This window comes from Actinoplanes sp. NPDC089786 (genome assembly GCF_040684855.1).
Taxonomy (GTDB): domain Bacteria; phylum Actinomycetota; class Actinomycetes; order Mycobacteriales; family Micromonosporaceae; genus Actinoplanes.
Genome location: NZ_JBFBGU010000027.1, coordinates 57,672 through 98,879, shown reverse-complemented (window position 1 = coordinate 98,879; position 41,208 = coordinate 57,672). Strand labels below are relative to the sequence as shown.

The window sequence follows — 41,208 nt, the reverse complement described above, 5'->3', positions numbered from 1 at the left end:
CCAGCAGATGATCACCGCCGAACACGGGATGCGCCTCTACGACACCGCCACACACCACGGCCACCCACTCCTGATCGCCGCCCCGACCAGGCCCGCGCTCGGCACCGAAGTCCCCGCCCTGCTGCGCGGACTCGCCACGGCCCGACGCCCGCAGAACCCGGCCGGGGCGGCTGACCGGAGCGTCCACGCCCTCAAGTCGCGCCTCATCGGCCGTACGGCCGCCGAGCAGCACCGCCTCATGCTCGCCTTCGTGCTCGGGAACGTGGCCTCCGTACTCGGTCATGGCTCGGCCGACGCCATCGCGGCCGACAAACCCTTCAAAGACCTCGGCATGGATTCCCTGACCTCGGTCGAACTGCGTAACGGCCTAGCCAAGGCGACCGAGCTGCGGCTGCCGGCGACGATCGTGTTCGACCACCCGACCGCGGATGCCCTGGCCGCCCATCTGCTGGTGAAGCTCGGCCGGCCGGCCGCGGCACAGCGCCCCGCCGAACCGGAGGCGGACCGGGCGCCGGTGAACGAGCCGATCGCCATCGTGTCGATGGCCTGCCGGGTGCCGGGTGGCGTCGCGTCGCCCGAGGGCCTGTGGCGCCTGGTGGAGTCGGGATCCGATGCGATCTCCGCGTTCCCCGGCGACCGTGGCTGGGACGTCGCGAACCTGTACTCGCCGGACCCGGACGCGCCCGGCAAGTCGTACAGCGTGCAAGGTGGTTTTCTGGACGGAGCGGCCGCGTTCGACGCCTCCTTCTTCGGGATCAGCCCGCGGGAGGCGCTGGGCATGGATCCGCAGCAACGGCTCCTGCTGGAGACGGCGTGGGAGGCTGTCGAGCGAGCGCGTATCGACCCGAGATCGCTGCGCGGCCGCGATGTGGGCGTCTACGTGGGTGGGGCGGCGCAGGGCTACGGGCTGGGGGCCGCGGAGGCGCACCGGGACAACCTGATCACCGGTGGCTCGATCAGCCTGCTGTCCGGGCGCCTGTCCTATGCGCTCGGGCTGGAGGGACCGGGACTGACCGTGGACACCGCGTGCTCGTCGTCCCTGGTCGCCCTGCACCTGGCGGCGCAGGCGCTGCGGCAGGGCGAGTGTTCGCTGGCGCTGGTGAGCGGGGTGTCGGTGATGCCCACCCCGGACGTGTTCGTGGAGTTCTCCCGGCAGCGCGGCCTGGCGTCCGACGGCCGGTGCAAGTCGTTCGCCGCCTCGGCGGACGGCACAAGCTGGTCCGAGGGGGTGGGTGTGCTGGTGCTGGAACGGCTCTCCGAGGCTCGCCGGCTGGGGCACCAGGTCCTTGCGGTCGTACGCGGCACCGCGGTGAATTCCGACGGTGCGTCGAACGGGCTGACCGCCCCCAACGGCGCGGCGCAGCAGAGGGTGATCCGCCAGGCGCTGGCCAACGCCGGACTCAGCACGGCGGACGTGGACGCGGTGGAGGCGCACGGGACGGGTACGACGCTCGGCGACCCGATCGAGGCCGAGGCGATTCTGGCCACGTACGGGAAGGACCGCTCCACACCGGTCTGGCTCGGCTCCCTGAAGTCGAACATCGGGCACACCATGGCGGCCTCGGGCGTCCTCGGCGTCATCAAGATGGTCGAGGCCATGCGGCACGGCGTACTCCCCCGGACGCTGCACGTGGACGAGCCGTCGCCGCACGTGGACTGGGCGGCCGGCGAGGTCGCGCTGCTGACCGAGAACCAGCCGTGGCCCGGCGACGTGCGGCCGCGCCGGGCCGGCGTGTCGTCGTTCGGCCTGAGCGGGACCAACGCGCATGTCGTGCTGGAGCAGTACGAGGCGCCGGCCGCACCGGTCACGACGAAGGATAGCGGGCCGCTGCCGTGGGTGCTGTCGGCGCAGAGCCCGAAGGCATTGCGACAGCGGGCCGGGCAGTTGGCCACGGCCCTCGCCGAGGACTCGACGTGGCATCCGCTCGACGTCGCCTACTCGCTGGCCACCACGCGCTCCGACTTCGCCCACCGCGCGGTGGTGGTGGGCGCCGACCGCGAGGATTTCCTTCGTACGCTGGGGAAGCTGGCCGACGGCGCCGGCTGGCCCGGCCTGATGACCGGGACCGCGAAAACCCGGCGCGTCGCCTTCCTGTTCGACGGGCAGGGCACGCAGCGGCTGACCATGGGCCAGGGGTTGTACGAGAGTTTCCCGGCCTACGCGCGGGCCTGGGACACGGTGAGCGCGGAGTTCGGCAAGCACCTGGACCATCCGCTGGCCGACGTCTACTTCGACGGAGGCGGAGGCGCCGCGGCGACGGCCGATCTCGTGGACGACCCGCTCTACGCCCAGGCGGGCATCTTCGCCGTCGAGGTCGCGCTGGTCGAGCTGCTGGCGGAATGGGGTGTACGCCCGGACGTCGTCACCGGGCACTCGATCGGTGAGGCCGCGGCCGCGTACACCGCCGGAATGCTCTCGCTGTCGGACGTCACCACCCTGATCGTGGCTCGCGGAGCGGCGCTACGGGCGGCGCCCCCCGGGGCCATGCTCGCCCTCCGGGCCGGTGAACAGGAAGTACGGGACTTCCTCGACGGTACGGGCGCAGCGCTCGACCTGGCCGCGGTCAACGGTCCGGCGGCGGTCGTCGTGTCGGGTGCGCCGGACGCGGTGACGGACTTCGCCTCGGCGTGGACGGCGTCGGGGCGCGATGCCCGACGGCTGAAGGTCCGGCGTGCCTTCCACTCCCGCCACGTGGAGGGGGTGCTGGATGATTTCCGTACGGCGCTGGAATCCCTGTCCTTCCGTACCCCTCTCCTGCCGGTCGTGTCGACGGTGACCGGACGCCTGATCGATCCGGCCGAGATGGGCACGCCGGAGTACTGGCTGGACCAGGTCCGGCAACCCGTCCGCTTCCAGGACGCCGTCCAGGAACTGGCCGGACAGGGAGTGGGCACCTTCGTGGAGGTCGGCCCGTCCGGGACGCTGGCGTCGGCCGGGATGGAATGCCTGGACGGTGACGCCACGTTCCACGCCCTGCTGCGTCCCCGCTCGGCCGAGGACGTCGGTGTGCTGACCGCCCTCGCCGAGCTGCACGCGGGTGGGACGGCCGTCGACTGGGCGACGGTTCTGGCCGGCGGCCGGCCGATGGATCTGCCGGTCTACCCGTTCCAGCACCAGTCCTACTGGCTCGCCTCGGCGGCGCCGGAGCCCGCGACGGAAACGGTCGCCGACGACGAGCCTCCCCAGACGGACGAGCCGAGTACGATGCTGGAACTCGTCCACCTGGAGGTGGCCGGGGTCCTGGGCATCACCGACCCCGACACCATCCTGGACGACGCGTCCTTCCTCGAGCTGGGCTTCGACTCGCTCAGCGGCGTCCGCCTGCGCAACCGCCTCGCGCAAGCCACCGGGCTCACCCTGCCGCCCACTCTGCTGTTCGACCACGTCACGCCGGCCGCGCTGGCCACCGAGCTGGACGCGCTGCTCGACGTGGACGTGGACGCGGCCGGGGTCCTCGACCTCCTCGAGGAGGTGGACGAGCTGGACGAGGAGGCTATCGCCATGAGCGCGGCGGAACACCGGGCCATCTCCGACCTACTGGCCAAGCTGTCCGAGAAATGGAAGGTCAAGGGATGACCGCTCCCCCGCGTACGGCCGCTTTCGACAAGTGGGTGACCATTGCCACCCCGTCACCGCAGAGCGCGGTCCGGTTGGTGTGCCTGCCGCACGCCGGTGGATCGGCGAGCTTCTTCTTCCCCGTGTCCCGGGCGCTCGCACCGCGGGTGGAAGTGCTGGCCGTGCAGTATCCGGCCCGGCAGCAACGGCTGCGCGAGCCGGGCATCGACAACATCCCGGAGTACGCCGACCAGATCTTCGCCGTGCTCGCGGAGCTCGACGACAAGCCGCTGGCCCTCTTCGGGCACAGCATGGGAGCGATCCTCGCGTACGAGATCGCCCTCCGCATGCAGCAGGCCGGCCGCCCGGCACCGGTGCGGTTGTTCGCCTCCGGCCGGCGCGCGCCGTCCCGGTACCGGGCCGACCGAATCCACGAGGGTACGGACGCCCAGGTCGTCGCCGAGCTCAAGCGCCTCGGTGGCCCCAACCCGGCGCTGCTGGCCGACCCCGAAATGCTGGAGCTGATCCTGCCCGCGGTCCGCAGCGACTACACCGCCATCGAGCGGTACCGGCACGAGCCCGGCCGCAAGCTCGACTGCCCGATCACCGCCGTCATCGGCGACAGCGACCCGCGGGTGTCGGACGACGAGGCCCGGGCGTGGGCGGACCACACCGCGGGCACGTTCGACCTGAAGACCTTTCCCGGCGACCACTTCTACCTGGTCGGCCAAGCCCAGAACGTCATCGTTCTCATCGACCGGGCCTTGGCGACCCCGACGCGGTAGCAACCGGGCCCAGACCCGCCCACGGGGTCGCCGCGGGCTCCGACTTGTGCGCGGTGACAGCAGGCGGCGCCGGCCAACCAAAGGTCGTACTTGAAGTCCCCCGGGATCCAACTTCCCGCAGAGGCGGAAGGGGCCGTCGGATCGGAGAATCTACGGTGTCAACGCACCGACGTCGCTTGGAGTGATCATGTCTGTCGCAACGAACGACCGGGAAGCCGTCGCGTGGGCCTGGCCTGCCGTGTTCCTCATGTTCATGCTCGGGGCGGTGGGCAGTGTCGCGTACGCCGCGGTGTGGTTGTGGGAAACGTTCGTCTGAGCAAAGCCGCCTGCGGGAACCCCTGACAACCAAGGGTTCCCGGAGGCGGCAGCGGGTGACTCAGGCCGCGATCCGCCGGCGGCGGGCAGCCACCGTCAGGGCGGCGCCGCCCAGCAGCAGCGCGACCGCCACGCCCACCAGCACGCCCGCGCCCGGCCCGGTGACCGGCAGACCGCCGCCACCCTCGCCCGGTGCGGTGATCGTGATGTCGGTGTCCTGGCTCAGCGGCAGGCCGTTCGCGCCGATGCCGAGCGCCCGGATCACGTGCTCACCGGTCACGCCGGCCGGCAGGTCGGCGCGCAGCGTCGCCACGCCGTCCGCGCCGGCGATCGCCGTGCCCAGCACGGTCGGCGCGGAGTAGAGCGTGAACGTCACCCGCGCGCCGGGGTCGTAGCCTTTCGCGCGCAACTGGACGCCGTCGCCGGGCACGGTGCGCGGCCGGTCGAGGTCGATGCCCTTGTTCGTGGTGGACGCGGGCGTCGCCGCGTCGCTGAGCGGGCTGACCGGCGAACGGCCCAGATCGGACAGGGCCACCACCGAGAAGCGGTACGGCGTCCCGTTGTCCAGGCCGCCGATCAGGCACGACGTGGCGGTCGCGCCGCCGGAGCAGGTGGCGCCGCCGGGGGCCGCCGTCACCACGTACCCGGTGACGGTCGAACCATTGGTCTCCGGCCGCACCCAGGTGATCTTGACGGCGCTGTCCCCCGCGACCGCGGCCGGCTTGGCCGGCGACGACGGCGGGGTGGGCGGGGCGGGCGCGCTGACCGTGGCGGCGCCGGTGACGGTGGCGTTCGCGTCACCGTCGAAGCCGCTGTTGTTCTTGGCCGTCGCGGTGACCGTGACGGCGGACGACGCGCCTTCGGACAGTCCGGTCACGGTGATCAGGCCGTCACCGTCGTCGGTGGCGGTGGCGCCGTTCGTCTCGGCGAACGTGTAGTCGTACACGTCGCCGTCGTAGTTCATGACGGTGAACGTGAACCCGGTGGCGGTGCGGGTGACCGCGGAGAACGCCGGCGTCTCCGCCGGGGCGTTCTCGGCGCTGTTCGTGTACGACGAGCACGCGGTGCCGCCGCCGGCCAGGGCGGCGTTGAACTGCACGGTGGCGCTCTGGCCCGGGTTCAGGCCGGTGACCGTGGCGATCACCGGGGTGTCGCCGGTCGCCCAGCTGGTGCCGCTCAGCGAGGCGGTCCCGTTGTTGGCAATCGCCGTGATGTTGCTGGCCGTGGCGAACGAGCTGGTCACCTGGAAGGTGAAACCGCTCGTGCTCCGCACCGGGTTGCCGTACACGAGGCCGTGGCAGGCCCACGCCGGGCCGGCGGTGCCGGTCACGACGGCCGCGGACCCGGCGACGGCGAGGAGGCCGGCCACGAGGAGGCGTGCCGGGGTACGACGGCGTGCGCGCCGCGGAGGTGGTTGCTGGACCATGGTGCTCCGTTTCTGATTGCCCGACCGAGCGTTCGGCCGGCCGACAGTCAGGACACCACAGAAGTATAGCTTTCCCGGCATAACGGACAGCGTGTCGAGAACGCCATCATGACAGAACCAAGGATCGGACGATGAGGCCGCCGCAAGGCCTTTCAGTCATGTGGTGCAGGGCTTGCAACACCGTGCAGCTCGCGCCAGAGGTACTCCAGTGTCAGTGCCGAGAGAATGGCGGCCTGCTCGTTGTCCGCAGCAGCGCTGTGCCCGCCCTCCACGTTCTCGTAGTAGAAGACGTCGTGGCCCTGTGCTCGGAGCAGAGCCGTCATCTTGCGTGCGTGTCCGGGATGGACGCGGTCGTCGCGGGTCGAGGTGACGAACAGGACCGGAGGGTACGACCGGTCAGGCCGGACATTGTGGTACGGCGAGTACTTTCGCAGGTAGGCCCAGTCAGCCTCGTCGTCGGGATCACCGTATTCTGCGGTCCACGAGGCGCCGGCCAGCAGCTTGGTGTAGCGGCGCATGTCGAGAAGCGGCACGGTGGCAACGACCGCCCCGAACAGTGTGGGGTAGCGGGTCAGCATGACACCCATCAGCAGCCCGCCATTGCTGGCGCCCTCGATACCCAGCTGTGCCGGGGTGGTGATCCCGCGTGTCACCAGGTCGGCCGCGACCGCGGCGAAGTCCTCGAACGCCTTGATCCGCTTGTCCCGCAATGCCGCCTGATGCCACGCCGGGCCGAACTCGCCGCCGCCACGGATGTTCGCCACGGCATAGGTGCCGCCTCGCGCGAGCCAGCCGCGCCCCATGACGCCGTCGTAGTACGGCGTCTGCGAGATTTCGAAGCCGCCGTACCCGGTAAGCAGAGTCGGCGCGGTGGCAGACCCACCCACGACGAAGTACGGCACGCGGGTGCCGTCGGCCGAGGCGACGAAGTACTGGCGTACCTGCATGCCGTCCGGGTCGAAGAATGCCGGCGCCCGCTTCAGTACCTCGACGCGACCTCCGACGGTGCCCAAGCCAAGGGTTTCCGGCCGCAGGAATCCGGCCGAGGCGATCAGGTACGAGTCGTCGTTGTCGGGGTCGGTGTCGACGATCCACGCGTCGTCGAGTTCACCGGCCCCGGACAGTGGCTGCCGACGCCATCCCGAGGCGCTCGGGGTAAGCAGGTGCAGGTGGGTCCGGACGTCAGCCATTGTGGCGATGAGCAGGTGATTGCGCGTCCACATGTACGAGCCGAGCGACGTGCGGTCATCGGGCTGGAACAAGACACTCACGTCGCGCCGGCCGTCGAGGTACGCGCCGAACGGGGCGGCCAGCAGCACACCGGCCGGATGAGTGACGCCGCCGACCGTCCACGGCGACCTGAGCAAGATCAGCAGCCAGTCCCGGTGGATGTCGCAGCCGGCGTCGTCCGGCACGTCGATCTTGACAAGGTCACCGGTCGGCCGGCGCAGGTACAGCTCGCTGCGGTAGAAGTCCAGGGTCCGGCCGACGAAGTCGCGCTCGTGGCCGGGCGTCGGGTCGTGGCCCGCGCTGACCGCGATGTCGTCAACCTGCCCTTCATATACGAGCTCCGCCTCCGACAGCGGGGTGCCGCGCCGCCACCGCTTCACCACACGCGGGTAGCCGGAGGTCGTCAGGGTCCCCGACCCGAAGTCGGTCGCGACGTAGATGTGGTCGGCATCGATCCAGTCCACGTCGCTCTTCGCCTCGGGCAGTGTGAAGCCTCCCTCGACGAAGGCCCGGCCGCGCAGGTCGAACTCGCGGACCGCCATGGCGTCGGCGCCGCCCCGGGACAAATTGACCAGGCAGCGGTCGTAACCGGGTTCCAGCACTGTGGCGCCGCCCCACACCCAGTTCTCTTTCTCGGCCGCGCTCAGCGCGTCGACATCGAGCAGGACGTCCCACGCCGGCTCGTCGCGCCGGTACTGCTCCAAGGTGGTCCGCCGCCACAATCCTCTCGGATGGGCGGCGTCCTGCCAGAAGTTGTAGTAGAGGCCATCGCCGCGCCAGCCCGGGTAAGGGATCCGGTCCTTGCTGTCGAGCACCTCCCGGATCGCGTCCTTCGCCCGGACGAAGCCCTCACCGGCGAACGCGGCCAGCGTCTCGGCGTTGCGGCCCGTCACCCATCGCACAACAGCTGGCGAATCCGACTCTTCGAGCCACAGGTACGGATCGTCGGCATCCTCGTACAGTTCGGCCTCCCCGGCTCGATCACGTAAACGATGATCGCACGCTCAGAAACCGACCGGTCGGTTCGCGGTCAGACTCAACAGCCGCAGTTACCAAGAAGTCGGCCCCTCCGATCCCCATCGCGGCCGATCGACATCGGGCTTTAGCGGACTGATCCACCCCTCCGTCGCCGGCGCGCGTCCATTTCGGTGAACTCATCTACCGGAGACGTACGCGTTTCATTCTCGTGCCTCTCGCCTGGCGTGATTGATGTACTGGCGTCGCGAGGTGGAGCCGGCCCGTGCCGGGCTCCGCCCGGGTGGGCGGAGCCCGGCACCGCTCAGCGGGATCCGTCAGTAACGACGCTGTGTCAGTAGAAGACGCAGTTCTGGGTGCCTGGGCACTGGAACCGCGTGGTCTCCAGCGGCGAGATGAACCGCGGCATCTCCGGCTCGTCGTCGGTGGTGAAGACACCGACCACCGAGCCGTAGTAGTCGGCTGCGTTGACGAGCCGGTTCCCGTAGAGCGTGCCGGTGTCCCATCGGGCCGCTACCCCGGATGCGATTCGCCGGCTGCCGCCGTAATGGTTGCCGCAGCTCAGATCCGGCCAGAAATCGATGGCCTCCCAGCAGTTCGCGGCGACCGCCTCGAAGCTGACGCCGGGCCCACTGTCCCAGATGAACGTCTCCCGCCACTGCGCCTGGCGACCGTTCAGGTTGGTGCGGATGACGATGTCGAAGCTGCCGATCAGTGTCGGCCCGCTGCCGTACGCGGCGTTGCCCTTTGTCTCCTCGAGGAACTTGTTGCCGAACGGATTGCGGTGGCAGACGGCCTCGTTCTCGCACCACGAGTCGTAGTCGTCCGCGAGGGCAGACGCCGAATCCGTACCGGAGGTCAGCGGCGCCACCGGCGTCAGCGACTGGGTAGCCTTGCCGTTGGCGTCGCGCCTCGTGACGGTCAACCCCGCCGCGGTGCACGTCCATGCCGGGGCCTTGCTCTCGGCGGCCAGTTTGATGCACGGCGCGAAGATCTCGGCAGCGCGGTCGAGCTTGGCCGGCTCCTGAGCCGCCGCGGGCCCGGCTCCGACCATTGACAACGCCAACGCTGCGACGACGGCGCCAAGCAGCACACGGAATCTGGACACGTTATCCCCGTTCCGGTGACGGTCCGCACCGATAGCGGACCTCGTGTCCGAAGAGCATCATTTCGGTGCTTCACATGGGCTTCATCCCGTGCTCGTTCTTCGGCTCAGTGGGCCCGGCTCGCGGCTGCTATTTCGGCGTCGGCGACGTGACGCACCATCGCTGGTGGCGTCAAACACTTCAGGGCCGTACCACAAACCAAGCTTTTCTGTCCGGTGGAGCCGAGATTCGACTCTGGCCGCGTGGGCCGACGTGAAGGGTGATGATTACGACGTTTGCTTGATCAGGGGCGGTCCGGGGATCTGATGTGATCGAGGTGTCGCGGTGAGAAATTGGAGTATCGGCCGGCGGATCGGTGCCGGTTTCGCCGTCGTGGTGATGACGATGGCCGCGCTGGTCACGGCGGGCGTCGTCCAGGTGCGCAGCATCGACTCGAAGCTGACGATCATCAATGACGCGAACGCGGTGAAGCAGCGTTATGCGATCAACTTCCGGGGCAGCGTGCATGACCGCGCCATCGCGATCCGCGACGTGGTGATGGTGGGCGGCGCCTCGGAGGTCGACGACGAGGAAACCCTGATCGGGAAGCTCGCGGACAAGTACAAGGACTCGGACGCGAAGATGCAGCAGATCTTCGCCGACCCGGCGGCCACCAGCGATGACGAGAAGAAGGCCTACGCGGCCATCAACCAGGTGCAGGCCAGCACTTTGCCCCTGCTGCCCGAGGTGATCGAGCTCAAGCGGGCCGGGAACCAGACGCAGGCGATGACAGTGCTGAAGGAGCAGGCCAAGCCCGCCTTCGTGGAATGGCTGCGCGTCATCAACGTGTTCATCGATCTAGAAGAGGCGATGAACAAGAAGGAGACGGCCGCGGCCCGGCAGACCGCGGGCAGCTTCAACGCTCTGATGGCCGCCCTCTTCCTGGCCGCCATCGTGATCGCCGTCCTGGTCGCCTGGCGCACCACCCGCACCATCACTCAACCGCTGGCCGAGGCGGGCGAAGTCCTCAGGGAGGTCGCGGGCGGCGACCTTACCCGCCGCCTGCACGTCCAGTCGGCCGACGAAGTCGGGCAGATGAGCGGCTCGGTGAACACCGCGCTCGACGCGGTCGGCTCGGTGCTGACCCGGCTGGCCGCGAGCTCCGCGACCCTCGGCACGGCCAGCGACCGCATCGGGGAGATCTCCGGCAAGCTGGCCGGTGGCGCCCAACGCTCCTCGGAACAGGCCGAGATGGTGGCCGCGGCGGCCGGCGAGGTGTCCCGCAGCGTTCAGACGGTCGCCACCGGCTCGGAGGAGATGGGCGTCTCGATCCGTCAGATCGCCCACAACGCCAGCGAGGCCGCCCAGGTCGCCGGGCAAGCCGTCACCGTCACCCGGACCACCACCGAGACCGTCTCCCGGCTGGGCACCTCCAGCCAGGAGATCGGCGACGTCATCAAGGTGATCACCAGCATCGCCGAACAGACCAACCTGCTCGCCCTCAACGCCACCATCGAGGCGGCCCGGGCCGGCGAGTCCGGCAAGGGCTTCGCGGTCGTCGCCGGGGAGGTCAAGGACCTGGCCCAGGAGACGGCCCGAGCCACCGAAGACATCTCCCGCCGGGTGCAGGCCATCCAGGCCGACACCAGTGGCGCGATCACCGCCATCCAGGAGATCTCCCGCATCATCGCCCAGATCAACGACTATCAGACCACCATCGCCTCGGCGGTCGAGGAGCAGACCGCGACCACCACCGAGATGAACCGCAGCGTCGCCGAGGCCGCAACCGGCTCGGGTCACATCGCCGCCAACATCGACGACGTGGCCACGGTCGCCCGAACCAGCAGCGAACTGGTCGGCCAGTCCGAGCATGCCGCCGGCGAGTTGTCCGCGGTAGCCCGCGAGCTGCGGGAACTGGTCGGCGCATTCCGCCTGTGAGCGATGGGACGTGCCGTCGGCCGCAACGGGGCCGGCGGCGCGTCACCGGACTGTTCGCAGCGTTCACCACCTTCTTGTCATTGGCCGGCTTCGGGCGGCCGGGAGGTGGTGTGCGTGGCGGTTGCTGGTGGCTGCACGAAGGCGCGGACGCGGATGAGCAGTTCCTGGCTGGTGAAGGGCTTCTCGACGATGGTGACGCCGTCGGGCAGGGTTCCGTTCTCGGTGAGGACGGGTTCGGCGTAGCCGGACATGTACAGCACGGGGATGCCGGGGCGTAGTTCGCGGATGCGGTCGGCGACTTCATTGCCCGTCATCTTCGGCATGATCACGTCGGTGAGCAGCAGGTGAATCGGGCCGGGGTGGGATTGGCAAAGGCGCAGGGCCTGTTCGCCGCCGCTGGCGGTCAGGACGTGGTAGCCGGCGCGGGTCAGGATCCGGCCCGTGATCACGCGTAGGTCGTCTTCGTCCTCGACCATCAGGATGGTCTCGTGCGGGTCCGCGCCGGTAACAGGTTCGGTGGCCAGGCCTGCGTCGCCGGCGGAGTCGGCCGGCGGTGCGTCGACGGCGGGCAGGACGACGGTGACGGTGGTGCCGATGCCGTTCTCGGAGTACAGGCGCACGTCGCCGCCGGCGGCGGTGGCGATGCCGTACACGGTGGCCAGGCCCAAGCCGGTGCCGGACCCTTTCGGTTTGGTGGTGTAGAACGGCTCGAACGCGCGCTCGATGACCTCGGGGGTCATGCCGGTGCCGGTGTCGCTGACCCGCACGCGCACGTATCGGCCGGCTGACAGCGACGAGCTGGCGCGGTCGTCGGCGCCGAGTTCGGCGTTGCTGGTGTCGATGGACAAGGTGCCACCGCCGGGCATCATCGCGTCGCGGGCGTTGACAGCGAGGTTGACCAGGATCTGCTCGATCTGCCCGGCGTCGGCGTGCACCGGCCACAGATCCCGGTCGAGGGTGGTGACGAGGTGGACGTGTTCGCCGATGCTGCGCCGCAGCATTGGTTCGATGTCGCCGATGACATGGTTCAGGTTGAGGACCTCGGCCTGGGTGAGGTCGCGGCGGCCGAAGGCGAGCAGTTGTTTGGTCAGGCGGGTGGCGCGTTCCGCGGCCCGGCCGATCTGACCGAGGTCTCTGCGCGCGTCGGCCAGGTCAGCCGGGTCCGGGGCCGGCGAGTCGAGGACTTCGGAGATCATCTCGGTGTAGTTGCTGATCACGGCGAGGATGTTGTTGAAGTCATGGGCGACGCCGCCGGCGAGCTGACCGAGGCTCTCCAGCCGCCGGGCGTGCTGCAGGCGTTTCTCGGCGGCGTCGCGTTCGGCCTGAGTGATGAGTCGTTCGCGTTCGGCCTGGGCGATCAGCCGGTCGGTGACGTCACGGATGGCCGTGGTCGCGATGATGCCCTGGTCGGTGTCGACCGAGGACAGGCTGATCTCGGCCGGGAACTCGGTGCCGTCCTTGCGTACGGCGGTCAGCGCGGCGCCGGCCCCCATGGCCCGCTTTCGCGGCTGGGCGAAGTAGGTGTCGCGCTGGTGCGGGTGCCCACCGCGCAGACGCTCGGGTACCAGGACGTCGACGCACCGGCCGAGCAGTTCCTCGCGTTGGTAGCCGAACATCCGTTCGGCCTGGGCGTTGATCAGGGCGATGATGCCGTCGCGGGTGACGCCGATGATCGCGTCCGGGGCGGCTTCGAGCAAGCCTTCGAACATCGCCTCGGCGCGCTCGCGTTCGCTGATGTCACGGGAGATCGACGCCACCCCGGTGGCCTGGCCGTTGGCGTCGGTGATCGGCGAGAGGGTCAGCGACACGGTGATCGTGGCGCCGTCCTTGCGGCGGCGCTTCACGCGGTACTGGTCGATCCGGTCTCCGGTGGCGATGCGGGCCATCAACTGGCCCTCGGCGTGTTCCTGTCCGGGCGGGAACAGCATGGACGCGTACCGGCCGAGCACCTCGTCGCGCCGGAAGCCGTAGAGTTGTTCGGCGCCGGTGTTCCAGCTGGTGATCACGCCGTCGAGGGTCTTGCCGATGATCGCGTCGTGCGACGACTCCACGATCAAGGCGAGGCTTTGCCGTTCGGCGAGGATGTCGGCCCGCCCGGCCAGCGCCGCGGCACGGTGAGCCAGCTCGGTGAAAGCCGCGATGTCGTCCTCGGCGAACAGGCTGCGGTAGCGGTTGAGCAGCAGCAGCGCACCCGGGCCGTTGCCGGTGGGCACCGGCGCCACGGTCACGAACCGGGTGCCGCTGGCCCGGGCGAACATCACCGCCGCCGGCGGTGGATGAGTCCACCCGGCCAGGGCGTCGATCGGGCTGTCAGCGCTCAGCAGCGCGTCGCAGTCCGAGCTGGTCTGCTCGTAGTCGCCGGCCGGCAGGCCGGCGTGTCCGGCGACTTGCACCGTGCCGGTGTGTGTCCGCATCAGGATCACCACGGCCTCGGCACCGAGCACCGTGGCGGCTTCGTCGCAGAAGTGCTGCCACGTGCGCGTCGCCGGCTCGTCCGCGGGCGCGTCGACCAGTCGGCACAGCACCGCGGAGGTCACCTTCTGCGACCAGCTGCGGCGCAACGCGCGCGGCGGCACGAACGCCACCAGATACAACACGCCTGAGATCACGGCGACGGCCCGTGCTTGCACCGCCTGGCCGGTGGCGGAGATCAGCAGGGCGGAACCGATCAGGCCGGTGCCGGCCGCGGCACACCACAACCGGGCCCGCGCCGCGCCGCCGCGCTTCCGCGCCTCGGCACCCAGCAGCCACGCCGCGAGACCCTCGCCGATGAAGAAGACGCCGACCGCGGGCCAGACCAGCGGTCGCGGCACCGGCTGCTCCGCGGAGGTCAGCACCGGCACCACGGTCAGCCATGCCGTGAACGCCACGGGCCACCACCACGAGGGCACCGGACGCAACCGGCTCACCAAACGCAGGCTGAACAACGGCTTCGCCAGCAACAACGCGATGGCCAGAACCATCACCGCTCGCGGCGGGATGCCCATGAACAGACGTAGCAACCCGACGACGAACAACATCGCCACCGCCGCGAACATCCACATCACGTCACGCAGCAGCGGATCCCGGCGCCGCAGATACCGCCAGCTCACCCAGGCCAGAACCACCACGAACAGCGACGTGACCAGAAGCAGCGCCATGGAACCTCGGTCCCGCCGGCCGCGAGCCCGGCAATAGGGGCAATTCGGTTCAGGATATTGCAGAAGCGCGAAGTCATGTTCAGAAACACGACGTATCTGGCCGGCTCACGTTCGAGCTGTTCGCCGCCCTGGCTGAGTTCGAGCGTGTCCTGCCGCGCGAACGCACCAACGCCGGGCCGGCCGCCATCGCCTCCACCCGGGCCGGCGGCCGACCTCGCAAGATGACCACATGACCGGTGGGGCGAGTGTGTCTAGAACAGGTCACGGCTGGGCCGGGTGCGGCAGCGTCGGCGGGTTCGGGATCGCCCGATCGGCAGCTCGCCGACACTTCTTAAGCCATCCGAATCCCCTTGTCCTCCACGAACCGCGTGTACTGCGCGAACGCCACATCAAGCTCTTCCTGGGTCACCCCGTAGTGATCGAGCGAGTAGCGATGCGTGGGCGCGCCGGTTCTCTGAGCCGACTGCCGGTCGTACCATTTCCGGGTTCTGGCACGGCTCTGATCGTCGAGTGTCCGGCCACAGTGTTCGTAGACTTTCTCCGCGACACCCTCCGGGTTCTCAACAAGGTCGCGATAGCTGACGTCGAGGAATCGGTCTTCGAGTTCCGGGTGGGCGGCTCGGAACCGGGTGGCGCCGAAGAGCATGCGGCTCATCTGGTCGAGCTGTTCGCGTCCGATCGCTACCGGGTCGGATGTGTGGGCGGAAGCGTTTCGCACCGATTCGGTGAGGCTGAACCAGGACGGCATGAATTCGTGCGGACTGCGATGGGTCTGAATGAAGATCGCGTCCGGATAGGTCGCCAGCAGCGTTTCCAGCTCAGCGAGGTGGAACGGCATCTTGAGCAGCCACTGGCGCCGGGGAGCGGCCAGCCGCACACCGCGTTGCCAGCCGAGATGTTGCAGCGTACGACGATGCAGATCGTAAGCCAGGCCGGAACGCCGGCCGGTCAGCCAGTGCGCGTACTCGGGGACATGGAATCGCACCGTGTACGACCACCCGGCGAAGGACTGGTCCAGGAGCGGGAAGTCCTCTTCCGGCGCGTCGATGTCCACCTCGTGGATGCCGTGCATCGTTTCGGTCAGCTCATCGGCCGTCAGCAGATCGTCGACGTACTCGTTCCGTGCCGCCTCGGGTTTACCCACGGGTAGCGCGGGGTGCGCCAGCTCGGCCGGACGTAGTGCCCAGAAGCGGTCGCCTTGCGCAAGGAGCCGGTGCAGCAGCGTCGTTCCGGTGCGGTTGATGCCGATGATGAAGACGGGGCGCTCGACGGGCTCGGTGGCGATGGCCGGTTCTTGCTGGTACTCGCTGGTGAGCGCCGCACGGTTGGTCAGTGTTCGGGAGAACAGGAAATTGACGCCGGCGAGTCGTTCCTCCCGCAGCCGCGCTGCCGGGTCCCGCATCGCATGAACCAGTTTGTCGAGTCCTTCGACGAGTTTGGCCGGGTAGGCGTCGTCGAACTTCACGGAGAAGCGTTCGGCCAGATGACCGGCGCGACGAAGCAGGGCGTCCACGTCGAGGGAGGTTCGTGGCCGGGGAAACGGCCAGGTCTGTTCGTGCCGCACCATCCAGGAGAGGCTACGGGCGGTGGTGGTGATCAGCCCGGGCCAGGCCGGCGGTACGAGCGCGTCGGCGGAGAGAGCGTCGGCGGTGACCGGAGGCGCCGATGGCGAAGCCGTCGGCGCGAACCAGTACCGGGCGAAGTGATCGACCAGGCCCCAGTGCTGGTGGAGGGGCGAGCGGCTCCCCCGGGCCAGGCACGCGTGCCGGAACTCCGCGTAGCTGCATTCTCTTGTCTCGACGCCGAAGTCGGCCAGGTCCAGGCCATGTTCCACCGGGCGCGGGTTGACCAGATGATAGGTCGTCCGCCGGCGGCCGGGGTTGCGGGAGATCGAGACGAGCAACTGGCTGACGGTGTCCACCGGCTCGGTCCATGCGTACCGGAAGCCGGTCGGCCTCAGGCCGACGTCGAGGACTGCCATCATGATCCGGGTCTTGATGTCGCTGCTCTGGAGGTAGCCGGTCTCCCCGGACAGCGTGGTCTGCGGCAGCCGCATGATGGCGACCGGGACACCTGCGCTCCCGGCGAATCGCATGCCGTGCTCCACGACCAGCTTGGACCACGGGTAGCCGAGCACATCGGGCGGAGCGATCGACTCCAGCGTGTCGAGGTCCGGGTCGTCGCCGTCATCGATGCGATGGTCGCTGAACTCCCCCGCGAAATTGCTGAAGTACTGCGGGAAGACACCCATCGTCGAGGCGTAGATGAGGTGTTTGGTACGCCGACGCAAGGTCAGCTCGATGATGCCGGCGAGGCTGGCGGTGTTGGCCACGCGCACGGTCGAGTAGGGAGACAGGAGGTTGACACTGGCCGCGAGGTGATAGACGGCGTCGAGCTCGCCGCTGAGCCGATCGAAGTCCGGTTCGGTAAGACCGAGATCGGCCTGTTGGATATCGCCCGGCCACACTGTCAGGCGCTCCGCGTAGCCTTCGTCCCAGATCTCGGCCTCTCGCATGGCCGCCCGAATGCGTTCCAGGCCACGCGCGGGATCGTCGGCGCGTACAAGGCAGTGCACGGTCAGCTCTGGGTTCTGTCGCAACAACTCATGCAGGACGAATCGTCCGACGAAGCCGGTCGCGCCGGTGAGCAGAACGGCCCGGAAACGGTCCGGGCTTACCGGGTCGGTGACACCGTGGGTGTGCACCGCGGCGCCGATGGTGTGTTGCAGCCGGTCGAGGTCGGCCTGGCACTGGGCCGGCAGCCGGCCGCCGCGTTTCCCGGTCGTTCCGGTCGGCTGGGGCGCCCCGGGTTCGGTGTCGGGCCGCAATATTGCCTCGGCCACGGATTCCGGTGTCGCTGTGGTCATCAGCTCCAGCAGGCCGACCCGGCGCCGGAACCGGGTGGCGATGAAGCCGGCGAGTTCGGCGACCGAGATGGAGTTGAGTCCGAAGGACCTGATGGGCTCACGGGCACCGATCCCGTCGTGCCCGGAGAGGGCGGTGATCTTGTCAGCGATCTCCCGCACGATGTCTTCGACGGTATCGCCCGTGCCACCTGCCGCGACGAAGGCCGCGTCGTTGGCGAGCCAGTGACCGGTACGCATGTAGTCGGCTTGATCGACGCCGCCGGGCCGGCTCGCCAGGTCGGCAGAGACGAGGTGCCCTTCGGGCGTCCCGCGTCGCAGCGCGTAATCCAGGTTCGCGATGGCCAGGGCAACGCTGATCGGCGGCATCCCAGCCGCCTTGGCCAGGTGAAGCACCCGCGGATCCCGGATGGCCATCCCGACCTCGGCGACGGCCGCCATGTTGTAGGCGAGGGCGGGCAGGCCGAGTTCACGCCGGTGCGCCGCGAGTCCGTCGAGGAACGCGTTGGCGGCGGCGTAGACCGTCTGTCCCGCGTTGCCGAAGGTCGACGCGATCGAGGAGAGCAGGACGAAATGGTCCAGCGGGGAGCCGCTGGTCGCCTCGTGCAGGTGCCATGCACCATCCGCCTTCGGCGCGAACACCGTTGTCACCGAGTCGTGAGCCACGTTGACCAGCAGCTGGTCGTCCAGGACAGCAGCGAGATGGAAGACGCCCTTGAGCGGCCGGGTCAGGCCGGCGATACATCGGTCGACATCCTCCCGGCGGGACACGTCTCCGGGTACGACGTCGATCTGGACGTCCTCGCCGGGGAAGAACTGGGCAATGTCGCTGGCATCACGGACCCACTTGGCGGTGCGGCCGCTTCCCGGGTCCCGATCGAGCAGAGTCAGATGCGGGGCGCCGACCGAGACCAGGTAGGAGACGAGGCGCAGCCCGATGCCCCCATGCCACCGGTGACAAGGTAGGTCGCCTCGGCGTCCAGGAACGGGCGCCGATCGACCACCTCGAGGCCGGCCGCCTCCTTCTCGGTGGGCGCGGTCAGGACCAGTTTTCCCTCGTGCTGCCCGTTGGCCATGAACCGCAGTGCGTTCTCATAGTCGCCGTACGCGAAGGGCTTCACCGGCAGTGGCGGCACGGTGCCGTCCTCGATCAGCCGGAGGCATGCCTGGGCCAGGGCTCGGGCGTGAGCCGGGTCGTCATTCAGCAGACGGTCGACGTCGATCGCGGCGAACCGAAGGTTCTTCCGGAACACCGCGAGGCCAAGCGCGTTGTCGGCGTAGATGTCGACCTTGCCGATCTCGCAATGCCAGCCGCCGGGACGCAGCGCCCGCAGACACAGGGTGATGTGGTGCCCGGCCAGCGAGTTCAGCACCACATCGACGCCCTCGCCGTCGGTCGCCGCCATCAGCTCGTCGTACCAGGAGTAGCTGTGCGAGTCGAAGGCGGCCTCCACACCGAGATCGAGCAGGCGGGCACGCCGCTCCGGCGTGCCGGCCGTGGCGTACACCGTGGCTCCGGCGTGCCGGGCGAGCGCGATCGCGGCCTGGCCCACTCCACCCATCGCCGAATGGACGAGTACCCGTTGACCGGCGCGTAGCCGGGCCAGGTCGATCAGACCGTGGTACGCCGTCAGGTAGACCGACAGCACCCCGGCCGCCTGCTCCATCGTCAGCCCGGGCGGAGCGGGGAAGACGGCGTCGGCGTCGACGACGACGCGGTCACCGATGCAACCGCCCTTGAGGAACATCACCCGCTGGCCGGCGGTCAGGCCGCTCACCGCCCCGCCGGTGGCGACCACGGTGCCGCTGCCCTCCATGCCGACCTCCCGCCCGAGCGCAGAGTGCTCGTAGGAGGCAGGGGGCAACAGGTCCATGGTGACCATGACGTCCCGGAAGTTCAGCGCCGCCGCGGCGACATCGATGAGGACCTGGTGCGGCCCGGGTTCCCGCGGTGACTGCGTCCGCATCGACAGGCCGCCGAGCTGTCCGGGCGAATTCAGCATGAGACGGTACGGTCGGCCGATGTCGGCGGGGACGGTGGCGTGTCCACCGGGCTCGCGGGCGAGCCGCGGGGCGTAGAGCCGGCCCGATCGGATCGCCAGTTCCCGTTCGCGCACGTCGTGCCGGGCCAGCCAGTCCAGCACCGGCAGGTCTGCCGCGTCACCGACGTCGACCAGCCGTAGGTCCACCGAGATCCCTCGGTCGAACTCGTGACCGAGCGCCCGGACCGCCCCCCACAGGGCGGCACCCCGCGGCGAGTTGACGTCCAGAACGGATCGCCGGGTGACCACGGTCAGCCGGCACGGCACGGCCGGGAGTTGTGCCCGGGCGTTCGACAGCGCCTGCGCGAGCAGCAGAAACCGGGCCGTGAGTTCCGCGCCGGAGGGATCCGCGTCGTCCTCGCCGGTGCAGAAGACATCGATCGAGCACAGAGACCGCAGCCGCTCCTGGGTCGCATCGGAGTACAGCGACTGTGCGTCGAGCGAGTCGAGGGGCTCACCGCCGTCGCCGATGACCCAGCGCGGGCCGGCCTCCTCGGTAGGCCCGTCGTCGAACGGCTCGCCCGGTGAGCTCCACGCGGCAACCCGCTCGTCTCGGCAGATCAGAGTCCAGCCCGGTCCCGGCGGATCGAGCTCGCGATCCGGGTTCCGGATCACAGCGACGCCGCCCGGCACCAACAACCGCCGCAGGAAGGCCCATCCCGCATCGGTGAGCCTTGTCGTTCGGGCGTCCGCGAACACCGACTCGCACGCCGCCGCGCGCAGGAGCCCGGTGTCGAGATCGATGGAGTCCGGGTCCTCGAGGTCCGCGGTCGCGACACGTACCGCTGGACCTTGTTTGAACGCGTCGAACAACAGTTTGGTGCGCTCCGCGGTCGATCCGAGCAGCCACAGCTCGATCTGTTCAGGGCCGGGTGCACGGCTCAGGTACTCCGCGGCAGCCGTCCGATCCGGTTCGAGGGTCTGGCTGAACTCCGCCACCCGCCAGGTGCGGGCCGTGTCCCCGCGTGTTCCGGACGCCAGCGCGGTGACCACGGCGGACAAGGTCAGATCCTCGGCGGCCAGCTGGCTGAGCAGGCCGCGCGTGTCGGTCACGAACTTCGGCTGCCAGTTGATCACGAACTTGCTGCGTTCGATCACGTCAGCCTTGGGGTTGGCCATGAAGCTCGTGTACTCGGCCAGACGGGCCACGCGTTCGCCGGTGCCGGCGTCGTAGACGACCAGACTTCCGGTCCCCTGCTCGCCCAGCGCCAGGCTCAACTGGCCGAGCTCGTGCGCTGCCATCTCGCTCGGCGGAATGAAATGGCACACCAGGTGGCCCGAGGTGGGTAACCGGTCGATGGTCAGCCCGCGCATTCGCCGCGGAAAGCCGGAGATGTCGGAGCACTTCATCACGAAGTACAGGAAGGCCTGGAGGGCGCCGTCGAGCAGCGGCACGGCGAAGTGGTACCCGGCGTGCCGGCCGTCGCGCCAGAGCGCGTCGTCCAGCCGCAGATCCAACAGCAGTTCCTGGGTCGCGACATCGCGCTGTACCCGGGTTACCGGCTGGAAGTGCGGACCGTACTGGAAATAGTCGCCCAGTACCGCGTTGAGTTGTCCGTAGAAGGCTTCGCGCGAACCCATTCCGCCGTCCTCGGTGAACCGGGACCGGTCCAGGGTGGCCAGAACGTTTGACGGGTCCTCCGTGGGCGGCGTGCGGCGGACCCGCCCGGTGCAGTGCAAGGTGCTCTCACCGGTCGCGCCGTAGCTCAGAGACAGGATGCGGAACGAGTACTGACCAGGCTCGCCCGCCTCCGGTGTCAGCTCGGTCCGCAGGCGGAGCGCGACGTTCGTGACCGGGCAGGGCTGGTGGAACTCGACGTGGTCGAAGGAGGCGGGTGCACCGCCGAGCGCCTCCAGCACCATCTCGACGTACCCGGCCGCAGGCATGATGGGAGCGTTCTGTACGCGATGGTCGGTGAGCCAGGAGAAGTCCGCCGCGCTCATCCGCACCTCGAAGCGCGGGTGCTCGTCGGGCATCGCGCGGCCGATCAGTGGGCCCGCCGAATACAAGCCACGCTTGACCAGATGCATGTCATCGTGTGCCGGATCGAACGTCACCACGTCGTTCCTGGGATGGAGCGGCAGCAGGTGGCTGATCGACCGCGGGTTCGGGTACTGCGCGGCGAAGTCGAGGGCCACGCCCTGGCGGAACAGCGCGCCGAGCGTCTCGTGGAACGCCGCGCGGGAATCGGTGTCCCGGCGAAGGGTCGTCACCCGGGCTACATCGGCGGATTCCTCCAGACACTGGTGGACGGCGCTCAGCAACACCGAATGAGGCGCCACCTCGATGACCACGTTCGGCTCCAGTTCCGCTGCGGCGGCTTGCACCGCGGCCCGGAACCGCACGCGCTCACGGACGTTCGACCACCAGTAGGCCGCGTCCAACCGCTCGGTCGGACAGCCGGTAACGCTGGAGACAAAAGGTACCGACGGCGAGCGCAGGCGGTCAGCCAGGAAGGCCAGGCCCTCGCGCAGCGGCTGCTCGATCGGATCCATCGCCCGGGAGTGGAAAGCCACGTTGCCCCGCAGCATCCGGTGCGTTATCGCGCGCTGCCGCAGAGCCTCCGTCAGCGGGATCAGCGACGCCTCGGCCCCGCAGACCACCGTACTCACGGGTGAGTTCTCACATGCGATCTCGAGGCCGGCGTCCGGCAACTCAGCCAGCAGCGCCTCGGTGCCGGCCAGATCGAGGTCCACGGCCAGCATCCGGCCCGACCCGGCGGTGCGCTGCTGCAAAGTAGACCGGTGGAACGCCAGCCGGGCGGCGTCGGTCAGGCTCAGAATCCCGGCCGCGTACGCCGCGGCGACCTCGCCCGCGCTGTGGCCCACGACCCCATCGGCACGAACTCCCCACGAAGCCAGCAGGTCGACCAGGGCAGCCTCGATCATGAAGATCGCCGGCTGGGCGAGCCGGGTCTCGTCCAGTTTCCCCTGCGGTTCGTTGAAACAAGCTTCACGCAACGAATACCCGGCTTCGTGCTGCCACACGGCGTCGATGGCGTCGACGGTCCGGGCGAAGATCGGGGCGGTGGCGTAAAGCTCACGACCGCAGCCCGCCCATTGGGTTCCCTGGCCGGCGAAGACCATCAGGATGCGCCGCTCCCGTTTCCGCTCCTCGACCTCGGAGACTTCCGGGCGGTCGCGGACGAACGCGTCCAGTTGTGCGACGAGATCCTCCGGCCCCGTGGCGGCGAACGCCGTCCGGACTGGGAAGTGGGTCCGGCGGCGGCTAATGTTCGCGGCGAGCGTGTACACGTCGAACGGTGGCGAGCCGGCGAGCAGATCACGGTAGGCCGCAACGCTCTCCCGCAGCGCCTCAGGGGTACGGGCCGACAGCGGGAACAAGTAGCCGGCGTCAGGCGCCACCGGCCGGGAGTACATCGCCTCACGATCGGGGCGGTACTCGGCCAGTACAGCGTGACCGTTGACACCACCGAAGCCGAACGAATTGATACCGACCAGGGCCGGCCGGTCACCGAAGGCCTCGCTCGTCGTCTGCACTCGCAGTCCGGTGAAGTCGATATCGGGATTGGGCACCGCGAAATGGCTGGAGATCGGGGCGTACGCCCGGTGTTCGAACATCAGCAGCGTCTTGAGGAGGGCACAGGCGAAAGCCGCCGCCTCCATGTGCCCGACATTGCTCTTGACGCTCGCCACCCGCAGCGGGACAGACCTCGGCGGTTCACCGAAGACCTCGCGGATCGCGTTGCCCTCGATCCGGTCGCCGACCCGTGTCCCGGTCGCATGCGCCTCGAGGTAGTCCACGTCGCCGGGCGAGATTCCGGCTCGACCACACGCGCTCCGCATCAGATCCACCTGCGCATGCTGAGTCGGGGCGGTGATCATCCGCCCGGCTCCGAGACCCTCGGCGCCATCGGCCGCGCCGGCCGTGTTCACCGCCGTCCCGGCGACCACGGCCAGGATGCGATCTCCGTCGCGCTGCGCCGCGGCAAGCGGTTTGACCAGGTATACGAACGCGCCCTCCGAACGCATGTAACCGTTGGCCGCCGCGTCGAAGGAATGGCAGGCGCCGTCCGGGCTGATGACCCCGAGTTGCGCGAAGGCAGCACTGGTCAGGGCGCTGCCCAGATGGTTGGACGCACCGACCACGGCCTGGTCGCAGTCGCCGCCGGCAAGGGCGGTCACCGCCGCATGCAAGGCGGTCATCCCCGACGAGCACGCGGTCATGTAGGTGGCGGAAGGTCCCATCAAGTTGAAGGTGTACGAGATGCGACTGGCCAGCATGTCGGAGCTGGATCCGCTGACGCTGTATTCGTCCGGACCGAACAGCGGCCGCCAATTCGTGGACGAAGAATCCTGAGCTCCGATAAAGACACCGGTACGACTGTTGCGCAATCGCTCATGGCCCCAGCCGGCGTGCTCGAATGCCTCCCACGTGCAAGTCAGCAGCGTGCGGGACTGCGGGTCCATGGAATTGGCCTCAGGCACGGACACGCCGAACAAGCGGCTGTCGAACAGGTAGAAATCGTCTCCGGACAGCAGACCTTCATAGGAGGAGCCGAATCGATCGGGACCGGGCCGACCGGCGGATGGTTCGTATCCCGGGCCGTAGCGGCCGGCAATCGGCTCCCGGATGAACCCGCGCTGGCTCAGCAACTGCCAGAACTGGTCGGCGGTACGAATTCCCCCTGGCAGCCGGAACGCGTATCCGACGATGGCACATGCGGCGCTGTCTTCCACGATGACCTCGCTGAACGACGATGGGCCGGCGCCTCGAGCGTCCGCCGATGAGGAGAAGGGCGCTCGGGCCGGAGCCGGCGGACAAGTGGGATTGCTGCGACTTCCCGTATCAAGCAATCGCTGATGAGGAATTCTTCAAGCGCATTCGGCCGAGGTCCCCGGCTGGGATGGAAATGCGAGCCTTCGAAGACGACTGTGACCACGCAGCCCGGCCCAGCGGCCTCGGCTGGTTGAGCCGGGCAAGTCCGCTCGTAGCGGCTACCGCGGTGAGCAGAGCGGCGCGTTTGAAACGTTCCAATCACGTTCCATTTTTCTCCTCCTTCAACCGGACGTCTGCTGCCCTCATCGCTATGGACGATCCGGTGAGGCCGGAGTTCAGTGCGTCGCCAGTGAAAGTGTTCACAGTGGAGGGGCCGGCGATCGCGCAAAGACTCTCAGGCCGCACACCACAGGCTGCGTGTCGAGGAGCCGCTGTTACGGCGGCGACCAGGTCGTGCGAGCCCTCCGGAAGGCTCGGTGTCGTTCTTGATGAGGCCTAGGCTGAATTGGTCAGCCGCCGGCTGTCACGGACGCGACCAGGGCGGGCCGGTAACGGCCCGCCCTGAGCACGCCTTGTCTCTCAGACAACGGTTTACGGTGCTGATCGATCTGGTCCTGGATCTGCTGAGCGACCTGTTCGGCCGCCGACGACGCCGGCAGGTTGGACACCGCGCCCGAAGGAAGATCACCAGCAGCGCGAAGTTGACCAGCACGAACGGGATGTCGGCACACCTGATGCCCTGGTTGCCCACGCCGGCCTGATGAGTGGGACGGCGTGGGCGGTCCAGGAGTATCGGACCTGCGGTGTTACCTCGAACTGGTGCCGAGGCAGGTGTAGCCCAGCGCGAGCGGCAGGACGGTGAACACACCACCCTGGTTGGTGCACACCTCGCGAGCCTCACTCAGCCGCTGCTTGCTGGAGGGAACGAGGAGGAACGCGCAGGCGTACCCCAGCGGGTTCACCCTGAGGGAAAGCGTCCCTCCGCTGGCCAGGCAGAGTGCCGACGCGTTGGCCATGTCCGAACCCGGGCCGGATCCCGGCGGGGTGCTCGTGTTCTCGCAGTTGGCATGGATGTCGGGGTCCGGCGCGGGTCCCTGGCAGGTATCGGTGCCGAGCCCGCCGTCGAGGCTGTCCTGGCTGCCGTCGTTGGAGGCGCCGGCCAGGGTGTCGTTGCCGGCACTGCCGGAGATGGTGTCGATGCCCAGGCCGCCGGTGAGCGTGTCGTCGCCCGTGCCGCCGGTGAGGGTGTCGTTGCCGTCGCCGCCGTTGATCGTGTCGTCGAAGTCCGTGCCGGTGATCGTGTCGTTGCCGCCGTTACCGTTGATCGTCTTGCCGGGGTCGGTTCCGCCGCAGTCGATCGTGTCGTTGCCGGGACTTCCGGTCACGGTCGTGTCGGTCTGTGTGACGCCGGGGCCGACGACGCAGGGGGTGGCGGCGTAGGCCGCCGTCGCACCGCTGAACAGAGCGATCGGGAGAACAATGGCCAGGGCTGCACCGCCGGCGAGCATGCCGCGGCGAAGCCGATGGATCCGAGGGTGGTTCATGGTGGCGCCTCCAGTGCTGATCAGGTGCATGGATGGCCGCCCGAACCGGTCGCGTGATGCTGTCGCCGCCAGGCCCGAAAGGTCTGCTGGCGGGCGCATCGCGCTGACAGGAGAGGCTCGTGCAGACAGGCTGGTGTCACGCCGGGTATGCCTGCGTGGGATGCGTCCGCGAAACCCCGGCCTCGGGCAATCGTGGATTTGGCACACTGCCGAGGTCTGGGGTAGCAAGACGTAACGGTACGCCTACTGTGGAGCGACCGCATCCGGAGGGGCGGGACCTGGGCGCGTTCGCGGCGTTGCGCGCATCCAGGCGACCGCCACCGAACGGCGCCGCCAGGGCCCGCGGCGCTGACCGCTATCCCGGGCCGGCGAGCCAGGCGGTCTCGCCCTGGTGGAACGCGTCGAGCTCGGCCGGCCGGTCGTCGCCGAGCAGGTCCTGACTCACGGTCACACCGCGGGTCGACTGGATCCAGGTGAGGAACCGGTAGGACGGCCGGAGCCCAGCGAGCTGGGCCACGTCCACCGGGAGCACCTCACCCGCGTGGACGGGGCGCAGTTCGTCGCGCTCCAGCAGGACCTCGAAGCTCATCAGCCTCCACCGCCCGTCGTCCCGGACGGCTCGTGAGAAGAACCGGCAGTAGGCGTGGAAGTCGACCTCCACTCCGTCCACCGTGGTCCGGTTGAAGATCTTCGCCGGGCTCTCGACGGTCGCCCGGTCGCCCTCGACCCGCGCGTAGGCGGGGAAGACCCAGTGCTTGCTGTTCCCGGTCCGCGCCATCCACGCCTTCGTCGCCTCGACGTAGGCCTCGCCGCCACGTCCGTCGTACCACGTGGTCCGCACGTAGGCGTCGTCGTGGAAGCAGTCACGCATCACGTCGAAGAGTCGCTGGTCGCGGGCGAAGCGTTCCCGCCGCACCAGGTCGAAGAGCTCCTCGCGGTCCAGGAGGACGGCCAGCCGTTCGCTGTGGTCAGGGTTCACCATGTCGTCCTCTCGTTCACCGCGGATAGCCGAGCACGGCCTTCACCTCGAGGTACTCCTCGAAGCCGAACCGCCCGAACTCTCGTCCGTTCCCGGACTGCTTGTAGCCGCCGAACGGCAGGCTGCGGTCGAACGGAGCGCCGTTGAGGTAGACGCGTCCCGCACGGATGCGGTTGGCGACCCTGCGGGCGCGGTCAGGGTCCTTCGACTGTACGAAGCCCGCCAGCCCGAACGGCGTGTCGTTCGCGATCTCGACGGCCTCGTCCTCGGTCTCGTAGAGCAGGATCGAGAGCACGGGGCCGAAGATCTCCTCACGTGCGATCCGCATCTGCGGCGTGACGTCGCCGAACACGGTCGGGCGGACGTAGAACCCCTCGTCGAGTCCCTCGGGGCGCCCGGGGCCGCCGACCACGAGCGTCGCACCCTCGTCGATCCCCGACTGCATGAGCGCGGTGATCTTCTCCAACTGCGTCCGGCTCACCACGGGCCCCATCGTGGTCGACGGATCGAGCGGATCCCCGAGACGGACCTCGGCGACCGCCCGTCGTGCGGCGGCGTACGCCTCGTCGCGCTGCGAGCGGTGCACGAGCATCCGCGTGGGCGACTGGCAGTTCTGGCCGCCGTTGGTGAAGCAGGAGTGCACCCCGGCGACGACCGCGGACTCCAGGTCCGCGTCGGGCAGGATGATGTTGGCCGACTTGCCACCGAGCTCGAGCGCGACGCGCTTCACCGTGTCGGCCGCGAGCTTGGCGACCCTGATGCCGGCGCCGGTCGAGCCGGTGAGCGAGACCATGTCGATGCCGGGGTGCGCCGCGATGGCCTCACCGACGGCGGGACCGTCGCCGTTGACAAGGTTGAACACGCCGGGCGGCAGCCCGGCGTCGTGGATGACCTCGGCGAGCAGCATGGCGCTGAGCGGCGCGATCTCGCTCGGTTTGAGCACCACGGCGCATCCCGTGGCGAGGGCCGGGGCCACCTTCGACGCGACCTGGTTCAGCGGCCAGTTCCACGGCGTGATGAGACCGCAGACGCCGATCGGCTCCCGCCGTACGATTCCGACTCCCATCTCCTCCTCGAAGCGGTAGTCCGCGAGCACGCGGGCCGCCTCCTCGAAGTGGAACAGCGCCACCGTGGCCTGGCGTTCCGTCGAGAACGTGATCGGCGACCCCATCTCGCGGGTCATCGTCCGGGCGATCTCGGGCAGCCGAGCCCGGAAGCCGGAGATGATCCGCTCGAGGTGCTCCAGCCGTTGCTCCACGCTGACTTGCGAGTACGCGGTGAAGGCCTCGCGCGCCGCCACCACCGCGCGGTCGACGTCCTCGGCCGTCCCGAGGCTGATCGTCGCGAACGTCTCCTCGGTCGCGGGGTCGAGGACGCCCAAGGTCCGCGGCGCGGCCGGATCGACCCACGTACCCCCGATGTAGAACTGATTCCTAGTGAACATGTCGCTCCAAAGGGACATTGACGCGTGAGCGGAGCTCGGAGAACGAGATTCCCCACGTCTCCCGTACGAGGACCTGGTCCCCGCCGGTGATCTCGAACGTGGCGACGTCGGTATAGACCCGGTCCACGCACCGCAACGCGGTGAGCGGATACGTGCATCGACTGACGAGCTTCGGCTCGCCGGTCCTGGTGAACAGCGACATCATGACGAAGACCTGCTTGGCGCCCACGGCGAGGTCCATCGCCCCGCCGACCGCCGGGATCGCGTCGGGCTCGCCGGTGTGCCAGTTGGCGAGATCCCCCGATGCCGAGACCTGGTAGGCGCCGAGGACGCACAGGTCGAGGTGGCCGCCTCGCATGATGGCGAACGAGTCGGCGTGGTGGAAGTACGAGGCGCCGGGCAGCTCGGTCACCGGGAACTTGCCGGCATTGATCAGGTCGGGATCGATCGCGTCGCCCGTAGCCGCCGGCCCCATGCCGAGCATGCCGTTCTCGGTGTGGAGGACGACCCCCGACGCCGGGGAGAGGTGGTCGGCGACGGTTGTGGGCTGACCTATGCCCAGGTTGACGTACGCCCCGCGGGGAATGTCGCCCGCCAGCACCCGGGCCATCTCGTCCCGTCCCAGCGGGCCACGGCCGGTGTGCTCGACGATGCTCGGAGACACCACGCTCATGACGACACCCGCACGATCCGGTCGACGTAGATGCCTGGGGTGACCACGGCCTCGGGATCCAGCACTCCCGGCTCGACGATGTGCTGCACCTGCACGATGGTGGTCGTCGCGGCCGTAGCCATGACGGGAGCGAAGTTGCGTGCCGTCTTGCGGTAGACGAGGTTTCCGAGGGTGTCCGCGGTGTGGGCGCTGATGAGCGCGACGTCGGCGGCGATGGGCAGCTCGAGGACGTACGTCCGGCCGTTGATCTCGCGGGTCTCCTTTCCCTCCGCGAGGAGGGTCCCGACTCCGGTGCGGGTGTAGAACCCGCCGATCCCGGCTCCGGCGGCGCGCATACGCTCGGCCAGGTTCCCCTGCGGCGCGACCTCGAGCTCGATCTTCCCGCCGCGGTACAGCTCGTCGAAGACCCAGGAGTCCGTCTGCCGGGGGAACGAGCACACGATCTTGCGCACCTGCCCGGCCGCGAGCAGCGCCGCGAGCCCGGTGTCCGCGTTGCCCGCGTTGTTCGACACGACGGTGAGGTCTCGTGCTCCCTGCCGGATCAACGCGTCGATCAGGTCGAACGGCATGCCGGCCGTGCCGAAGCCGCCGACCAGCACCGTCGACCCGTCGGCGATGCCGCTGACCGCCTCGTCGGCGGAGGCGCAGAGCAGCGTCATGCGACGTTCTCGAGCACGACCGCCAAGCCCTGACCCACACCGATGCAGATGGCGGCCACGCCCCATCGTTCACCGGACTCCACGAGCCGCGCCGCCAGGGTCCCGAGAACACGCCCGCCCGAGGCGCCCAGTGGGTGCCCGATGGCGATCGCCCCGCCCTTGGCGTTGACGACCCCGGCGTCCCGCAGCCCGAGCCCGAGCCAGGCGTCGATACAGGCGATCGACTGGACGGCGAACGCCTCGTTCAGCTCGACGGCGCCGACGTCGTCCCAGGTGATGCCGGCCCGCCCGAGCGCGTCGTTGGCCGCCTCGACCGGGGCGTAGCCGAACCGCTGCGGCTCCAGCGCCGCCCAGCCGCGACCGGCGATCCGCGCGACCGGGTCACGACCGATGGTCGCGGCCGCGCTCGCCGAGCCCAGCAGGACCGCGCTCGCGCCGTCGTTCAACGGTGAGCAGTTGCCGGCGGTGATCGTCCCGTCGGGCCGGAACGCCGGCTTCAGCCCGGCCAGCGCCTCGACCGAGGTGCCGGCCCGGATGCTCTCGTCCTGGACCAGGTCGGCGCCGGCGACGGGCACCACGAGGTCGTCGTAGAAGCCCTTCTCCCACGCCTCCGCCGCGAGGCGGTGCGAGCGAGCGCCGAACTCGTCCTGCCGCTCGCGCGAGATCGAGAACTTCTCCTGGAGCTGCTCGTTGCACTCGCCCAGCGAGGCGGTCCAGTCGGCCGGCATCCGCTCGTTCACCAGGCGCCAGCCCAGCGTCGTGGAGACCGCGGTGACGTCGCCGGCCGGGAACCGGCGCGACGGCTTCGGCAGGACCCACGGCGCCCGCGTCATCGACTCCACGCCTCCGGCGATCGCGATCTCCGCGTCGTCGACCTCGATCATGCGTGCGGCCATCATGGCGGCGTCCAGCGACGAGCCGCAGAGCCGGTTCACCGTGGTGGCGGTCACCGAGACGGGCATGCCCGCCAGTAGCACGGCCATCCGGCCGACGTTGCGATTGTCCTCGCCGGCGCCGTTGGCGTTGCCCCAGAACACGTCGTCGACCCGGCCGGGGTCCAGGCCCGGCGAGCGGTCGAGCAGTCCCTTCAGCGCGGTCGCGGCCAGATCGTCGGTCCTCGTGTCGGCCAGGGCTCCGTTGAACCGGCCGAACGGGGTCCGGACCGCCGTGTACACGAATGAGCTGCTCATCGGGTCGTCTCCACTTCCTGCCCCACCTCAGGAGGCGTGCCGTGCCAGTTCGGGAGGACGTGCCGCCCGACGAGGTCGAGCGTGTGGCGGGCAACGTCCGGCGGCGTGCCGAACGGGGCGACCCGCAGCTGGACCGACGTGACCCCCGCCCGGACGTACCGGGCGATCGTGGCGTCGATCTCGTCGGGCGTACCCACCATGGGGAGTTCCAGCTCGGCCGGGCCGTCCGCACCCATCCATGAGCCCCGCTCGGTGTAGTAGTCGGTCGCGGCCTTCAGGTGGCGCGCGGCGAGCTCGCGGGCCGTGGCGGCATCCTCGTGGACGACGCAGAACCTGGTGGTGGCGACCACTCCCCCGGTCTCGCCGCGACACGACCAGTAGGCCGCCGACTGCTTGATCAACAGGTCGTCGCAGTAATTCGTCGCGCCGTAGAATCCGTCGGCGAGCGTCGCGGCCCGACGGGCCGAGGCCGGCACCTTGCCACCCACCAAGATCTGCGGCCCGCCGCGCTGCACCGGTGGTGGGATCGCCACCTCGGCGGACCAGGCGTCGCGCAGCAGCTTCAGCGTGGCGTCGAAGGCCGCGCCGGCCGGACCCGACGCGGGCAGCCCGACCCGTTGGGCGACCTCCGGGCCGCCGAGCCCGAGGCCGAGGGTGAGCTTCCCGCCGCACAGCTGGTCGAGCAGCGCAGCCTCATAGGCCAGCTTCCGCGGACTGTACGCGCGCAGGAGCAGCACCGCTGATCCCAGCGCCAGGGACGTCCGTCCGGCCAGATGTCCCAGGACCACCAGGGCGGACGGGAGGTGGAACGGCTGAGAGGCCGCGTGATAGCTCTCCCCCACCCACGCGGAGTCGAAACCGTGCTGCTCCGCGCGGGCGAGCAGCCTGACCGTGCGATCCATCTGTGGACGGACCCGCTCCTGGGAGCTCAGGTCGAGCGCGACCCCCAGCCGCATTCAGCGGGCGCTCTCTGCTCGCTTGGTGACGTCGTCGTAGGAGAACTCGTTGATCGCCTTGAACATCTCGTCGGTGTAGATCTCCTTCGCCGGGAACTTCTTGATCAGTCCGGCCGAGGCCATGAAGTCGAGCGAACGGGTGAACGCGGCCTCGTCGATCCGGCCCAGGGCCTTGTCGTCGAAGCCCTGTCCGTCCAGGCGTACCTGGAGGACCTTGATCCCGTCAGCCAGCGCCTTCTCCTCCGGGCCGGATCCGCGGGTCTCCGGGTGGAGCTTCCACAGGTCGCGGATGGCGGCCTCGGGGTTGGCCTTGGCGAAGACGAACGCCTTCGCCACCGCACGACCGAACCGTTGGAGGACGTCCTTCTTGGCCTCGAGGTTCTTCCGGGTCGTCGCGAAGCCGCCGCCCCACGCCTCCGCCGTCTCGTTGACCGGAAGCGGCGTCAGGGTGACGCCGGCGTTCTTGACGGCCTGGTACTGGATGTCCCAGAGCGCCAACGCATCGACCTGGCCGCTCTTGATGGCGTTGATCTGCTGGGCGCCGGCACCGATCGGCACCAGGCTGGCCGCGTTCTCGTTCAGCCCGTTGAGCTTCATCGCAGTCCGGGCGAACGTCGCGCCGGAGCTCGCGACCGCGGTGACGCCGATCTTCTTACCCTTCAGGTCGGCGATGCTCTTCACGTCCGAACCGTCCGGCACCTGCAGGCTGTAGATCCACTTCGGCCAGTAGGAGCTGAAGTAGGCCAGGTTCAGATCCTTGTCGTGCCCGATGGCCACGGGCTCGACCGTCATGAGGCCGAGGTCGGCCCCGCCGCCGGCGACCTGCTGCGCTGCCTGGGTGGCCGACGGGAACAGGTTGGTCGTGACCGTCAGGCCCTCCGCCTCGTAGAAGCCCTCGGCCTCCACGACGGCCATCACCGCGAAGCCGGCGTTCCAGCTGGGGGACGCCATCGCGAACTTCACCGACGTCAGCCCGCCTGACTCGGCCGAGTCGTCGGATCCGCTGCCGGAGCCGCACGCGCTCAGCATTACGGCCGCACACAGGACGGCGGCTGCAACTCCTCGTATCTTCACAATGGAACCCTCCTATAACGGGAGCGGGTAGGTGTCTTCGTTGAGCACTCGGCCCGGCGTCCGGGAGAAGTCCAGACGCGGCGGACAGAAGATGTCGATCAGCTGGTTGGTCCCCGAGCCCACGGCCTCGCTGGTGTGGATCATGGGCGGAGGGATCACGGCCACCGAAGGGCTGCCGCAGCGCAGGTGCCGGTCCTCGCGCCACTCGCTGCGACGTTTCGACCACGGGGTACGCAGGTGGTGGACGTACTCCCCCTCCACGGCGAGCGAGCACTGCTCGAAGTCGTCGTGGTCGTGCGGCGAGAGGCTGTCAGGATCACGCGGACCGATCCTGGGCGCCAGGAAGTTGACCATGAAGGTGCTGCACCGCACGATCTGGCCCGGGCGGACGGCGTCCTGCGTCACCTTCAGGTCGGCCAGTCGGTAGGGCCGGATGCGATAACCCTCCGGCGGGTCCGGCCACGGCTCGAACGGCCTGACGTTCGGGTGCGGCTCCGCGTACGAATCCCGGTTGCGCGCCTTGTCCAGCAGGTCGGTGGACCGGGAGCTGAACAGCCGCACGACGGTGCAGTCGTCGACGCCGACGATCGCACTGCGGCCCGGCGGGACCATCACCACCGCCTTGCCCGAGACCGACGTGACCTCCCGCGACGCACGGACCTCGACGCTGCATTCCTCGTAGGGGAGGATCGCGACGTACTCGTCCGGCTGATCATCCCGCTCCAGCACGTCGCCGGCGACCAGCGTCGTGTGGGCGAGCACGAAGTTGTGTCCGCGGAAGTACCACGTCGACGATCCGCCCGGGGTCGTCTCGTCGGGATCGCCCGAACCGAGGTCGGAGAACTCCACGTCGGGCGGGGTGGCCAGGGTGGTCATCGCCTGTCCTTTCGGGTCAGCGGCAAGATGCCGGTTCAGTCGTCCAGGCCGAGCAGGAAGGCCGGGTTGTCGCAGAAGATCTGCCGCAGCGACCCCTCGTCCAGGCCGAGGTCCAGCAGCGCGGTCGCGACGCGGATGTAGGAGTCCACCGGCAGCGGCCGACCCTTCTGACCGAGGTCGGAGGCGATCACGGTGTGCTCCGGGCCGATCTTCTCGATCCAGTCCAGGAGGATCTTCGGGTCCCACTTCTTGGTCCCCTCGGGGTCGTAGAAGCCGGTCTCGTGCTCGACGAACGCTCCGTAGCCGACAAGCTCACGGCACTTCGCCTCGTCCGCACCGATGACGTAGTCGGGATGGTTGAGCAGCATCCGGGTGACACCCTTGTCCTTGGCCGCGGCAAACAGCTGGGTGATCGACTCGGTCTCCATGTGACCGCCGGTCACCATCGCGCCGCTCTCCTTCACCAGGTCGAGCACCTCGTGGACCTGAGGGATGAGCTCACCGTCCTCCTGGTGGATGTCGACCCGGGACGACGGCACCTCGACGCTCGCCGTGGGGAAGCCGACGCCCTCCGGATGGCAGTCGATGTGCCGGCCGGCCGAGAACGTCGGAAACCACACGGCCCTGCCCCCCATGCGCAGTGACATGGCCACCGCTTGCGGGTTGATGCCGCCGACCATGCTGTTCAGGGTTATCCCGCCGAAGACCGGGGTGCTGATCTTCGCCAGCCGGTCGCTCATCGCGAGCAGGTCCATGACGGTGTTGTGATGGTGGGACTTCACCAGCACACCCCGCATGCCGAGCCGCTCGCCGTCCTTGCCGGCCTCGGCATGGTCGATGCGTCGAGGGAACGGGTTCGGGCCGGAATGGCAGTGCAGGTCAACGCAGCCGTTCAGCAGCTTGACGATCGCGGACGTGTCAGTCATGAAGTCTCCAGGCGTCGGCGTTGTTCGCATCACAGACTGAGAGTTCGCTATCCGGTCTGTCAAGGAAGTGTTTCGGATGGTGCTTCCGCGAAACCCGCAGGAAAACCTTGCAGGGAGATGTGCGTGGTGCTTACCCTCCGTCCGTACTGCGAACAACAGGCACGCTTCGTGGACACTCAACGGGACGGGGTGAGAGCCAATGGCGGAGGACCAGGTCGACGAGCCGGTGACTGCTCGCGAGCAGGACATCCAGGCGGTGAGCCGGACCGCGCAGATACTCGGACTGTTCAGTCCGGAGACTCCGGAACTCTCCGTCGCGGAGGCCACTCGCCGGCTCGGTCTGAAGCGGACCACGGTGCACCGCTACTTCAGCTCGATGATCAGCTCCGGCCTGCTCGAGCGCGTGGAGGACTCCGCACTCGTCCGTCCCGGACGGTCGATCCTTCAGCTCGGCAGCTTCACGCTGGGACAGCAGCGCATCATGCAGATGGCGCCGGCCTACCTGCGCGAGCTCGCGCTCGAGATCAAGATCAGCATCGTGCTGTCGCTGTGGGGCACCTCCGGACCGGTGGTCTCGCTGGTGGAGGAGGCCGACCATCCCACCCTGGTGACGGTGCGCGTGGGCTCGCAGCTCGCCCTGAACTCCTCGCAGGCCAAGGTGTTCCTGGCCTTCCTACCCGACCAGTTCCACGCCGACCGGCTCACCGGCAGCCTCCCCGAGCCCCAGCGCACCGAGACTCGCCGTCGTATCGAGGCGATCCGACAGGCCGGCATGAGCAGCGCCGTCAACCACCGCGGCATCTGCGTCCTCGCGGCGCCGGTGTTCGCGGCGACCGGGATCTGCGCCACGATCGCGGCCGTCGGCACCGAGCGGATGCTGCCGGAGGCGCTGGACTCCCGAGAGGCCACGGCGTTGAAGGCCGCCTGCAAGCGACTGACCAAGGAGATGGGCGGCACGTGGCCCGAGGCGACCGACTAATCACAGGTGAGGAATGACGGACATGCCGACCAGCACCGACACCGACTGCGTGATCCGCTTGGACTCGCTGTCCATGCTCTACCCGACGAAGTCCGGCGGGACCGTCCAGGCCCTCGACGACGTATCCCTCAGCGTCCGAGCCGGTGAGTTCATCTCCATCGTCGGCCCCAGCGGCTGCGGCAAGAGCACGCTGTTGCGGATCATCATGGGCCTGTCCCGTCAGACCTCCGGACAGGTCACCTTCGGGCCGTCGGAGGACACCCACCGCAACCAGCTCGGGATGGTGTTCCAGCAGCCGCTGCTGCTGCCGTGGCGCACCGTACGGAAGAACCTGCTGACGTCGCCGGACCTTCACCGGCTCCGGGACGCCGGGACCCACGCGAAGGCCGACGAGCTGCTGGTGATGCTCGGCCTGGAGGAGTTCGGCGACCGGTACCCCAACGAGCTGTCCGGCGGGATGCAGCAGCGGGTCGGGATCGGCCGCGCCCTGATGCACGACCCGCGCATCCTGCTCATGGACGAGCCGTTCGGCGCCCTCGACGCGATGACCCGCGACCAGATGGGACTGGACCTGCTGAAGATCTGGGACCAGGACCGCAAGACCGTGCTGTTCGTGACGCACAGCATCCCCGAGGCGGTGCTCCTCGCCGACCGCGTCGTGGTCATGACACCGCGACCCGGCCGGTTGGCCGACGTCGTCGAGGTCGCGCTCCCTCGACCCCGGCGGATCGAGAACGTCAACACACCCGAGTTCGGCGAGATCGTCCTGAAGATCCGCAAGCTGCTCGACTCCGAGCACAGCGCCCACTAGGAGGTCTGATGTCCACCCAGACGTTGGAAGCGCCTGCGAACTCGGACACCTTGGTCCGAGGCCGGCGCCGCCGAGTACCGGAGATCACCTACAGCGTGCTGGTGTTCATCGGGCTGTTGGTGGTGTGGCAGGTCGTGGTGAAGATGTTCGACGTCTCCAACATCCTCGTCCCCGCGCCCACGGCCGTCGCCGGCTCCCTGGTCGACGGCTTCCAGGACGGCAGCCTGATCACCCACTCGATCGTCACCCTGAAGGAGATCCTGATCGGGTTCGGCATCGCGGTCGGCTCGGCCCTGGTCTCCGCGGTGCTCATCACCCAGTTCCGGCCGGTGGAGCGCGTGCTCTTCCCGCTGCTCATCCTGACCCAGACCATCCCGAAGGTCGCCATGGCGCCCCTGCTGATCGTCTGGTTCGGCATCGGGATCAGCTCGAAGGTGCTGACCGTGGCCCTGATCGCGTTCTTCCCCCTCCTCATCAACGCCGTCCTGGGATTCCGGTCCGCCGCCTACGAGCAGGTCGAGATGCTCCGGTCCTTCGGCGCGTCCCGCACGCAGGTCATGCGGCACCTGCAGATCCCGTCCGCGCTCCCGCACATCTTCGCGGGACTGGAGGTCGCCGTCATCCTGTCCGTGACCGGCGCCGTGGTCGCGGAGTTCGTGGGCAGCTCCGAAGGTCTGGGCTACCTGATCCAGGCGAGCAACTTCACCCTGGACGTGGCCAGGACCTTCGCGGTGATCGTCGTGCTGTCGGCCGTCGGCATCGCACTGCACGCGGTCGTCGTACAGCTCGGCAAGTGGCTGGTCTTCTGGACCGCCACCCCCACCGACACCGCCAGCGAGATCTGAGCCATGGCACGGGTACGCGACGGGATCAACGGCGGCACGCTCGGGACCTGGATCAAGCTCTCCAGCCCCGAGAGTGTCGAGATCATGGCCTACGCGGGCTTCGACTTCGTGGTCATCGATCTCGAGCACACGACACTGGACCTGGGCGCCGCCTCGGCCCACATCGCGATGGCCCACGCCCTCGGGGTGCACCCGCTCGTCAGAGTGCCTGACCACGGCCTCGGCGTGATCCAGCGGGTCCTGGACGCCGGCGCGGCCGGCGTGGTCGTGCCGCACGTCGACACGGTCGAGCAGGCCCGGGCGGTCGTGCGGGCCACCTGCTTCCCGCCTCGCGGCGACCGCGGGTCCGGCGGCACCAGCCGAGCGGGTCGCTGGGGGCTGCTGCCACGGGCGGAATACCTCGAGTACGGCAACGAGCAGGCCCTGTGCGTCGTCCAGCTCGAGAGCGAGGTGGCGATCAGGAACACGAGGGAGATCCTGGCCCTCGACGGCATCGGTGCCGCGTTCGTCGGGACGGCCGACCTCTCGATGTCGATGGGCGTCGCGGCGGGAAGCGACGAGGTGGACCGGCTCGCCACGTCCGCGCTGGCGGCCGCCGCCGCGGCCGGTGTTCCCATCGGCACCGCGTCCGCCACGAGTGACCAGGCCCGGGCCGCGCTGGCCTCGGGCTACGACTACGTGGTGGTCAGCAACGACACCTCGATCCTCGCCAGCGGAGGCCGGGCGATCGTGAACGCGCTGAAAGCGCCCGTCGCCGAGCGATTCGCCCGGTGAGCGCGCCACGTGTCGCCATCGTGACGGGCTCGAGCTCCGGGATCGGAGAAGGGATCGCCCGCGCGCTCGCGGCCGACGGCTTCACCGTCGTGGTGAACTCGGCCACCTCGGTCGACGCCGGTGAGCGGCTCGCGGCCGAGCTCCCGGGGGCGAGCTACGTCCAGGCCGACATCGCCGATCCCTCCGACGCCGTGCGCCTGGTGGAGACGGCCGTCGAGCGGCACGGCCGGCTCGACCTGCTGGTGAACAACGCCGGGGTCTCGCGACCCGTCCCCCACGCCGACCTGGATGCGGTCACCGCTGACGACTGGCACCGGATCCTCGGCGTCAACGTCGTCGGGACGTGGCAGGTCTCCGTCGCCGCCGTGAAGGTCATGGAGCCCGGCGGCCAGATCATCAACATCACCTCGGTGGGCGGCTCGCGCCCCCTCGGCAGCTCGATCCCCTACTCCGTCAGCAAGGCCGCGCTCGACCACCTGACGAGGCTGCTGGCCAAGGCCGTGGGTCCAGACATCCGGGTGAACGCGATCGCGCCCGGGCCGCTCAAGACCCGACTGACCTCGGACAGCCTCGCCACGCGGGCGGCGCGCACCGTGGCAATGACACCGCTGGGCCGGCTCGGGCAACCATCCGATGTCGCGGCAATGGTTCTGGCGCTCATCAAGGTCCCCTTCGTCACCGGCGAGGTGATCCACGTCGACGGCGGCATCAACCTCGTCACCCACGTCGACGCGCCTCGCAACGACGACGCGTGATCCCGAGGACTGTGCCGACGAGAGCGCCAACACGAGCGTCGTGGAACAACGGCCAATCCTGACCGTGAAAGGCTGACCGCCGTCGTCTCCGGGGCCGTCCGGCTGTCAACCAGCCGACTTGCGGCTCGCTGAGCGGGCTGATCCGGCCGGTTGCCCACCGGTTGCCCATCGAATGCCCATTGTGGTGCGCCACGGTTCCGGCGCAGACATCACCGGGATTCGAGGAGGAACCACATGCACGTGCGAACCAAAATGTTGTGGGCGGTGGGTGCGGTTGTGGCCGTACTCGCCGCACAGACCGTGAACAGCGCACCAGCGGCGGCCGCGACCCTGCCGTTCGGCACGGTCAGGGCCTTCGTGACGCAGTCCGTGCCCGATCTGCGGCCGGAAAAGCCTCACAGCACGCCCTGTCCGGCGGGTGAGCGGGTGCTCGGCGGCGGTGCCTTCACCGTCGGCGGCATCCATGCTGTGATCACCGAGATGCAGCCGATCCACCCGGCCACCGGCCCGGACAGGTTCCAGGTCACCGCGGCGGCCGACCAGTTCGGCATCGCCGGCGTGTGGAGCATTCAGGTGTTCGCGTTCTGCGGTGTTGTGCCGGCCAGCACTGAACTGGAGATCCAGCCCCTCACCATCCCGCCGACCTCGGCCCCCGTTTCCCAGGCGTTCACGCGATGCTCGCCGGGCAAGCTGGTGGTCGGCACCGGCGGAAAGATCGAGAACGGCGCCGGGCAGGTCGACCTCGGCACGGTGCCGGGCAGCAGCGGGGGCGCCGCCGCCTCGAGCGCGGCGCTGGCGAAGGAGGACGCCGACGGTTTCGCCGGCCAGTACACGCTCACCGGATACTCGGTGTGTGCGCGGCCCAACCACCCACTCGATTTCGAGATGGTCCGGCAGACCTTCCGGGCCGCCGGTGGCGTGCCGAGCCAGACGGCCGTGATCGCCTGCCCGTCCGGGATGGCGCTGACCGGTCTCGCCGGCACGACCGTCCGGGCCGGTACGCATCTCCAGCAGATCCGGCCGACTGTGGCCGGCGGCCGACCGGCGAACCTCGCCTCCTTCGGCGCCCAGTCGGCGCCGACGCCGGACACGGCGTGGGACATGGACGCCACCGTGTTCTGCGCTCGATGAACGGCGGGTAGGCCACTCGGGTCACCGTCTCGCCTCACGCGGCGGGATGGTGGCCCGTCCGGCGCCGGCTCTCCTCGGCCTGGTCGGTGTGCCGGGCCGCCTGGCCGTCCCGGCGAGCGTGGTGGATCTCGGCGAGCATGGCATGCGCGTCGCCCACCAGCACCTCATAGCCGTCCTGCCGGGCCAGTTCCAGCGCCTCCCGGGCGTACGAGCGGGCCTCGTCGTGCCGGCCGAGCCGCAACCCGGCGGCGGCCAGACCGACCAGGGCGTCCCCCTCCAAGCGCCGGCTGGCCGTGGCCAGGGCGGCGTCACGGGCGGCCCGATGTTTCTCCATGGCGTTCCGGTGGCGGCCGAGGAGCCGGTCCGCGAGGCCGGCGACGTTCAGCGCGATCGCCTCGGTCTGCCGGTCCCCGATCAGGCGGGCCGTCTCCAGGGCGCCGAGCGCCTGGGCGCGGGCCGGGCCCGGCCGCCCTCGATCGCATTCCAGCCAGGCGAGATAGCAGTCGGTCATCGCCGTCCCGTCCCGATCGCCCACCCGCAGGTAGCGGTCCTTCGCGGCGATGAGGTGGTCCCAGGCCTCGTCGGGCCGGCCCAGTTCGAGGCCGGCCCGCCCGAGGCCGGTCAGCGCCAGCGCCTCACCGTGCAGGCTGCCGACGGCCCGGCTCAACTCCAGGCCGGCGGCGAAATGCCGGAAGGCGTCGTCCAGCCGGCCCATCTCCAGGTAGGCCTCGGCCAGCAGGCTCAGGTTGTTGGCCTCCCCGGCCCGACGGCCCAGGCGCCGGTCGATGGCCAGGGCTTCCTCCAGCCAGCGGACCGCCGCCGGGAGCCGGCCGATCTTGCGGGACACGATGCCCAGGTTGCCCAGCGTGGTGGCCTCGGACTGCGGCCAGCCGGCGACCCGGGCCAGGCGCAGCGCCTCGTGGTACTGCCGCAACGCCTCGCCGTGCTCGCCGATGCTGCGGTACGCCGTGCCGAGGCTGTGCCGGGCCGCCACCTCCGCGGCCGCGTCGTTCTCGTGCCGGGCGGCGAGCAGCGCCGCGTCCGCCGCGGTGAACCAGTCGGCGGCGTACCGGCGCAGGTGGAAGTATCCGCGCAGGGTGTCGGCGAGCTGCCATCCGGCGCGCCGCGGACCATGCGCCGCAGCGTACCTGATCGCGATCACCAGGTTGTGCCGCTCAGCCTCCAGCCAGGCAAGCGCGGCCGTCTCGTCGGGGTAAGTGTGGCGGCCGGTGGCCGGGACCGTTGTGGCGTTGGGGAGGCGGAGCATGTGTGGGTAGAGCATGTCGGCGGCGGCCCGTGCGCGGCGCAGGTAACCGTCGTAGAGCCGCCCGATCGCCGCACGCCGCCGATCGGGCGGGTCCTCGTCGTCCGCCCGCTCCATCGCGTAGAGCCGGAGCAGGTCGTGTGAGACGTACCGGCCGCGGGCGTGCTCGTCGAGCAGGTGCGCGTCGGTGAGGTGGCGCAGCAGACCAGCGGCCTCCCGCGGGCTGGTGTCA

Annotated in this window: 28 protein-coding genes and 1 pseudogene (1 of these 29 cut by a window edge); 11 read left to right on the top strand and 18 right to left on the bottom strand. The window is 69.4% G+C overall.

Annotated features, from left to right (window positions below):
- From AB0O15_RS41895 to AB0O15_RS41885, 3 genes are all read left to right on the top strand, one after another.
- The coding region (locus AB0O15_RS41895) for a beta-ketoacyl synthase N-terminal-like domain-containing protein (protein ID WP_364331609.1) at positions 1-3,577 on the top strand (3,577 nt) is incomplete at its 5' end.
- Positions 3,574-4,341, top strand: coding sequence for an alpha/beta fold hydrolase (locus tag AB0O15_RS41890; RefSeq protein WP_364331606.1), 768 nt, complete (start codon positions 3,574-3,576; stop codon positions 4,339-4,341). The genes AB0O15_RS41895 and AB0O15_RS41890, both read left to right, overlap by 4 nt.
- A 187-nt stretch (positions 4,342-4,528) precedes the next feature.
- On the top strand, positions 4,529-4,657 hold the full coding sequence (locus AB0O15_RS41885; protein WP_364331603.1) for a hypothetical protein: 129 nt from the start codon (positions 4,529-4,531) through the stop codon (positions 4,655-4,657).
- 60 nt (positions 4,658-4,717) lie between these two features.
- On the opposite strand, the gene AB0O15_RS41880 is transcribed toward AB0O15_RS41885, so the two are convergent.
- From AB0O15_RS41880 to AB0O15_RS41870, 3 genes are all read right to left on the bottom strand, one after another.
- Positions 4,718-6,025: a fibronectin type III domain-containing protein gene (locus AB0O15_RS41880; RefSeq protein WP_364331601.1), complete on the bottom strand. Its 1,308-nt coding sequence runs from the start codon at positions 6,023-6,025 to the stop codon at positions 4,718-4,720.
- Between the two features lie 209 nt (positions 6,026-6,234).
- Positions 6,235-8,274: a prolyl oligopeptidase family serine peptidase gene (locus AB0O15_RS41875; RefSeq protein WP_364331612.1), complete on the bottom strand. Its 2,040-nt coding sequence runs from the start codon at positions 8,272-8,274 to the stop codon at positions 6,235-6,237.
- Between the two features lie 347 nt (positions 8,275-8,621).
- Positions 8,622-9,395 (bottom strand): hypothetical protein, encoded by a 774-nt coding sequence (locus AB0O15_RS41870; RefSeq protein WP_364331598.1) that lies wholly within the window; start codon positions 9,393-9,395, stop codon positions 8,622-8,624.
- 322 nt (positions 9,396-9,717) lie between these two features.
- Here AB0O15_RS41870 and AB0O15_RS41865 point away from each other — a divergent pair, with 322 nt between their 5' ends.
- Positions 9,718-11,310, top strand: coding sequence for a methyl-accepting chemotaxis protein (locus tag AB0O15_RS41865; RefSeq protein WP_364331595.1), 1,593 nt, complete (start codon positions 9,718-9,720; stop codon positions 11,308-11,310).
- A 77-nt stretch (positions 11,311-11,387) separates the two neighbouring features.
- On the opposite strand, the gene AB0O15_RS41860 is transcribed toward AB0O15_RS41865, so the two are convergent.
- From AB0O15_RS41860 to AB0O15_RS41845, 4 genes and pseudogenes are all read right to left on the bottom strand, one after another.
- The gene (locus AB0O15_RS41860; protein WP_364331592.1) at positions 11,388-14,450 is read right to left on the bottom strand and encodes a PAS domain S-box protein; all 3,063 of its coding nucleotides are present in this window, start codon (positions 14,448-14,450) and stop codon (positions 11,388-11,390) included.
- A gap of 331 nt (positions 14,451-14,781) precedes the next feature.
- On the bottom strand, positions 14,782-17,754 hold the full coding sequence (locus AB0O15_RS41855; RefSeq protein WP_364331589.1) for a thioester reductase domain-containing protein: 2,973 nt from the start codon (positions 17,752-17,754) through the stop codon (positions 14,782-14,784).
- Between the two features lie 45 nt (positions 17,755-17,799).
- Positions 17,800-18,198, bottom strand: a pseudogene (locus AB0O15_RS41850) (ketoreductase domain-containing protein); the annotation flags it as partial.
- A 2-nt stretch (positions 18,199-18,200) separates the two neighbouring features.
- Positions 18,201-24,056, bottom strand: coding sequence for an acyltransferase domain-containing protein (locus tag AB0O15_RS41845; RefSeq protein ID WP_364331586.1), 5,856 nt, complete (start codon positions 24,054-24,056; stop codon positions 18,201-18,203).
- A 636-nt stretch (positions 24,057-24,692) separates the two neighbouring features.
- Here AB0O15_RS41845 and AB0O15_RS41840 point away from each other — a divergent pair.
- Positions 24,693-24,857: a hypothetical protein gene (locus AB0O15_RS41840; protein ID WP_364331583.1), complete on the top strand. Its 165-nt coding sequence runs from the start codon at positions 24,693-24,695 to the stop codon at positions 24,855-24,857.
- A gap of 45 nt (positions 24,858-24,902) precedes the next feature.
- Here the strand turns inward: AB0O15_RS41840 and AB0O15_RS41835 are convergent, their stop codons facing one another.
- From AB0O15_RS41835 to AB0O15_RS41790, 10 genes are all read right to left on the bottom strand, one after another.
- Positions 24,903-25,640, bottom strand: coding sequence for a calcium-binding protein (locus tag AB0O15_RS41835; protein ID WP_364331580.1), 738 nt, complete (start codon positions 25,638-25,640; stop codon positions 24,903-24,905).
- Positions 25,641-25,995: 355 nt separating this feature from the next.
- Complete coding sequence (locus AB0O15_RS41830) at positions 25,996-26,622, bottom strand: nuclear transport factor 2 family protein (protein WP_364331577.1); 627 nt, start codon at positions 26,620-26,622, stop codon at positions 25,996-25,998.
- A 13-nt stretch (positions 26,623-26,635) separates the two neighbouring features.
- Positions 26,636-28,063 carry an aldehyde dehydrogenase family protein gene (locus AB0O15_RS41825; RefSeq protein ID WP_364331574.1) on the bottom strand — a complete coding sequence of 476 codons (1,428 nt, stop codon included), beginning with the start codon at positions 28,061-28,063 and terminating at the stop codon, positions 26,636-26,638.
- Positions 28,053-28,736: a 3-oxoacid CoA-transferase subunit B gene (locus AB0O15_RS41820; RefSeq protein ID WP_364331571.1), complete on the bottom strand. Its 684-nt coding sequence runs from the start codon at positions 28,734-28,736 to the stop codon at positions 28,053-28,055. The genes AB0O15_RS41825 and AB0O15_RS41820 overlap by 11 nt, the downstream gene beginning before the upstream one ends.
- Positions 28,733-29,395: a 3-oxoacid CoA-transferase subunit A gene (locus tag AB0O15_RS41815; protein ID WP_364331568.1), complete on the bottom strand. Its 663-nt coding sequence runs from the start codon at positions 29,393-29,395 to the stop codon at positions 28,733-28,735. The genes AB0O15_RS41820 and AB0O15_RS41815 overlap by 4 nt, the downstream gene beginning before the upstream one ends.
- Positions 29,392-30,585, bottom strand: a complete 1,194-nt coding sequence (locus tag AB0O15_RS41810) for a thiolase family protein (protein ID WP_364331565.1) — start codon at positions 30,583-30,585, stop codon at positions 29,392-29,394. Before AB0O15_RS41810 ends, AB0O15_RS41815 begins: the two co-directional genes overlap by 4 nt.
- Positions 30,582-31,541 carry an LLM class flavin-dependent oxidoreductase gene (locus tag AB0O15_RS41805; RefSeq protein WP_364331562.1) on the bottom strand — a complete coding sequence of 320 codons (960 nt, stop codon included), beginning with the start codon at positions 31,539-31,541 and terminating at the stop codon, positions 30,582-30,584. The genes AB0O15_RS41810 and AB0O15_RS41805 overlap by 4 nt, the downstream gene beginning before the upstream one ends.
- Positions 31,542-32,504: an ABC transporter substrate-binding protein gene (locus tag AB0O15_RS41800; protein WP_364331560.1), complete on the bottom strand. Its 963-nt coding sequence runs from the start codon at positions 32,502-32,504 to the stop codon at positions 31,542-31,544.
- A 123-nt stretch (positions 32,505-32,627) separates the two neighbouring features.
- Positions 32,628-33,491 carry a hypothetical protein gene (locus AB0O15_RS41795; RefSeq protein ID WP_364331557.1) on the bottom strand — a complete coding sequence of 288 codons (864 nt, stop codon included), beginning with the start codon at positions 33,489-33,491 and terminating at the stop codon, positions 32,628-32,630.
- Positions 33,492-33,526: 35 nt separating this feature from the next.
- Entirely contained in the window at positions 33,527-34,417 is an 891-nt protein-coding gene (locus AB0O15_RS41790; RefSeq protein ID WP_364331554.1) for a DUF6282 family protein, read from the bottom strand.
- Positions 34,418-34,616: 199 nt separating this feature from the next.
- Here AB0O15_RS41790 and AB0O15_RS41785 point away from each other — a divergent pair, with 199 nt between their 5' ends.
- The 6 genes from AB0O15_RS41785 (at position 34,617) to AB0O15_RS41760 (ending at position 39,712) form a co-directional block, all read left to right on the top strand.
- Entirely contained in the window at positions 34,617-35,396 is a 780-nt protein-coding gene (locus tag AB0O15_RS41785; RefSeq protein ID WP_364331551.1) for a helix-turn-helix domain-containing protein, read from the top strand.
- Between the two features lie 22 nt (positions 35,397-35,418).
- Positions 35,419-36,207: an ABC transporter ATP-binding protein gene (locus AB0O15_RS41780; RefSeq protein ID WP_364331548.1), complete on the top strand. Its 789-nt coding sequence runs from the start codon at positions 35,419-35,421 to the stop codon at positions 36,205-36,207.
- 8 nt (positions 36,208-36,215) lie between these two features.
- Entirely contained in the window at positions 36,216-37,052 is an 837-nt protein-coding gene (locus tag AB0O15_RS41775; RefSeq protein ID WP_364331546.1) for an ABC transporter permease, read from the top strand.
- Between the two features lie 3 nt (positions 37,053-37,055).
- Entirely contained in the window at positions 37,056-37,826 is a 771-nt protein-coding gene (locus AB0O15_RS41770; RefSeq protein ID WP_364331543.1) for an aldolase/citrate lyase family protein, read from the top strand.
- Complete coding sequence (locus AB0O15_RS41765; protein WP_364331540.1) at positions 37,823-38,581, top strand: SDR family oxidoreductase; 759 nt, start codon at positions 37,823-37,825, stop codon at positions 38,579-38,581. Before AB0O15_RS41770 ends, AB0O15_RS41765 begins: the two co-directional genes overlap by 4 nt.
- Before the next feature lie 234 nt (positions 38,582-38,815).
- Positions 38,816-39,712, top strand: a complete 897-nt coding sequence (locus AB0O15_RS41760; RefSeq protein WP_364331537.1) for a hypothetical protein — start codon at positions 38,816-38,818, stop codon at positions 39,710-39,712.
- Positions 39,713-39,746: 34 nt separating this feature from the next.
- Here the strand turns inward: AB0O15_RS41760 and AB0O15_RS41755 are convergent, their stop codons facing one another.
- On the bottom strand, positions 39,747-41,208 hold the end of the coding sequence (locus tag AB0O15_RS41755; RefSeq protein WP_364331535.1) for a BTAD domain-containing putative transcriptional regulator. 1,607 nt of this gene lie beyond the right edge of the window; 1,462 of the gene's 3,069 nt are visible here — the last part of the coding sequence; its start codon lies off the right edge, out of view; its stop codon occupies positions 39,747-39,749.

Coding starts and splice junctions, on each gene's coding strand:
- AB0O15_RS41890 (WP_364331606.1), top strand. CDS start 3,574: ATGACCGCTCCCCCGCGTACGGCCGCTTTCGACAAGTGGGTGACCATT.
- AB0O15_RS41885 (WP_364331603.1), top strand. CDS start 4,529: ATGTCTGTCGCAACGAACGACCGGGAAGCCGTCGCGTGGGCCTGGCCT.
- AB0O15_RS41860 (WP_364331592.1), bottom strand. CDS start 14,450: ATGGCGCTGCTTCTGGTCACGTCGCTGTTCGTGGTGGTTCTGGCCTGG.
- AB0O15_RS41855 (WP_364331589.1), bottom strand. CDS start 17,754: ATGGCGGCCGTCGCCGAGGTCGGGATGGCCATCCGGGATCCGCGGGTG.
- AB0O15_RS41835 (WP_364331580.1), bottom strand. CDS start 25,640: ATGAACCACCCTCGGATCCATCGGCTTCGCCGCGGCATGCTCGCCGGC.
- AB0O15_RS41830 (WP_364331577.1), bottom strand. CDS start 26,622: ATGGTGAACCCTGACCACAGCGAACGGCTGGCCGTCCTCCTGGACCGC.
- AB0O15_RS41825 (WP_364331574.1), bottom strand. CDS start 28,063: ATGTTCACTAGGAATCAGTTCTACATCGGGGGTACGTGGGTCGATCCG.
- AB0O15_RS41820 (WP_364331571.1), bottom strand. CDS start 28,736: ATGAGCGTGGTGTCTCCGAGCATCGTCGAGCACACCGGCCGTGGCCCG.
- AB0O15_RS41815 (WP_364331568.1), bottom strand. CDS start 29,395: ATGACGCTGCTCTGCGCCTCCGCCGACGAGGCGGTCAGCGGCATCGCC.
- AB0O15_RS41810 (WP_364331565.1), bottom strand. CDS start 30,585: ATGAGCAGCTCATTCGTGTACACGGCGGTCCGGACCCCGTTCGGCCGG.
- AB0O15_RS41805 (WP_364331562.1), bottom strand. CDS start 31,541: ATGCGGCTGGGGGTCGCGCTCGACCTGAGCTCCCAGGAGCGGGTCCGT.
- AB0O15_RS41795 (WP_364331557.1), bottom strand. CDS start 33,491: ATGACCACCCTGGCCACCCCGCCCGACGTGGAGTTCTCCGACCTCGGT.
- AB0O15_RS41790 (WP_364331554.1), bottom strand. CDS start 34,417: ATGACTGACACGTCCGCGATCGTCAAGCTGCTGAACGGCTGCGTTGAC.
- AB0O15_RS41785 (WP_364331551.1), top strand. CDS start 34,617: ATGGCGGAGGACCAGGTCGACGAGCCGGTGACTGCTCGCGAGCAGGAC.
- AB0O15_RS41780 (WP_364331548.1), top strand. CDS start 35,419: ATGCCGACCAGCACCGACACCGACTGCGTGATCCGCTTGGACTCGCTG.
- AB0O15_RS41775 (WP_364331546.1), top strand. CDS start 36,216: ATGTCCACCCAGACGTTGGAAGCGCCTGCGAACTCGGACACCTTGGTC.
- AB0O15_RS41770 (WP_364331543.1), top strand. CDS start 37,056: ATGGCACGGGTACGCGACGGGATCAACGGCGGCACGCTCGGGACCTGG.
- AB0O15_RS41760 (WP_364331537.1), top strand. CDS start 38,816: ATGCACGTGCGAACCAAAATGTTGTGGGCGGTGGGTGCGGTTGTGGCC.